The organism is Paraburkholderia sp. BR14320 (assembly GCF_040948665.1).
In the GTDB taxonomy this organism is placed as follows: Bacteria; Pseudomonadota; Gammaproteobacteria; order Burkholderiales; family Burkholderiaceae; genus Paraburkholderia; species Paraburkholderia youngii.
This window is the reverse complement of sequence record NZ_JBFPKG010000046.1, coordinates 1-56,463: the sequence shown is the minus strand read 5'-3', so window position 1 is coordinate 56,463 and position 56,463 is coordinate 1. Positions and strand designations below refer to the sequence as shown.

Annotated in this window: 54 protein-coding genes and 1 pseudogene (1 of these 55 only partly in view); 23 read left to right on the top strand and 32 right to left on the bottom strand. The window is 61.8% G+C overall.

What is annotated here, in order from left to right:
* On the top strand, positions 1-340 hold the 3' portion of the coding sequence (locus tag AB3X89_RS30735; RefSeq protein WP_368586637.1) for a hypothetical protein. 32 nt of this gene lie to the left of the window's left edge; 340 of the gene's 372 nt are visible here — the last part of the coding sequence; its start codon lies off the left edge, out of view; its stop codon occupies positions 338-340.
* Positions 341-656: 316 nt separating this feature from the next.
* Here AB3X89_RS30735 and AB3X89_RS30730 read toward each other — a convergent pair whose 3' ends face one another.
* A complete protein-coding gene (locus AB3X89_RS30730; RefSeq protein WP_184227208.1) occupies positions 657-998 on the bottom strand; it encodes a helix-turn-helix domain-containing protein in 342 nt (113 codons plus the stop codon).
* A 94-nt stretch (positions 999-1,092) separates the two neighbouring features.
* On the opposite strand from AB3X89_RS30730, the gene AB3X89_RS30725 reads away from it, so the two are divergent.
* The 4 genes from AB3X89_RS30725 to AB3X89_RS30710 all read left to right on the top strand — a co-directional run bounded on the left by AB3X89_RS30725 (position 1,093) and on the right by AB3X89_RS30710 (position 3,510).
* Positions 1,093-1,419, top strand: coding sequence for a nuclear transport factor 2 family protein (locus AB3X89_RS30725; RefSeq protein WP_368586636.1), 327 nt, complete (start codon positions 1,093-1,095; stop codon positions 1,417-1,419).
* The gene (locus AB3X89_RS30720) at positions 1,419-2,198 is read left to right on the top strand and encodes an SDR family oxidoreductase (protein ID WP_368586635.1); all 780 of its coding nucleotides are present in this window, start codon (positions 1,419-1,421) and stop codon (positions 2,196-2,198) included. Before AB3X89_RS30725 ends, AB3X89_RS30720 begins: the two co-directional genes overlap by 1 nt.
* Positions 2,199-2,877: 679 nt before the next feature.
* Complete coding sequence (locus AB3X89_RS30715) at positions 2,878-3,012, top strand: hypothetical protein (RefSeq protein ID WP_368586634.1); 135 nt, start codon at positions 2,878-2,880, stop codon at positions 3,010-3,012.
* Between the two features lie 165 nt (positions 3,013-3,177).
* Positions 3,178-3,510 (top strand): hypothetical protein, encoded by a 333-nt coding sequence (locus AB3X89_RS30710; RefSeq protein ID WP_176120664.1) that lies wholly within the window; start codon positions 3,178-3,180, stop codon positions 3,508-3,510.
* A 24-nt stretch (positions 3,511-3,534) separates the two neighbouring features.
* Here the strand turns inward: AB3X89_RS30710 and AB3X89_RS30705 are convergent, their stop codons facing one another.
* The 6 genes from AB3X89_RS30705 to AB3X89_RS30680 all read right to left on the bottom strand — a co-directional run bounded on the left by AB3X89_RS30705 (position 3,535) and on the right by AB3X89_RS30680 (position 11,283).
* A complete protein-coding gene (locus AB3X89_RS30705) occupies positions 3,535-4,740 on the bottom strand; it encodes an arabinogalactan endo-beta-1,4-galactanase (RefSeq protein ID WP_368586633.1) in 1,206 nt (401 codons plus the stop codon).
* Positions 4,741-4,900: 160 nt separating this feature from the next.
* Positions 4,901-6,865 (bottom strand): beta-galactosidase, encoded by a 1,965-nt coding sequence (locus tag AB3X89_RS30700; protein WP_368586632.1) that lies wholly within the window; start codon positions 6,863-6,865, stop codon positions 4,901-4,903.
* 60 nt (positions 6,866-6,925) lie between these two features.
* The gene (locus AB3X89_RS30695) at positions 6,926-7,777 is read right to left on the bottom strand and encodes a carbohydrate ABC transporter permease (RefSeq protein ID WP_368586631.1); all 852 of its coding nucleotides are present in this window, start codon (positions 7,775-7,777) and stop codon (positions 6,926-6,928) included.
* A 27-nt stretch (positions 7,778-7,804) separates the two neighbouring features.
* Positions 7,805-8,710 carry a carbohydrate ABC transporter permease gene (locus tag AB3X89_RS30690; RefSeq protein WP_368586630.1) on the bottom strand — a complete coding sequence of 302 codons (906 nt, stop codon included), beginning with the start codon at positions 8,708-8,710 and terminating at the stop codon, positions 7,805-7,807.
* 102 nt (positions 8,711-8,812) lie between these two features.
* Complete coding sequence (locus AB3X89_RS30685) at positions 8,813-10,066, bottom strand: ABC transporter substrate-binding protein (RefSeq protein ID WP_368586629.1); 1,254 nt, start codon at positions 10,064-10,066, stop codon at positions 8,813-8,815.
* A 77-nt stretch (positions 10,067-10,143) separates the two neighbouring features.
* A complete protein-coding gene (locus AB3X89_RS30680) occupies positions 10,144-11,283 on the bottom strand; it encodes an ABC transporter ATP-binding protein (RefSeq protein ID WP_368586628.1) in 1,140 nt (379 codons plus the stop codon).
* Positions 11,284-11,487: 204 nt separating this feature from the next.
* Here AB3X89_RS30680 and AB3X89_RS30675 point away from each other — a divergent pair, with 204 nt between their 5' ends.
* On the top strand, positions 11,488-12,504 hold the full coding sequence (locus tag AB3X89_RS30675) for a LacI family DNA-binding transcriptional regulator (RefSeq protein ID WP_368586627.1): 1,017 nt from the start codon (positions 11,488-11,490) through the stop codon (positions 12,502-12,504).
* Between the two features lie 63 nt (positions 12,505-12,567).
* Here the strand turns inward: AB3X89_RS30675 and AB3X89_RS30670 are convergent, their stop codons facing one another.
* A complete protein-coding gene (locus AB3X89_RS30670) occupies positions 12,568-13,743 on the bottom strand; it encodes an L-rhamnonate dehydratase (protein WP_368586626.1) in 1,176 nt (391 codons plus the stop codon).
* Positions 13,744-13,774: 31 nt separating this feature from the next.
* Positions 13,775-15,118 carry an MFS transporter gene (locus AB3X89_RS30665; protein ID WP_368586625.1) on the bottom strand — a complete coding sequence of 448 codons (1,344 nt, stop codon included), beginning with the start codon at positions 15,116-15,118 and terminating at the stop codon, positions 13,775-13,777.
* Positions 15,119-15,254: 136 nt separating this feature from the next.
* Here AB3X89_RS30665 and AB3X89_RS30660 point away from each other — a divergent pair, with 136 nt between their 5' ends.
* The 5 genes and pseudogenes from AB3X89_RS30660 (at position 15,255) to AB3X89_RS30640 (ending at position 17,995) form a co-directional block, all read left to right on the top strand.
* On the top strand, positions 15,255-16,190 hold the full coding sequence (locus AB3X89_RS30660; protein WP_368586624.1) for a LysR family transcriptional regulator: 936 nt from the start codon (positions 15,255-15,257) through the stop codon (positions 16,188-16,190).
* 174 nt (positions 16,191-16,364) lie between these two features.
* Positions 16,365-16,850 (top strand): glycoside hydrolase family 73 protein, encoded by a 486-nt coding sequence (locus AB3X89_RS30655; RefSeq protein ID WP_368586623.1) that lies wholly within the window; start codon positions 16,365-16,367, stop codon positions 16,848-16,850.
* 25 nt (positions 16,851-16,875) lie between these two features.
* Positions 16,876-17,205 (top strand): hypothetical protein, encoded by a 330-nt coding sequence (locus AB3X89_RS30650; protein WP_368586622.1) that lies wholly within the window; start codon positions 16,876-16,878, stop codon positions 17,203-17,205.
* A 133-nt stretch (positions 17,206-17,338) separates the two neighbouring features.
* Positions 17,339-17,532, top strand: a pseudogene (locus AB3X89_RS30645) (RraA family protein); the annotation flags it as partial.
* Between the two features lie 49 nt (positions 17,533-17,581).
* Complete coding sequence (locus AB3X89_RS30640; RefSeq protein WP_368586621.1) at positions 17,582-17,995, top strand: hypothetical protein; 414 nt, start codon at positions 17,582-17,584, stop codon at positions 17,993-17,995.
* Positions 17,996-18,017: 22 nt separating this feature from the next.
* On the opposite strand, the gene AB3X89_RS30635 is transcribed toward AB3X89_RS30640, so the two are convergent.
* The 4 genes from AB3X89_RS30635 to AB3X89_RS30620 are packed head-to-tail and all read right to left on the bottom strand — an operon-like array spanning position 18,018 to position 22,421.
* Positions 18,018-18,353, bottom strand: a complete 336-nt coding sequence (locus AB3X89_RS30635; RefSeq protein ID WP_368586620.1) for a hypothetical protein — start codon at positions 18,351-18,353, stop codon at positions 18,018-18,020.
* Between the two features lie 35 nt (positions 18,354-18,388).
* Entirely contained in the window at positions 18,389-19,474 is a 1,086-nt protein-coding gene (locus tag AB3X89_RS30630) for a sugar-transfer associated ATP-grasp domain-containing protein (protein WP_368586619.1), read from the bottom strand.
* Positions 19,475-19,476: 2 nt separating this feature from the next.
* Positions 19,477-20,859 carry an undecaprenyl-phosphate glucose phosphotransferase gene (locus AB3X89_RS30625; protein WP_368586618.1) on the bottom strand — a complete coding sequence of 461 codons (1,383 nt, stop codon included), beginning with the start codon at positions 20,857-20,859 and terminating at the stop codon, positions 19,477-19,479.
* A gap of 41 nt (positions 20,860-20,900) precedes the next feature.
* Entirely contained in the window at positions 20,901-22,421 is a 1,521-nt protein-coding gene (locus tag AB3X89_RS30620) for a mannose-1-phosphate guanylyltransferase/mannose-6-phosphate isomerase (RefSeq protein ID WP_368586617.1), read from the bottom strand.
* A gap of 633 nt (positions 22,422-23,054) precedes the next feature.
* On the opposite strand from AB3X89_RS30620, the gene AB3X89_RS30615 reads away from it, so the two are divergent.
* On the top strand, positions 23,055-24,362 hold the full coding sequence (locus AB3X89_RS30615) for an O-antigen ligase family protein (RefSeq protein WP_368586616.1): 1,308 nt from the start codon (positions 23,055-23,057) through the stop codon (positions 24,360-24,362).
* Here the strand turns inward: AB3X89_RS30615 and AB3X89_RS30610 are convergent.
* The 6 genes from AB3X89_RS30610 to AB3X89_RS30585 all read right to left on the bottom strand — a co-directional run bounded on the left by AB3X89_RS30610 (position 24,338) and on the right by AB3X89_RS30585 (position 32,964).
* Positions 24,338-25,528 carry a glycosyltransferase family 4 protein gene (locus AB3X89_RS30610; RefSeq protein WP_368586615.1) on the bottom strand — a complete coding sequence of 397 codons (1,191 nt, stop codon included), beginning with the start codon at positions 25,526-25,528 and terminating at the stop codon, positions 24,338-24,340. The two genes, AB3X89_RS30615 and AB3X89_RS30610, sit on opposite strands and share 25 nt — an antisense overlap.
* Positions 25,529-25,579: 51 nt before the next feature.
* Positions 25,580-26,896 carry a lipopolysaccharide biosynthesis protein gene (locus tag AB3X89_RS30605; protein ID WP_368586614.1) on the bottom strand — a complete coding sequence of 439 codons (1,317 nt, stop codon included), beginning with the start codon at positions 26,894-26,896 and terminating at the stop codon, positions 25,580-25,582.
* 15 nt (positions 26,897-26,911) lie between these two features.
* On the bottom strand, positions 26,912-27,922 hold the full coding sequence (locus tag AB3X89_RS30600; RefSeq protein WP_368586613.1) for a glycosyltransferase family 2 protein: 1,011 nt from the start codon (positions 27,920-27,922) through the stop codon (positions 26,912-26,914).
* A 69-nt stretch (positions 27,923-27,991) separates the two neighbouring features.
* On the bottom strand, positions 27,992-29,461 hold the full coding sequence (locus tag AB3X89_RS30595) for a hypothetical protein (RefSeq protein ID WP_368586612.1): 1,470 nt from the start codon (positions 29,459-29,461) through the stop codon (positions 27,992-27,994).
* A 6-nt stretch (positions 29,462-29,467) separates the two neighbouring features.
* Positions 29,468-30,583, bottom strand: a complete 1,116-nt coding sequence (locus tag AB3X89_RS30590; RefSeq protein ID WP_368586611.1) for a glycosyltransferase family 4 protein — start codon at positions 30,581-30,583, stop codon at positions 29,468-29,470.
* Positions 30,584-30,642: 59 nt separating this feature from the next.
* The gene (locus tag AB3X89_RS30585) at positions 30,643-32,964 is read right to left on the bottom strand and encodes a polysaccharide biosynthesis tyrosine autokinase (protein ID WP_368586610.1); all 2,322 of its coding nucleotides are present in this window, start codon (positions 32,962-32,964) and stop codon (positions 30,643-30,645) included.
* Between the two features lie 809 nt (positions 32,965-33,773).
* Here AB3X89_RS30585 and AB3X89_RS30580 point away from each other — a divergent pair.
* Together AB3X89_RS30580 and AB3X89_RS30575 are read left to right on the top strand one after the other, a co-directional pair.
* Entirely contained in the window at positions 33,774-34,706 is a 933-nt protein-coding gene (locus AB3X89_RS30580; RefSeq protein ID WP_176107584.1) for a helix-turn-helix domain-containing protein, read from the top strand.
* A 59-nt stretch (positions 34,707-34,765) separates the two neighbouring features.
* Entirely contained in the window at positions 34,766-35,782 is a 1,017-nt protein-coding gene (locus AB3X89_RS30575; protein ID WP_368586609.1) for an ATP-grasp fold amidoligase family protein, read from the top strand.
* Positions 35,783-35,846: 64 nt separating this feature from the next.
* Here the strand turns inward: AB3X89_RS30575 and AB3X89_RS30570 are convergent, their stop codons facing one another.
* The 3 genes from AB3X89_RS30570 to AB3X89_RS30560 are packed head-to-tail and all read right to left on the bottom strand — an operon-like array spanning position 35,847 to position 38,280.
* Positions 35,847-36,563: a substrate-binding domain-containing protein gene (locus tag AB3X89_RS30570; RefSeq protein WP_368586608.1), complete on the bottom strand. Its 717-nt coding sequence runs from the start codon at positions 36,561-36,563 to the stop codon at positions 35,847-35,849.
* Between the two features lie 5 nt (positions 36,564-36,568).
* Positions 36,569-37,252: a 4-carboxy-4-hydroxy-2-oxoadipate aldolase/oxaloacetate decarboxylase gene (gene ligK / locus AB3X89_RS30565; protein WP_368586607.1), complete on the bottom strand. Its 684-nt coding sequence runs from the start codon at positions 37,250-37,252 to the stop codon at positions 36,569-36,571.
* Positions 37,253-37,254: 2 nt separating this feature from the next.
* Positions 37,255-38,280, bottom strand: a complete 1,026-nt coding sequence (locus AB3X89_RS30560; protein ID WP_368586606.1) for an amidohydrolase family protein — start codon at positions 38,278-38,280, stop codon at positions 37,255-37,257.
* Positions 38,281-38,918: 638 nt separating this feature from the next.
* Between AB3X89_RS30560 and AB3X89_RS30555 the strand changes: the two genes are divergently transcribed.
* The 4 genes from AB3X89_RS30555 (at position 38,919) to AB3X89_RS30540 (ending at position 42,500) form a co-directional block, all read left to right on the top strand.
* Positions 38,919-39,593, top strand: coding sequence for a GntR family transcriptional regulator (locus AB3X89_RS30555; protein ID WP_368586605.1), 675 nt, complete (start codon positions 38,919-38,921; stop codon positions 39,591-39,593).
* A gap of 65 nt (positions 39,594-39,658) precedes the next feature.
* Positions 39,659-41,065: an MFS transporter gene (locus AB3X89_RS30550; RefSeq protein WP_368586604.1), complete on the top strand. Its 1,407-nt coding sequence runs from the start codon at positions 39,659-39,661 to the stop codon at positions 41,063-41,065.
* A 47-nt stretch (positions 41,066-41,112) separates the two neighbouring features.
* Positions 41,113-41,985, top strand: coding sequence for an oxaloacetate decarboxylase (locus AB3X89_RS30545; protein ID WP_368586603.1), 873 nt, complete (start codon positions 41,113-41,115; stop codon positions 41,983-41,985).
* 113 nt (positions 41,986-42,098) lie between these two features.
* Entirely contained in the window at positions 42,099-42,500 is a 402-nt protein-coding gene (locus AB3X89_RS30540) for a DUF3597 domain-containing protein (RefSeq protein WP_368586602.1), read from the top strand.
* Between the two features lie 254 nt (positions 42,501-42,754).
* Here the strand turns inward: AB3X89_RS30540 and AB3X89_RS30535 are convergent, their stop codons facing one another.
* Positions 42,755-43,027: a hypothetical protein gene (locus AB3X89_RS30535; RefSeq protein WP_013091148.1), complete on the bottom strand. Its 273-nt coding sequence runs from the start codon at positions 43,025-43,027 to the stop codon at positions 42,755-42,757.
* A 273-nt stretch (positions 43,028-43,300) separates the two neighbouring features.
* Entirely contained in the window at positions 43,301-44,992 is a 1,692-nt protein-coding gene (locus AB3X89_RS30530) for a Na/Pi cotransporter family protein (protein WP_368586601.1), read from the bottom strand.
* Between the two features lie 376 nt (positions 44,993-45,368).
* Here AB3X89_RS30530 and AB3X89_RS30525 point away from each other — a divergent pair, with 376 nt between their 5' ends.
* On the top strand, positions 45,369-46,109 hold the full coding sequence (locus AB3X89_RS30525; RefSeq protein ID WP_368586600.1) for a 3-ketoacyl-ACP reductase: 741 nt from the start codon (positions 45,369-45,371) through the stop codon (positions 46,107-46,109).
* A gap of 108 nt (positions 46,110-46,217) precedes the next feature.
* Positions 46,218-46,694 (top strand): Fis family transcriptional regulator, encoded by a 477-nt coding sequence (locus AB3X89_RS30520; RefSeq protein ID WP_368586599.1) that lies wholly within the window; start codon positions 46,218-46,220, stop codon positions 46,692-46,694.
* A 14-nt stretch (positions 46,695-46,708) separates the two neighbouring features.
* Here AB3X89_RS30520 and AB3X89_RS30515 read toward each other — a convergent pair whose 3' ends face one another.
* The 5 genes from AB3X89_RS30515 to coxB are packed head-to-tail and all read right to left on the bottom strand — an operon-like array spanning position 46,709 to position 52,138.
* The gene (locus AB3X89_RS30515) at positions 46,709-48,067 is read right to left on the bottom strand and encodes a c-type cytochrome (protein WP_368586598.1); all 1,359 of its coding nucleotides are present in this window, start codon (positions 48,065-48,067) and stop codon (positions 46,709-46,711) included.
* On the bottom strand, positions 48,067-48,483 hold the full coding sequence (locus tag AB3X89_RS30510; protein WP_368586597.1) for a hypothetical protein: 417 nt from the start codon (positions 48,481-48,483) through the stop codon (positions 48,067-48,069). The genes AB3X89_RS30515 and AB3X89_RS30510 overlap by 1 nt, the downstream gene beginning before the upstream one ends.
* Positions 48,480-49,121: a heme-copper oxidase subunit III gene (locus tag AB3X89_RS30505; RefSeq protein ID WP_368586596.1), complete on the bottom strand. Its 642-nt coding sequence runs from the start codon at positions 49,119-49,121 to the stop codon at positions 48,480-48,482. Before AB3X89_RS30505 ends, AB3X89_RS30510 begins: the two co-directional genes overlap by 4 nt.
* A gap of 1 nt (position 49,122) precedes the next feature.
* Entirely contained in the window at positions 49,123-51,120 is a 1,998-nt protein-coding gene (ctaD, locus tag AB3X89_RS30500; protein ID WP_368586595.1) for a cytochrome c oxidase subunit I, read from the bottom strand.
* A gap of 28 nt (positions 51,121-51,148) precedes the next feature.
* Complete coding sequence (gene coxB, locus AB3X89_RS30495) at positions 51,149-52,138, bottom strand: cytochrome c oxidase subunit II (protein ID WP_368586639.1); 990 nt, start codon at positions 52,136-52,138, stop codon at positions 51,149-51,151.
* 468 nt (positions 52,139-52,606) lie between these two features.
* Here coxB and AB3X89_RS30490 point away from each other — a divergent pair, with 468 nt between their 5' ends.
* Both AB3X89_RS30490 and AB3X89_RS30485 read left to right on the top strand, forming a co-directional pair.
* The gene (locus AB3X89_RS30490; RefSeq protein ID WP_368586594.1) at positions 52,607-52,966 is read left to right on the top strand and encodes a tlde1 domain-containing protein; all 360 of its coding nucleotides are present in this window, start codon (positions 52,607-52,609) and stop codon (positions 52,964-52,966) included.
* A complete protein-coding gene (locus tag AB3X89_RS30485) occupies positions 52,963-53,238 on the top strand; it encodes a hypothetical protein (RefSeq protein ID WP_368586593.1) in 276 nt (91 codons plus the stop codon). The genes AB3X89_RS30490 and AB3X89_RS30485 overlap by 4 nt, the downstream gene beginning before the upstream one ends.
* Before the next feature lie 200 nt (positions 53,239-53,438).
* On the opposite strand, the gene AB3X89_RS30480 is transcribed toward AB3X89_RS30485, so the two are convergent.
* Positions 53,439-54,404, bottom strand: coding sequence for a 2Fe-2S iron-sulfur cluster-binding protein (locus AB3X89_RS30480; RefSeq protein WP_368586592.1), 966 nt, complete (start codon positions 54,402-54,404; stop codon positions 53,439-53,441).
* Positions 54,401-55,501 (bottom strand): Rieske 2Fe-2S domain-containing protein, encoded by a 1,101-nt coding sequence (locus tag AB3X89_RS30475; RefSeq protein WP_368586591.1) that lies wholly within the window; start codon positions 55,499-55,501, stop codon positions 54,401-54,403. Before AB3X89_RS30475 ends, AB3X89_RS30480 begins: the two co-directional genes overlap by 4 nt.
* 181 nt (positions 55,502-55,682) lie before the next feature.
* Here AB3X89_RS30475 and AB3X89_RS30470 point away from each other — a divergent pair, with 181 nt between their 5' ends.
* Positions 55,683-56,183: a MarR family winged helix-turn-helix transcriptional regulator gene (locus AB3X89_RS30470; protein ID WP_368586590.1), complete on the top strand. Its 501-nt coding sequence runs from the start codon at positions 55,683-55,685 to the stop codon at positions 56,181-56,183.
* 28 nt (positions 56,184-56,211) lie between these two features.
* Here the strand turns inward: AB3X89_RS30470 and AB3X89_RS30465 are convergent.
* On the bottom strand, positions 56,212-56,463 hold a 252-nt coding region (locus AB3X89_RS30465; protein ID WP_368586589.1), incomplete at its 5' end, for a zinc-binding dehydrogenase.

Below are 56,463 nucleotides of genomic sequence, written 5' to 3'. Positions count from 1 at the left end.
CCACGAGCCTGAACCGCGACAGCTATTCGAGCGCGGACTGATCGAAGACTATGAATCGACAACTGGAGTCTTTATCTCAGCAGGGTCGGCCGACGAAGCTTTGACTTGGTGCGAGGCAATCGCGCAAGAGCTCCTTTGGCGCTGCAATGATGACAAGTCGGTGGATTGGAAGCGCTTGGGACATTCGTGCTGGATTGAGTCCAATCCCGAAAAATCGCCTTGGGGCCATTGCCTGAGCTTTTTCCAGCACGTCCATGTCGGTGAAATGCCGAACGTCGACGAAATGGGTACTGCAGCGTATGTCAACTGGCAGAAACACTATGACGGTGCGACTAGCTGAAGTGGAGCCCGGTCGTTCAGCGGCCAAGCGCAGTCCCAATGACCGGTTTCGAGAAATGCGAGGGGCCGCTCTGGGTCGCCTACTGCCCGACGCAGCCGATCTATGGCCGACCACGTCCGCCGGTCTACGTCGGACCGGGGTCGGCCAATTGCGGTCATTGATCGTGTCGTGTTCCAGGACTCTTTTGACTCCATCAACAGACGCTCAAAGCGGTCGAAGGGCCGTTGGCCCGCTGACGCCATTGTTGCGACCGCGGAGAGTCTGATCCGGCTTGGCTTGCTCGGCAAATCAACTTACCTAGGGCAACTACTCGGCATCAGACGGCTTTTAGCAACTCGTTGCGCTGCTCCGCCCATTTGAGAAGGGCGTCCAGAGCGGGACAGAGTGCTTGTCCCCAATCAGTCAACCGGTATTCCACCTTGGGCGGCACCTGGGCATAGAGCTTTCTTGCCACGATCCCGTCCGCCTCCAACTGGCGTAGCTGCTGCGCGAGCATCTTTTGCGAAATGCCAGGGACGAGTTTCTCCAGATCAGAGAAGCGCTGCACCTTGCCATCGAAAAGGTGGAACAGGATGACCAGCTTCCAGCGCCCTTCCAGCAATTTCAGCACTGCTTCGACACCGACTGCGGCCGTGTCGGGGGTGTATTCCTTTCCCATAGGTAGGTAACTTACTTTTCCGTGCGTTCTTGTTCAATAGTAAGTTTATAGCGAAAATTCCTGTATCGACACTTTGCCCTCAGAGGCGCCTGGCATGGACATTTCACTACCCGATGCGGTCTCCACTTTTTTTCAGGTGAGCAATGGTGCCGCGCCTTCATCGCTGCGACGTGCTTTTTCCGAAAAGGCCGTTGTCCACGATGAAGGCCAGACGTATCAGGGACACGAAGCAATCGAAACCTGGCTGGTGGAAGCGCAGCGCAAGTATGCCTATAGCGTAGAGCCGTTGACGTTCGTGCAAGACGACGCCGGCGTCACTGTCGTGGCTCAATATGCTGGCAACTTCCCCGGAGGTCTCGCCGACCTGAAACATGTATTCCGGCTCACGGACCACAAGATTGAATTTCTGGAGATCCACTGATGACCACGAACCGCGAACTAACGGGCAAGCGTGTGCTGGTCACGGCTGGCACGAAGGGCGTTGGCCGCGCCGTCGTCGAACTGCTCGGCGAACTCGGCGCGCGCATCCTGACGACGGCTCGTGCCAAGCCGGACTTCATTCCCGACGCCATGTTCGTCGAAGCCGACCTCACTACGCCGGAGGGTTGCGGCACCGTAGCACAGGCCGTCGAAAGCCGGCTGGGTGGCGTGGACGCCATCATCCATGTCCTGGGCGGATCGTCAGCCCCGGCAGGCGGTTTTGCCGCGCTGGATGAAACCGAATGGCAGAAAGAACTGAATCTCAATCTGTTTCCAGCCGTACGACTGGATCGGGCGTTGTTGCCGAAGATGATTGAGCAACGTGCAGGCGTCATCATCCACGTCACGTCCATCCAGAATCGTTTGCCCTTGCCGGAATCAACCACGGCTTATGCTGCCGCCAAGGCTGCACTGTCCACGTACAGCAAGAGTCTGTCGAAGGAAATCACGCCTAAGGGCGTGCGCGTCGTGCGCGTGTCGCCAGGATGGGTGGAAACCGAAGCGGCAGTTGCGCTGGCAGAACGGCTTGCCAGCCAGGCCGGTACGGATTACGAAGGCGGCAAGCAGATCATTATGGACGCGCTGGGTGGCATCCCGCTCGGACGGCCGTGTAAGCCGGCGGAAGTCGCGAACCTGATCGCGTTTTTGATCTCGCCGCGTGCGGCGGCGATCAGCGGGGCAGAGTACGTGATCGACGGCGGAACGATTCCCACCGCGTAAGACTGATCCATCGGGACACCGATACAATCCTGCGGTACTCATCGCCCGGGCACCCTGTGCGTCCTGGTGTACCGCTGCTGCGTTGGGGCGTGCGCCCCGCGCCGCGGAAGCCGCTGCCATCCGGTCTTGACCCCTGACGCCTTTGGCCCTCGCGGGCCTGCGCGCTCCGCTTGCCGATAGTGAAGCTGCGAGGGCGAGTCGTAAGGCTGTCGGTTCCCATCGCCGTTTTGAGGCGTCGAGCCCGTTGCAATATAAGAAGCGAATCCGATTGTTGCACGCGATCGCTGCTGGTTCGTAGTCACGACGGTGCGACGTCGATTGTCTTCAGCGCATAGATTACGCTCGCCTGTTCGGTCTGCCATCCTCAAGTGACCTTGCGAAGGCCATCCAAAAACTTCGGGGCGCATACTCACCGCACAAACCAATGCCGCGGGACGTTCTGTGCCATAGCATCGAGGGTTCACAACGCACTTTCGGGAGAAGGAAGGCTGTCGACAGGCGCCGAAAAATCTCCCTCACGTATCGCTTTCCGTTTTGTAGCCGATCCAGTTACAGAGTGTCGAGTCAACCGGGATGTTCCAGTGCCTGATATGTGGTCGTCAAAGGACACTGGCAAGCTGGGTGCAACAGGCTGTTTAGGGTCGTCCACGGTCGACCAGAAAAGGACGCACTCAGGCTGTTGGGTGTCACTCGCGATCTGAAGGCGTTCCAGGTGCTTTACGACCGCTATCTGTTGACGCTGCCCTGCGTGCTGCGGCTGTCGTCGACGCTGGTCATGAAGAGCATTTTCGAGGATCGGCCGCTGCCGCTGTAGCGCAGCGACGTCACGCCCGTTTGCGTGCGGCATTGTGATCCACCGCGGCAAAAAGCGCCCCGGCCCACTTCCCGATACACTACGCAACAATTTTTCCGCGCGCGACCCGGCGCGGCGACCACCGCCGCTTCCGCGCCGCCGCCGTCTCATCTCAGGATTCCGGTAATGAAACGCGTAGTCGTATCCGCGCTCGTCGCGCTGTGCGTCGCGCAGCCGGCCACTCAGGCCGTCGCGCAGACCGTCAGCAATCAATGTTTCGCGCTCGGCGATATCGCCGGCCAGGTCGCGTCGTGGCGCGCCCACAAGAAGACCAAAGCTCAGGCGCTCGACCAGGCCGCCCGCTACTACAAGGACCCATCCGACCGCGCGGCCGTCAATGCGATCATCGAAAAGATCTACCGCCCCGACGCGCCTCACATGACGCCCGATCAGGCGAGCATGGCGATCACGTCGGAGTGCGTGAACCAGCACAAGGGGCAGGCAGCGCCGGCACAGTAATGCCGGCGTGCCGCCCGCGACGCGTCAGCGCCGCCGGAATGCATCCAGCGACGACAACGCATTGCCGTGGAAATCGAACAGCGTGTTGTTGTCCCACTGATCGCCGGCGCCGACTTTCCAGCCGACGTTCGGCGTCGGAATCCACTCCGGCTCCCACCAGAACACGCCCTTGCCGTGGCCGTCGGGGATCGCCTTCACGATGTCGGTCACCGCGCCGAGGAACTGCGCCTGGCCGGCGGGCGTCTGCGGATACGGCGAGGTGCCGACGTTGGTCATCGAGTCCGGTTCCGAATCGCCGTCGCTGGTCGTCCACGGATACGCGGTCTCGACGACGATCACGTCCTTGTCGTAGCGCGTCGCGAGGTCGTTCACATTGCCCTGCAGGTCGCTGAATGAGCCCTGCCACTGCGGGTAGTACGACAGGCCGATCACGTCGAACGAGACGCCGCGCTGCGTCATGCTGTCGAACCACCAGCGGCTCGTCGCGTTGTTGCCGCCGCTGTCGATGTGCAGCATCACCTTGATGCGCCCGTCCACCGATTTGACCGCGTCGTGCCCGGCCTTCAGCAGCGCCGCGAGGTTATCGAGCTGATCGTACTTGCCGAGCGGCCACAGCATGCCGCCGGTGATCTCGTTGCCGATCTGCACCCACTCGGGATGCACGCCGTCGCGCTCGAGCATCCGCAATACGTTCGACGTATACGCGGACAGCAGCGCGCAGGTCTCGGTGATGTCCTTGCCGGCCCAATCGTGCGGTGGATACTGCTTGCCCGGATCGGCCCACCAGTCGCTGTAGTGGAAATCGATCAGAATGCGCAGGCCCAGCGCGGCGGCGCGACGCGCGAGGATGCGCACGTGCCCGGCATTATTCCAGCCGGCTGCAGGGCTCTGATTCGCCGGAAAGAAGTCGGGATTGCCAGGATCGTTCCACACCTTGATACGGATCGAATCGACGCCGTGACGCTTCAGAATCCGCAGGCAGTCGTGTGCCTCGCCATGCTCGTAGTACTTCGCGCCGTTAGCTTCGAGTTCGAGCAACGTCGACACGTCCGCGCCTAACGCGAAGCGGTTCGGAAGTGCGGCCGCGCCCGGCCAGGCCGCGCTCTGCTCTCCAGCCGGCCCTGTCTGCCGGCCGAGTTCGGCCGCCATAGCGGGCGCGCCGACACCGGCGCCGACACCCGCCGCCGCAGCGGCGCCCGCGAGCCATCCCAGCATCTCTCTTCGGTTCATCCGTCATCCTCCATCGATTAGTCGCGGCTCCTGGCGGGCCGCCCGGTCCTGGTTTGATGCGTCCGTATTGCAACCTTCGAGTGTTGAACTGCGAGTTTCAAACTGCTGTTACCGCTTCCTCCCCGGTTTAGTTCGTGACTACTGTGACAACCGCACCGCGTCACGCGTCTTTCCACACGCAAACGTCGCCGGTATTCAGGCGCGGCTCGCCGAGCACGAACGTCGCATGGCGCGGCGCCGGCGCCTGCACCGGTTGCGCGCCGAAATTGAATGCGAAGGTCAGGCCGCCCCGGCGGCGCAGCCGCAGTCCGTCGGCGAGCACCTGCGTATCGAGGCCGGCGTCGTGCGCCGCCTGCCGCAACACCGTGCGATGCAGTTCATGCGACAGCCAGCCGGCCACATAGCGCACGTTGCCGCGCGTCAGCAGCGCGGGCCACGCATCGTCGAAGCGCGCGGCAATGCGTGTCTCGCCATTGGCGCGCACATGCTCGCGCCAGTGCAGCGCGTGACCCGCGGTGCCGTCGAGCGACAGCGCGGGCGCGAGCGTCGAGCGCAGCGTTTCCACTTCGAGCACCTGGATCGGCAGCACGCGTTGCAACACGCCGGGCGGCAGATTATCCGGAATCGCGAACGCGTCGGTTTTCGAGCCGCTGCGCGGGCCGAACACCCATTGCGCGTTCGAACGCGTGATCTGCTCGACGAGCGCGGCGTCGATCACCGCGAGACTCGGCACCACGACTAGCTGATAGCCTGAAAGATCTGCCCGGCTCGACACGATATCGACATCGAGCCCGAGTTCGCGCAGCGACTCGTAATAGTCGAACGCGAGCGTCTGGTAGTCGAAGCCCTTGCCGTGACGCTGGATGTCGAACATCCACTGCGTCTCATAGTCGAATACCAGAGCGGTGGCCGCTTGCGCGGGCGCGGCGAGCGTCGACAGCGCCGTACTGCCCGCGATCTCACGCGCGGCCCGTTGCACTTCCAGACCCCCCGGCGACAGTTCGTTGTTCGGCAGATTGAGCCCGGAATGCATCTGCTCCTGCGCATACGGGCACTGGCGCCAACGGAAATACGACACCAGCTCCGCACCATGCGCGAACGCCTCGTACGCCCACAGCCGCACCATGCCCGACGCCGGCACCGGATTCCACGGCGCCCAGTTCACCGGACCAGCCTGCTGCTCCATCACCCAGAAGCGCCCGCCGCCAATGCCGCGGTAGCGGTCGTGATCGAACGCGGACACATCGGGATGCCCTGTGCGCGCGAAGCGCGCCTTCTGCTCCTCCGGCAAAGCGATCGATTCGGTGCGCGCGATCGGATAGCTGTCCCATGCGGCGATGTCGATCGCGTTATCGGCCGCGAAGCGATAGTGATCGAAGGTCGTAAAAAAGCCCATGAAGTTGTGCAGCAGATCCGCGTTCGGCGCATGCTCGCGCAACACGTCGATCTGCTCGCGATGGAAGCTCGCGACCTCGTCGGACATGAAGCGGCGGAAGTCGAGCAGATGGATCGGATTGGCGTCGGTAGGCGTCAGCGTCGGCAAGCCGATCGCGTCGAACGACGGGTACTCCATGCTCCAGAACACGTTGCCCCACGCGTCGTTCAACGCGCCGATCGTTGCATAGCGCCGCTGCAGCCAAGCGTGAAAGCGCTGCAAAGTCGCGGCCGAATAGCTCGGCACCGTATCGTGGCAGCCGAGTTCGTTATCGGTCTGCCACGCGACGATCGACGGATGCCGCCCGTAGCGCTGCGCCATCGCGGTGACGACGCGCACGCATTCGCGCCGGTACGTGTCGCTCGAAATATCGTAGTGACGCCGCGAGCCGAAATTCCAGCGCGTGCCGTCCGCGCGCACCGGCAGCACGTCCGGATGCGCGTCGACGAGCCACTTCGGCGGCGAAGCGGTCGGCGTGCCGAGCACGAGTTTCAGGCCCGCTTTGGCCAGCGTGTCGACGGCTTCGTCGAGCCATTGCCAATCGTATTCGCCGGCGCGCGGCTCCATCCGGCTCCACGCGAATTCGGCGATCCGCACATGCGTGATGCCGAGTTCGACCATACGTTGCGCGTCGTCGGCCCATATCGCGCGCGGCCATTGTTCCGGGTAGTAGCAGACACCAAGTTGCATGTGAAAGTCTCGTGGTGAGTTGACGTCGAGCCGTCGTTTCAATCGTGTTTCAAGCGCCCGTTAGCCCTTGCTCGCGCCGAACGTGAGTCCAGCGACGAAGTGCCTTTGCATTCCGAAGAACATCAGCACCGAAGGCAATGCGGCCAGCACCGAGCCAGCCGCGACCAGGTTCCACGCGGTCGTCCATTGCCCTTTCAGCGCGGCGACGCCCACCGTGATCGGCGCGGCGTCGTCGCCTTGCGTGAGACACAGCGCCCAGAAGTAGTCGTTCCATACGAACGTGAACACGAGGATCGCGAGCGCGGCGAGCGCGGGGCGGATCAATGGCAGCACGATGCGCAGATAGATCGTCCATTCGCTCGCCCCTTCGACGCGCGCTGCCTCGATCATCTCGAACGGCAGCTGCTTGATGAAGTTGCGCAGAAACAAGGTGCAAAAGCCGGTCTGGAACGACACATGAAAGATCACCAGCGCCCACACGGTGTTGAACAGGCCGAACTTCAGCGCCATGTCGCGCACTGGAATCATCAAAATCTGGATCGGCACGAAATTGCCGGCGACGAACGCTAACAGCACGGCCGTGTTGCCCGGAAAGCGATACGTCGCCAACGCGAAGCCCGCCATCGACGCGAGCACGATCGCGCCGATCACCGACGGCACCGTGATCAGCACGCTATTGGCGAAGTAATGCAGCATCGGCGTTTGCGTCAGCGCGGTGCCGTAGTTCTCCAGCAGCGCGAAATGTTTCGGCCACGTCCAGTAGTCGCCCTGCGACAACTCGTCCGTCGAGCGGATCGAGGTCAGCAGCACGGCGAGCATCGGCAGCAGCCAGATAAACAGCGCAAGCGGCAGCGAGGCCTTGTAAAGCCTGCGACTCAGCGGTTTCCAGCGTTCGACGGGAAGCGGATACATGAGCTGGTACTCCTGACGTTCACAGAATCAGCGTTCCTCGCGCAGCATGCGGCGCAGATGGAACACGATATAGACGAGCATGATTGCGAACAGCACGACCGCGATCGCGGCCGAATAGCCCTCGCGGTAGTACTTGATCGCCTGGTCGTACATGAAATAGGCGAGCACGGTGGAACTGTCGAATGGGCCGCCGCCGCTCATCACCGCGATCAGATCGAAGCTGCGCAGTGCGCCGATCACGGTCAGCACCACCGCCATGAAGGTGGCGGGCCGCAGTTGCGGCAGGATCACGTGCCACAGCAGTCGCAGCCCTTTCGCGCCTTCCATGCGCGCCGCCTCGACCACCTCGGGATTGATGCCGGTGAGTCCGGTCAGATACAGGATCATGCAGAACGGTGCCTGCGGCCACAGCGCGGCGAAGATGATGCCGAACGTGACCGCGTGCGGATCGCCGAGCACCGGAATGCCGCGACCGACGATCAACCGCAGCAGCCCGAACGTCGGATCGTAGAACCAGCTGAACACAAGGCCAACTACGACGCCCGACAGCACGAACGGCGCGAAAAACAGCGACTTCACGACCCGCATCCCGCGCACGTGCTGGTTCAGATACAGCGCGAACAGCAGACCGAGAGGCGGCGCGAGCAGAAACAGCGCAAGCCAGATCAGGTTGTTCTTCAGCGCCGTGTAGAACGTATCGGACTGGAACAGCTCGACGTAGTTCGCAAGACCCGCGAAGGTCTTCGGTGTCATGCCATCCCAGTTGTAGAAGCTCAGCGAAATGCTGCTGATGATCGGATAGATCACGCACAGCGTGAACAACGCACAGCCGGGCAGCAGAAAGAAAAACGCGGCGCGATGCTGATGACGACGCGTCGTCGAGACGCGACGGTGCCGCGCCGCGGGCAGGCGGCGCGCTGCGGTATGAGACATGGAACGGCCTCGTCGGAAATCGAAGGCGGAATTGACCCGGAAGTGGGACCCAGAAGCGGGACTCGCAATCCGGCCGCGCTCACGCGGCCGGCGCCGTGGGACTTACTTCTGGTAGATGCGCTTGCGGGTCGCTTCGAGATGAGCGAGCACGCTGTCGAGTTGCGACGGATCGCTGTAGAACTGCTGCATGGCCTTCATGCCTTCGTCGGCCATTTCCTTCTGCATGTCGCGATCGTAGAACTGCGCGATGCCGCCCTTCGTGTTCGCGAGCGTCTGGAAGCCGACCTTCGAGATCGCATCTTCAGGCGGAGCGGCCTGGCTGTTCGACGGCAACTGTCCCCAGCCCTTCGCGAGTTCCGCGTTGATCTTCGGCGTCTCCATGAACGCGAGCAGCTTGCGCGCGTCGGCCTTGTTCTTCGCTTTCGCCGGAATCAGCAGCACGTTGACGGGACCGTCCTCGGCCATCGGCACGTTGGCGTCGATCACCGGGAAGCGGAAGAAGCCGATCTGATCCTTGATCGACGGCGGGAAGCTCGCCGAGAAGAACGTGCCCATCAGCATCATCGCGGCCTTGCCGTTGTTCAGGATCGGGCCGATCGAATCGACGTCGTACGACAGCGCGTTGTCGATGAAGTCTTTATTGTCGAGCAGCGTCTTCCACGTCGTGTAGACCTTCTTCACGCGCGGATCGGTGTACGGGATTTCGCCGGCCATCAACTGCTGATGAAACTCGTTGCCGTTGATGCGCAGATCCAGATAGTCGAACCACGCGGCCAGCGTCCAGCTATCGCGCGCGGCCACCGCGATCGGCGCGACGCCGATCGCCTTCAGCTTCCTGTTGGCTTCGAGCAGTTCGTCCCACGTTTTCGGCTCGCTCCTGATGCCGGCCTTCTCGAACAGATCCTTGCGATAGAAGAAGCCGTACGCGTCATAGCCGAGCGGTGCCGCATACTGCTTGCCCTTGTACGTCGATGCGTCCTTGACCGACGCATACTGCTGCGACCAGCCGTTCTTCGCCCAGTCCGAGCTCAGATCTTCGAGCAGACCGCGTTGCGCGTAGTAGGCCATCCGCTCGCCGTCGTGCCACGACACGACATCGGGCGGATCGGTGGCGAGCCAGCCGCCCATCTGCACCTTGTACGCTTCCTCGGTCACGTAGGTGATTTTCAGGTCGATGTCGGGATTGGCTTTCTTGAACTGATCGAATGCGTCCTGCCAGGTCGAGCGCTGATTACCGCGCGCCGATACGTTGACGTTCAGCGTGGCCGCGTCGACCACGGCACTGCCGAGCGCGCCGGCTACCACGGCGGCGGCGATCGACACCTGTGCAAGACGGCGAAGGCGAAGAGCGATCATCTGTGTCTCCTTGTCTACCTTGTTGACCGGCTACGCAGCGTGGCCGGCGATGTAACCCGCTCTATGGCGGAATTCGATCAGGCGGCCGCGCGTTCCGGTTCGAACGTGCTACGCCGCAACGCGAGTCCCTGTTCGTCGAACAGATGGCAAGCAGCGGGCGGCACGTGAACCCGGATGCGTTCGCCCGCGCCGAGCGGCGTATCGCCGGGCGCCTTCGCGATCAGCGTGCCGCCCGCATGGTCCGCGTGGATATAGCTGTGCTCGCCGAGCCGTTCCGACAACACGGTCGCGCAGTGAATGAACTGTTCGTCGCCGTCGAGCCGCAGATGCTCCGGGCGCACGCCGAGCGTGACGCGCTGGCCGCGTTGCAGCCGTTCTCCATCGACGTCCGCGACGAGCCTTTGCGCGCCCGCCGCCAGCGCCACTGTCACGCGGCCCGGCTCGATCAATTCGACGATCGCATCGATGAAGTTCATGCGCGGCGAGCCGATGAAGCCCGCGACGAAGCGCGACTTCGGATGGTGATACAGCTCTAGCGGCGCACCGCTCTGCGCGATGCTGCCGAAGCGCTCGGCGTCCGCGCCCGCATGCAGCAGCACGATGCGATCGGCGAGCGTCATCGCTTCGACCTGATCGTGCGTGACGTACACGACGCTCGCGTTCGCGAACCTCTGATGCAGACGCGCGATCTCGACGCGCGTCTGACCGCGCAGCGCGGCATCGAGATTCGACAGCGGCTCGTCGAACAGAAACACGCCCGGCTCGCGCACGATCGCGCGGCCAATCGCGACGCGCTGCCGCTGACCGCCCGACAACGCTTTAGGATGCCGGTCGAGCAGGCTTTCAAGTTGCAGAATCCGCGCGGCTTCGCGCACCTTGTGCTCGATCACGTCCTTCGGCTGCTTCGCGAGCTTCAATCCGAACGCCATGTTGTCGAACACGGTCATGTGCGGAAACAGCGCGTAGCTTTGGAACACCATCGCGACGCCGCGCTCGGCGGCCGGCACGTCGTTGACGAGTCGTCCGCCGATATGCAGCTCGCCTTCGCTGAGGTCTTCGAGCCCGGCGATCATCCGTAGCAAGGTCGACTTGCCACAGCCAGACGGACCCAGGAACACGCAGAACTCATGCTGCGCGATCTCCAGATTCACGCGCCGGACCACCGGCGGATGGTCGCCGTAGGCCTTTTGCACATCGCTCAAAAGAATCGTCGCCATGCTGTCTCCGCCTCGATTTAACCGCTTAAATTTTTGCCGAAATAAAACGCCCGGACCTTGTGCGGGCGGCATTTAATCGCTTAAATTCGAGTTCGACGGAAAAAGTCATCGCAGGTGTCTCCGTTACGTTTTTGAGGAAGTTAGCAATGTCGCCGGTCGTTTGCAACATTTGAATTGACCTCCCTACATCTGGGATAACCCAACATGGTCACGTTGTCCGAAGTCGCGAAACGCGCGCAGGTTACCGCAGCCACCGTCTCGAACGTGCTGCGCAATCGCGAGAAAGTCCGACCTGAAACGGCTGAGCGCGTGCTGCAGGCGATAGCCGAGCTCGGCTATCGGCCGAACCTTAATGCGCGCGCGCTCGCCGAAGGCCGCTCGTCGACGCTCGCGCTGATGTTGTCGAACATTTCGAACCCGTTCTATCCGGAGTTCGTGCTCGCCGCCGAGCGCGCGGCGCGCAAGACCGGCCATTTCCTGATGGTTTGCAATACCGACGACGACGCCGAAATCGGCCGCGCGTATCTGAACCAGATCGCCGGCACGCTCGCCGACGGCGTGCTCGTGATGAACACCGACATCACGATCAACGACCTGTGCGCATCGGCGACGCATAGCGCGCCGATTCTGCTCGCGATGTGGGAGCACCCGGAGTCGCCGCCCGCGTTACCGTGCATCGCGGTCGACTTCGCGCGCGCGGGCGAATTGGCCGCGCGGCATCTGCTCGGACTCGGCCATCGCGAGATCGGCTTGCTGATCGGCGACGGTTGCGGCGGTTTGCAGGACGCGCGCTCGAACGGTTTTCGGGCGGCGATGCGCGCGGCCGGCATCGAAGCCGACGCCGCCGCGGTGCTGCAGATCCGCGACTCGATCGACTCCGGCTTCGCCGCCTGCATGGAGCTGATGGCGAACCGCCCACAACTGAGCGCGATCTTCGCGACCAACGACCTGCTCGCGATCGGCGCGATCCAGGCGTTGATCACGCTCGGCCGCTCGGTGCCCGACGACGTGTCGGTGATCGGCATCACCGACATTCAACTCGCGCATCAGGTGCATCCCGCGCTGACCACGGTCGCGATTCAAACCGCGGCAGTCGCGGAGTTGTCGATCCAGAGTCTGATCCGTCTGATCCAGACGCCGGAGCGGCAGCCGTCGATGGTGCTCGGGCCGCCGCCCGAGCTGGTGGTGCGCGCTTCGACCGGGCCGCGCAGGAAACGCTGACGCGCGTTAGCTAACTTGCTCCATCGCCATCAGCGTGACGATACTTTCCTCGCGTCTGTCCATTCATTCGACGATGTTGAAATCGGCAACATACTTGTCGCTCAACTCGATGCCAAGGCCCGGCACGTCGTCCGACAGTTGCAGATAGCCATTTTCCGGTTGCGGCTCGCCTTCGAAGATGTAGTAGAACAATTCGTTGCCCACTTCGACGTCGAAAACAGGGAAGAACTCGGACATTGGACTCGCGGTGCTCGACATCGTCAGGTGATAGTTGTGCATCTGCCCCGCGTGAGGGATAACCGGCACCGACCACGCTTCGGCCATCGCATTGATCTTGCGCGCCGCCGTGATGCCGCCCACGCGATTCGTGTCGTACTGGATCACGTCGATCGCGCGGCGTTCGAGCAGATCCTTGAAGCCGTAGCTCGTGAACTCGTGCTCGCCGCCCGACACCGGCATCAGGTTCATCTTCTTCAACTCCTGATAGCCTTCCACATCGTCGCCGATCACCGGCTCCTCGATCCAGCGCGGATTGAATTCGGCGAGGCGCGGCAGCATTCTGCGCGCGTATTCGAGCGTCCAGCCCATATAGCATTCGAGCATGATGTCGACTTCGTCGCCGACCAGTTCGCGCAGCAGACGCATCTGTTCGATGTTTTTCGCCATGCCTTTCGGGCCGTCTTTCGGGCCGTAGCCGAAGCGCATCTTCATCGCGGTGAAGCCGCTGTCCAGGTAGCCTTGTGCTTCGCCGAGGAACGCATCGCGGTCGTCGTTGTTATAGAGCTTCGACGCGTAACACCAGATCTTTTCTTTCGTGCGGCCGCCGAGCAGCTTGAACACCGGCTTGTTCACGGCCTTGCCCATGATGTCCCACAGCGCGATATCGATCGCCGAGATCGCCGCCATGCCGATGCCTTTGCGGCCCCAGGCAAGCGTGCGGCGATACATCTTCTGCCAGATGTACTCGTTGTCGAACGGATCTTCGCCGATCGCGATCGGCGCAAGGTATTCGTCGACGATCTGCTTCGCGATGCGCGGCGCGAGCGCGCAATTGCCGATGCCCACCGTGCCGTCGTCGCATTCGACTTCGACGACGAGCCAGCCGTGAAAGCGGAATGAACCCATCGCGTCGCCGCGCTCGTACAGAATATCGACCGCGTTCGTGCAGAAATGCGCTTGCGGCGGGACGACTTTGCCCTTCCACTCGAAAACACGTGTACGGATATGCGTGATCTTCATGTTCGACGATTTCCTTCTGAGAGTCGGTGAGTCAGTGGCCCGTGCGTTCGCCGAGCGGGCCATTGCGATGAGAGATGGAACTGGAGGTGGAAGCGGACGTGAAGCGGAACGTCAGCAACAGCAATGCGCCAATCAGGCCGACCACCGCGAGCGAGAACATCCCCGCCTGCGACGAGCCGATCGCGCGCTCGGCCAGCCCCTTCAGGTTCGGTGCGACGAAGCCGCCGAGATTGCCGATCGAATTGATCAACGCGATGCCGCCCGCGGCCGCGGCGCCGCCCAGATAACCGGTGGGTAGCGTCCAGAACAGCGGTTGCACGCAGACGAAACCGATCGCGGCGAAACAGAACGCGGCAATCGCCAGCGTCACCGAAGACGTCATCGCCGAAGCGGCAATGCCGAACGCCGCGAGCGCGAGCATCGCCGCGGCCCAGATACGGTGATGCCCGTGACGGTCGGCGTAGCGCGTCACACAGAACGTGCCGATGATCGCGGCGATCCACGGAATCGCGGTCAGCAGACCGACCTCGACGCCGACGTGGCCACCGCTCGCGAGCCCGGCGATGCGCGTCGGCAGATAGAACACGACACCGTACACGCTCATCTGCACCGCGAAGTAGATCAGGCCGCAGAACAGCACGCGCGAATCGCGCAGCGCCGCCAGCACCGAAGCCGGACCATGCGCGAGCTTCTGGCGGTCCTCCTGGCGCAATGCGTGATCGAGCGCATCACGCTCATCGGCATCGAGCCAGCGCGCCTCGACGGGCAGGTCGGTCAGATAGAAGTAAGCGACGACACCCACCACCGACGCCGCCAGCCCTTCGACGACGAAGAGCCACTGCCACGGATGCATGCCAAACGGATTGCCCGCATCGAGCAGCAGACCCGATATCGGGCTGCCGAGCAACAGCGCGAGCGGGAAGCCGAAATAGAACATCCCCATCGTCTGCGAGCGCGTTTTCGCGGGAAACCAGTTCGACAGGAACAGGATGATGCCGGGGAAGAAACCGGCTTCGGCGATGCCGAGCAGCGTGCGCAGCACATAGAAGCTCGTGGCGCTGTCGACGAAGGCGGTGCACGCGGACACGATGCCCCACGTGACCATGATGCGGCTCATCCAGACGCGCGCGCCGAAGCGGTACATCAGCAGATTGCTCGGCACTTCGAACACCGCATAGCCGACGAAGAAAATGCCGGCGCCGAAGGCGAACGCCGCGTCGCTCAAGCCGGTGTCGGCCTGTAGCACGTTCTTTGCGAAGCCGACGTTCGCGCGGTCGATAAACGCCAGTACGTACATCAGGATCAGAAAAGGCAGCAGCCTCGTGCGCGCTTTGGCAATCGCGCTGTCGAGCGCGGGGCTCGCGGTCATCGTCATGCGTCGTCTCCAGTTTGGTCTTGTTAGCGCGAACGGCGTCGCGATTGCCGTTCTGCGATAACCGCTAGTGTGCGAAACTATCCGATAACTGACCACTGAATAAATCGAATCGGCCGATTCCTTAAAGTTATCGCTCATGATCCCGCCCGCCTCCACCATTCGCAAGCGTCTGCGCCTACGGCATCTGCAACTGATGGTCGCGCTGTCGGAAACCGGATCGCTGCGGCGCGCCGCGGACGATCTCGCGATGACCCAGCCCGCGGCGACCAAGGCCTTGCAGGAACTCGAAGACACGCTCGGCGTATCGCTGTTCGTGCGACATGCGCGCGGCATGGAGCCGACGATCTTCGGCGAGGCCGTGATGCGCTATGCGCGTGTCGTGTTCGAGGATCTCGACGAGTTGCGCGAGGAGTTGGCCGGCATTGAGGCCGGCGACATCGGCAAGGTCCGCATCGGCGCGGTGATGGCGCCGTCGCCCGAACTGCTGACGCACACGATCGTCAAGCTGAAGGAGGCGCATCCGCGCCTGCAGATGGCGGTCACGATCGACACCAGCGACGTGCTCGTGCAGTCGCTGCAACAGGATCAGCTCGACATCGTGATCGGTCGGATTCCCGATGGTTTTCCGGCACTCGATCTGAGCTTCGAGACGTTGGCGGAAGAGGCGCTGTCGATCGTCGTGCGGCCCGATCATCCAGCCGTCAAAACAGGCAAACAAACGGGCACGCGGCCCAAGCTGGCGGAGCTTGCACGCTATCCGTGGATCATCCAGCCGCATCCGAGCCCGATGCGCCAGGTGATCGATCAAACGTTTCGCGAGTCGCGGGTCGCGCCGCCGGTCAGCACGGTCGAGACGTCGTCGATCCTGACCACGCTGTCGTTGCTGCGCGATTCGGACATGCTCGCCGTGCTGCCGAGTTCGGTCGCGCAGTACTACGTCGCACTCGATGCGATCGCCGCGATCGCGACGCCGTTGCGCGGCCGGCTCGCACCATATGGGCTGATTCTGCGCAGAAACCGGCGCGTCACGCCGGCGATGCAACTGGTCATCGATTCGATTCGTGCGGGGTGAGGGGTTCTGTGAGGCGCAATTCGCCGCTCGTATTCAGGCTCGCAAGATTCGGGGGAGGGAGCCGGCTTTGATACAGCGAACACTGCGGTTTTCAATTTCATCCTTCGCCCATAGCCAACAGTCAACTGTCACGTTAGCTTCGGGGTTCCCGTTGTGGGGATTCAGGAGCCATATATGCCCAAACACCGTCGGAACAACGCGAACGTAGGCGATGCCTATGTTTCCAACTTCATTCGTGACCACCTTTGCACCGCGCAGAATATACAGCGCAAATACGGAATACCAGCAGGTGTGGTCCTTGCACAATCCGCGCTGGAAAGTAACTGGGGGAGGACCGTCAGGGGCAATGCATACTTCGGTATCAAAGGCCGCGCACCAAATGGACAAAGTACAACGTTCGGTACCCATGAAACCGTAAACGGCGTATCCGTCGCAACCACGGGCACCTTCAGGGCCTATAGCAGTTATGACGAGGCCGCGGAGGATTACGCCGCCATGCTCGAACACAACGCCCGCTTCCGCTCCGCTTTCCTCCATGTTGACAGCATTGGATTCGCTACTGAAATAGCCCGCAACCACTACGCGACCGACCCTCAGTACGGCGCTAAATTGATCAGTATCATTCAATCACGCAAACTTGACCAATATGACGTTCGGTGAACCAGCCAAAACCATGCGGGCAAGAATGGTGACCTTCGCCCTGCTGCTCGCCGGCGCGCATGCAGCGGCATCGGCGCAGGCGATCTCCACCGCGGATCAGGCTGCGGAGCGAGCAGCGAAAGTCACCCAAACGCATCACCTCTCCTCCAACCGAACCCAATGCCTGCTATTCGACGTCTCGGATGAGAAGAACTATTTCATCGTCGGGGTTCACGAGAACCATACGCTCGAATGCGGTGGCGATCCGAATACGGCGCCAGTGCTCTTCTTTCTGAAGATACGCAAGCGAGATGGCTATGTCGTCACCAACCGACGTGACGGCGAACATTTCGTACCGCTTCCGCGCAAACCGTAACACCGCTCCCGCCACCACTGCGTTGGCGGGAGCGCACGGTGTCTCCCCTCCCGTGCACAGGTTATGCTCGCCCCTTCCTGATCGCAGCAGTTAGCTGACGAGCATCGAGACCCTGAGAGCGAGCAGGATCAATACCGCATTGACGATCCATACACGCGCCGGCGACAATCTCGCGATTCCTCGCGCGTTCGAATCTTCCGCCCCGGCGTCGTGCTCGTGATCGATGGCACTCGCGACCTCACGCAGCCACTGATGGACGAGATCATGGCGACATACGCGGAAAGCCTCGGCGTACGCGGTCTCGTGACCGACGGTGCGATTCGCGACACAGCGCGACCGGACGATCAACGGCACATGAACCCTTGCTACTGGCCACATGGCGCACCACCTGAACACTGCAACCCTTCTCGACCTCGCGCGCGCAGCGCAGCGGCGCCTGGAACAACAACGCGCCGCCGGGCCTTGCGAATGCACGCGCACTGCCCTCGACGGCTGGCAATCGCAACCGCTTTCACTCGACGAGAGCTTGTTGGAGGAGATCGGCACGCTGATGCCGGAAGACGATCCCGAGCCGACCTTCAGCGAACATCTGCCCGATAAAACGAGCTACTGGTCGGCCGATGCGCCGATCGCGCCGCGCTATTTCCCGTACAACCGCTGCGGCGTATGGCAATGCTCGACCTGCGGGCGACTGTATTTGCGCTACGTCGAAGGCGGCGGTTACTTTGTCGATCGCAGGATTCGCGCGGTGAACGCGGATCTGATCGAGGACGTGCCGCTGCCCGCATAACGCGGTTTGTCATCGCCACGGTTCATGCATCGTCCCTGTCCGCGCGCGCGACGCCCAACAGTTCCTTGACGCGCCGCGCGAGATTCGACAGCACGCTGTCGGCGCGCGCCGCAGCCTGCTGTCTATGCGGCATACGCTGCAGATCGTGCCAGTCGGTATCGAGCGCTCTGGCGTGGCCGTCGGCGCTGAACGGCCATTCGACCACCACCGCGCGCAAACGCGCGGCACGCGAGCTTCTGTCGGCGCGATCGATATACGCATTGATCGCCGACGCCTCGTGCCGCGCCGATTCCTCCGAATCGACGGCAATGAAGTCGTTCAGCCCTTCGATGTGGACGCACCATAACTGTTCGCTCACGTCGCGTCTCCCGCTGCGTTTATTACCCTGCCCGATCAGACCGGTGGCATCCGTCCAACGTCAGGTTCGGCCCTGAGCCGTTCCCAGTTCAGATCCGCGAAGCACGGGCCTTGCGTCGCCTCGCTGAATTTGACGTCGTTGTGCTTGCCGTTCCATTCCATCAACTTGACCTTGTCGTTCGAGTCGACCGTGAGATCCCAACCGATGCAGCGCGCAAACGGAATCTTCCTGTGCAGGCGCAGCACGGTCGCCATGCATTTGTCGAAACACGGAATCTTCACGCCCGCAAAGTGCACGCCCGAGTCCGGATGCGACTCTACCGCGCCCCAGTCGCTCATATACCCCTGGTCGCACAGTTCGCCCGTCTCGAGGTTGACCGATACGCATATTTCGCGATCCGCCAGCACATGCGTATCTTCGGCTCGGCCGAGCCGCAAGTAGCAGGCTCGAACAGAAATGTGGCCGGCGTCGTCCACCACGGTCGTGAAGCGCAACGTCGCCACCGGTTTCGAAGCAAACGCGGCGAACAGACTGTGCTGGTCGATGAAGGTCTGAATCACGCCATTGCCGAGCGACCTGATGACCGTTGGGTCGAAGCTGGCACGGTCGAAGAAGTAGACACCATTGCCCTGTCCGGAACCGTCGAGCTTGAATGCGACGCGCTCGGTATGCTCGAACACGACGTCCTTCAGGTCGCGCTCGGGTACCACGACGCTTTTGTCCGTAAAGAACAGCCCGTTGGCAAAGTACGCCAGGTCCGGCAATTCGTCGCCGTCGAAGATCAGCCGTGAAATCGGCTTGAGGCTCGAAATCTTGCCGTACCAGCCTTTCAGATGCGGCACGACGACGATGCCGTAGTAGTTGTCCGGAATCCAGCCTTCCTTGAATGTGCCGCAAAACGCGGTATAAACGCGCAGCCAGGGCGCGTAGACCGAGTCGCCGAACACGTCTCGCGCATAGGCGTCCGCGAGCCGCAGGTTGTTCGGGTCGGCCTTGCCATATCTGCTTTCAAGTCGCTCCAATATTCTTCTCGCCTGCAAGCCGTGATCGTGGTGAAAGCGGTAAAGCGAGACCCGCTTTGCTGATCGTCTCACTACGTTTTCAACTCCGGATAGCATCATGCTTAGTACGCGTTTGGATGATGAAGCCCCTTGAAAATCGTGGCCAGAATGATCTTCATGTCGAGCCAGAATGACCAGTTGCGCAGGTAGTACAGATCGTGCGCGACACGGCCTTCCATCTTTTCGAGGCGATCGGTCTCGCCGCGATAACCGTTGATCTGCGCCCAGCCGGTAATGCCGGGTTTGATCCGATAACGATGGATATAGCCCGACACGATGTTCTGATAGAGATCATCGTGTTCGAGCGCATGCGGACGCGGCCCCACCACCGACATATCGCCGCGCAGCACGTTGAAGAACTGCGGCAGTTCGTCGAGACTCGTGCGGCGCAAGAACGCGCCGACGCTGGTGATGCGTGGATCGCCGCGTGTCGCCTGTTCGAGAACGCCCGGCTTCTGCTCGTGCAAGCGCATCGTGCGGAACTTGTAGATCGTGAATACGCGGCCGTCGGCGCCTTTGCGGCGCTGCCTGAAGAACACCGGGCCGCGCGAACTCAGTTTGACGGCTATCGCGCAACCGAGCAGGATCGGCGAGATCGCGATCAATGCGACGAGCGCGAACAGACGGTCGAACAGGTCTTTCTGCACCAACGCCTGCGGCGGCAGCGGCGACGCGGCGAGATTGATCGTCGGCAAGCCGAGCAACTCGGTCATGCTGCCTTCGAATAGCGCCAGCGAGCGCACGTCGGGCATGAAGCGCACATTGATCAGGTCGTTGCGAAACTCCGCCACCAGCTTGAGTATTGCGCGCTCCTCGGTGAGCGGCAGCGCCAGCCACACTTCGCCGATCTGTTGCTCGCGCACGTAGCGAGCGAACGCGGCCTGTTCTTCGAACACCTGCACCGACGGGTGCGGCAGCACGCAACAGTCGGGGTGCAGGTTATACAACGCGTTCGCGCGAAAGCCGGCAGCGGGCGAGGTTTCGATTTTGCGGATGATCTCGTCGCAATGATCGCCGCACGCCGCCACCGCGACCTGCTGCAAGTTCATCCCCGCATGGCGCATGCGGCCGAGCAGCGCATGCGTGACCAGTCGGCCGGACATCATCGCGGCACCCGAAATGCCGGTCCAGTACACGAACCAGAGCCGCGACACGAAGTCGATCCGGTGCAGCGAGAACATCAGCGCCATCGCGCAAGCCTGCACGACGAGCCAGCCGAGCGCCACCTGGCTCGCCAGCACTCTTTTCGAGCGGCCGCGCCAGGACTGGTACACGCCGAGCGCCGGAAAGACCGCGAGAGCAAACGCCGCGGCAAAAGCGACGAACGCGAAATAGAGGCTGCGTTGCGAGCCGCCGTCGAAGCGTACCTGGGAGGCCGCGAAGGCCCCAGCCACGATCATCGCGACGTCGAACGCTCTCGCCAGCAGACCAGTCAGCAATCGCATCACAGCCCCCTCATAGGACGTATCAGGTCGACTTCGTCGCATCAGCCACAACGTCCGTACTTGTCGTCGAAACGCACGATGTCGTCTTCGCCGAGATAAGTGCCGGACTGTACTTCGATGATCTGCAGCGGTACGCGGCCCGGATTTTCGAGCCGATGGCGAACACCGAGCGGGATATACGTCGATTCGTTTTCGCCGAGAAGAAACTGCTCTTCTCCACGCGTGACGAGCGCGGTGCCGCACACCACCACCCAATGCTCGGCGCGATGATGATGCATCTGCAACGACAGACGGCCGCCCGGCATCACGACGATGCGCTTCACCTGAAAGCGCTCGCCATGATCGATCGAGTCATAGAAGCCCCAGGGGCGGCGGACTTTTCTGTGCGCATCCGCTTCCGGCGACTTCTCGGCCCTGATCCGTGACACGAGTCCCTTGATGTCCTGCACATGCGAGCGATCCGCGACGAGCACCGCGTCGTCGGTTTCGATCACGATCATGTTGTCGGTGCCGACGCAGGCGAGAAGCCTGCCTCCTTGCGAGCGTGCATAGGTCGCGGTGGCCCCTTCGAACAGCACGCGCCCGCTGGCCGCGTTACCGCACTCGTCCTTCTCCATCGCTTGCCACACGGCATCCCACGAGCCGAGATCGGACCACCCCGCTTCGAGTGGCACCACCACGCCGGAAAACGCCGACTCAGGTTTGCCTAGCTGTTCCATCACCGCATAGTCGATCGAGTCGGACGGCGAACCGAGAAACCCGTCGGCGTCCGGCATGATGCATTCTTCAGTCTTCTTCGCGTCGCGATACGCCTGAACGCAGGCACTATGCATGTCCGGTTGAAACTGCTGGATGACCGAGAGCCACACCGACGCCCGCACGACGAAGATGCCGCTATTCCACCAGTAATTGCCCGACGCGACGTACTGGGCCGCGAGTTCCGCCGCGGGCTTCTCGACGAAGCGCTCGATCCGACGCGCGCCGTCGGGCAATGCATCTCCGAGCCGGATATAACCGAAGCCCGTATCGGGCCGCTCGGGCGGCACGCCTAGCGTGACGATCGCGCCGTCGCGCGCATGCGTCGCGGCGACGTCGAGCGAGTGATGCAGCGCTTCCAGATTCGCGATCGCATGGTCGGCTGGCATCGCGACGAGGATCGCGTCTTCGTCTTCCGTGCATGCCGTGAGCGCGGCAAGCGTCAGTGCCGGCGCCGTATCGCGACGCGCGGGCTCGACCACGATTCGCGCGTTCACGCCGATCTCGCGCGCCTGTTCGTAAGTGGCGAAATAATGCTCGGTGCCGCAGACGATCACCGGATCGGCCGCGACGTTCCATGCGGCATCGAAGCCCGCCATGCGCCCCATGGTCGCTTGCAGCAAAGTCTGCTTACCGATCACGTCGATCAGCTGCTTTGGAAACTGTTCGCGCGACACCGGCCACAACCGGGTGCCGGAACCACCGGCGAGAATCACCTGTACGAGCGTCGGAAACTCCGACCCGGCGGCATCCTGTCGTATCGTCTCGACATCCGCTGCGGCGGCTGCCGCGGTAACCTTACCCATCGCAAACTCCTTCGCATTGAAACCGGCTCGGGAACGCGTCTTCCGGGACGACACCGCCCAACGCGGTGTGCCGCGATCCACGCAAATACCGTCTGATGTGATTTATCGACAGGGCGTCCGCGTCAAACGGACCAGACCAGTAATTCAGTTCGCAGTGATAGACGCATGCGCCGACGTTGCATCCGGCGCGAGCTGGAAGTACGGAAACTGACTGGTCGAATCGCAGTGGTCTGCTCGACAACGACGACCGGAAAACGATTTGAAAACGAAAGAACGAATGTGGCAACGACGTACATCGGATCTGGTCGACGTCCTGCCCCGATGAATTCATCATAGTGAGAGCGCCTTGCGACACATGGCATCTGGCGCGAAGCGCGGAAGTTTTGGCGGCGCTCGCGGACAGGATTTCGCAAGCTTGCGAACGAGCTTGCACTTCTATTGCAGTGCGCACGATGGAAATAAGCAGCGACACGTGCTACCGTTTAATGAACGTCCCGTGGCATTCCTGTCAAAGATAAACAGCGGTGCGATCCCGCACGGCCACTGTGAGTCTTTCGCTGTTCCCAATCTCGCCATCATCCAGCGCATGGGCACAACCCCAACCGGCGCGCCATCCGTTTTTCTGGAGCTGCAATGGCCTATATTTCGCTATTCGCACTTTTCATGACGGTCACGAACTTCGTGCCCATCAGTGCGATCGGCTTCGTCCCGCTGCTATTGCTGGCATGGCGCTTTTACGGCCGCACTTATCCCGCGTTCATCACGCCGCTTACCGCTTTCACGGTGCTCGCGTTCATTTCGACGCTGCTCTACGATCCGCACTCGTTCCTCGAATTCGACTTCTATCGGCGCGACGGCAATTTCTTCATCTCTTATCTGCCCATTTTTGCCGGTTGCGTGTATGCGCACCGCTGGGATCTGAACAAGGTACTGCGTGCGCTGTTCATCTTCGCAGTCGTCGTCAATCTGCCGATGTACGCGTACTACATCGCCCAGAACGGGCTGTTCAGCATCTTCGTTCACCCAAACGACACCTTTGGCAGCTACTTCATTGCCCGTAACGCAGCCGGCGGCTTTCTGGCGATGCTGTTCTGTCTCGGCGTAGCGTGCTACCTGCAAAAACGCAGCAAGCTGGTGATCGCGCTGCTCGTCTGCACCGCGCTAATGCTCTTTTCGACCTATAGCCGTGGCTCGCTGCTCGGCGCGGCGGCCGTTCTGCCCTATCTGTACTTTGGCCGCAAGCGCTGGATTCTCGGTACGCTGATCGCGGTGCTGCTGATCGCCTCGGCCGTCATCGCGATCTACCATACGCAGCCGAACGTCGACTACATGGGCTATACGTTCGCGATTCACGCCAACGACGCCAAGGTCAACAACCTCAACATCCGCTACGAGTGGCTATGGCCACGAGCGCTCGCGTATTTCGTGCAAAGCCCGCTCGTCGGTCTCGGCTTCGGTTCCTTCGACGACCATATCGGCAGCCTTACTTCGTATTTCCATCTGTTCGCGGTACCGTCCGACATCGTGATCGAGCACAGCGACTCGCACGCTCACAACTCGTACCTGAATATCCTCGCCGAGCTCGGCATCGTGGGCTTGACGCTAATCCTCGCGTTCTTCTGGAAGCTGGTTGAATGGAGCAAGCAGGGGGCGGCGTATGCCGCGTTGGTCGAGGGGGGTCGCCACTTCGCGGCGTTCCGCTTCGTCGAGATTTCGTCGGTGTGCCTGCTGGTGATGTCGGCAACCGAGCATCGGCTGGTCACGCCGTCGAATGTGTTGATTCTTTCTCTGGTGATCTCGCTGCTGTTGGCCGCGCGTCCGCTGGCGGCCACTGCATTCAGGCCCGGCCCGCGCGGTGCGCGCAAGGCGGGCGTCGTGGGTGCGCGCGCTCCACAGCCCGTGCCCCGGCGCCCGGCTCAGGGCGCAACGTCGGCAAGATGACGTTCTTCGGCCGGCAGCGACTGACTCGGCGCATACGGAAGAAACTGTTCGACGCACGCATACGGGAGCCGCGCGTCGACGAAGCCCATCAACGCCTTCTTGAAGTTCTCAGACGAAAAACGCTCGGCATTCTTGCGGCACACACGTGGATCGAATAAGGCGGCGTTGCTCTCGAAACGGGTAACGGCTTCGAGCAAGGATGCGGTACTCTGCTCGCCGAAGAAGACCCCGGTCGGCCGATCGAGAGGAAGTCCCACCACCGATTCGAGCGCGCCGCCGCGGCCGAAGGCAATCACTGGCGTGCCGCATGCCTGCGCTTCGACCACGGAAATGCCGAAATCCTCTTCCGCCGCGAACACGAAGGCACGCGCGCGCCGCAAATGATCGACCAGCACGTCGGACGGCTGATGCCCGAGGATCTTGACGTTCTCGCCGGCCACCGCTTTGATCTTCTTCATATCGGGACCGTCGCCGATCACGACAAGCTTGCGCTCAGGCGTTTGCGAAAAAGCCTGAACGATCAGATCAATACGCTTATAAGGCACCATCCGCGACGCCGTCACGTAGAAATCCTCTTTCTCCGTACCAATGGACATATTCGCCAGATCGACAGGCGGATAGATCACGGTCGCTTCGCGCTGATAGGCCTTTCTGATTCGCCGCGCAATGAACTGGGAATTGGCGACCAGATGATCGACGCCGTTCGCAGAGCGCGAATCCCAGCCGCGAATGTAATGAAGCAGCACCCGCGCCAACGCGGAGCGCAGTCCCCTGTCGAGATGGGATTCGCGCAGGTACTGATGTTGCAGATCCCACGCATAGCGGATCGGCGAATGTATGTAGCTGATATGCACCTGGTTCGGTCCCGTCAACACGCCTTTGGCAACCGCGTGCGAGCTCGAAATGACGAGATCGTAGCCGGACAGATCCACCTGCTCGATAGCAATCGGCATCAACGGCAGATAGGCGCGGTATCGTCTTCGCGCAAATGGCATCTTCTGGATGAAGGACGTGTTGACGGACTTCCCCTTCACGCAATCGCGGTCTTCGAGAAAATCGACAATCGAAAAGACGTCCGCATCCGGGAAGCACTCGATGATGTTCTTCAATACTTTCTCGGCGCCGCCGGACACTACCAGCCAATCGTGAACAATAGCGACTTTCACTTCGACCTCCTGTGACAATCCACCCAAACTCCCGCACACCCACGCGCTACTTCAATCGTCCTTCGCGCCGCCCGCCTGCGTACGAAGCCCACACATCACCCGCACTCGCGCGAGGGCCCGCTCGGCGCCAGGTAATAGCCCGACCAGTTCGAGACGAATCAGCACGCTGAGCAGCGTCACCGACTCCGCCGCTTCGGCGATCACCCGAGCAGAGGCCATGCCAATCGCGCCGAAACGCGGCGCGAGAACGAGCGCCGACGCGAGATTGACCAGCGCCGAGGCGACGCCGGCAATTGCGAGTACCCGGTCTTTCCTGCGCGGTACGAATACATAGAACGCGACGAACTCATTGAATGCCGCGAACGGGAACATCCATGCGAATACCTGCAATACGTGCACACTCGGCTCGAACGCTGCGCCGAGAATCAGCGGCAACACGAAAGGCGAAAGCGTCAACGCGCCGCACAGCACCAGCACGCCATAGCCGAGCAGCAACAGGGCGCCGCGCCGTGTCGTTACATGCGCGCCCGCCTTGTCGCCCTGCGCGAGTTGCCGGGTTATCGTCGGAATAAAGACCTGCGCCGCGGGGGCCATCAGGCTCAGACCGATCGTCGCGAAACGCTCGGCCGCGCCGAAATAGCCGACCTCAGCGGGGGTGGAGAACAAGGTCAACAAATACGTCGACGACGCCGTCAGCACGACGGAGCCAGACGAATAGCAAAACAGCATCGTCGACCTGCGTATGAGCGGCAGGACGCCGGAAAACGCCAGACGCGGCCAACCGAGCTGCCACGTCGTCAAACCGTAGGCAATGGCCAAGGACACGGCGCCCGCAATCAGCAGGCTCGCCACCACCCATACGGCGTCGTTCGGTCCTCTGACGAGCGCCAGCACCAGCACGAGACTCAGCGCAAAGCCGAACACTTCGATCATGATCGGCGTGCGAATCTGCTGCCGTCCCTGAAATAGCCAGCCGAGATTGCACGCCGACACAATGCCTAGCACGGTTGCGAGCATGCCGATCAGAGGCTGCTCCGCCAATAACGGTGAGCAGAACGTCGCAACGATGCCGATGCCCGCGCCAATCACGGCGAGTGCCAGCCGCGCGCTGACATGCAGCGAATAGATCGCATTGCATTCCTGGGTCGACTGCGCTTTCGCCACCTCGCGCATGCCGACGAAGGTGAAGCCGAAGCCGACGAACATCCATATCACGTTCATCAGCGACATCGACGCGAGTACCCGGCCGTATTCGGCCACGCCAAGCACCCTGCCATAGAACGGCACCACGATCATGAGGTACACGTACCTCATGAAATAGCCGGCGTACACAAATACGATTAAGTTGGTGCTCGTTCGTCTATCCATGCCGTCCTCCTTCGCCTAGCGTCCTGCGACGCGACGGCGCGCAAGCGGGTTCGCGATATAACGCACCGCGAAATCCGACAGCGGCGAATAGGGGACGAGACACAGACTCGACAGTACGAGCGTGCCGAGCTTCTTCTTCAGGCTCCAGAACGGATTTGCAATGATCGTGTGCAGATAGCTGCGCGAATCGCGGAGCATCCATTGCCAACGCCGGAAAAACGTCGCGCGATAAACGGAAGAGCAGAATGTCGCTTTCTCGTGCGAGAAGTCGAGAAATGTGGCCGGTAATTCTATGTCGAGCCGGTCTTTTGCAATATTGCGCAGAATGGCCCAACGCATGTTGAATGCGCGCGGCGCTTTCGTCAGTTGTTCCGAGTTTGCGAACGACACCGTTTCACTGCCCGCGTTATGCACCCGGTAGCCGCCTAGCGACTTCGACACGGTCGCGATCGGTCCAGCCAGCGCGACGCCATAGATCGCGTAAAAGTCCGCGCCATAGCGATTCACGCCCTCTTCGGGGACCGGGAAGATCTGCTTGAGCGCACTCACCCGGTAAGCGTTGCCAGACGCGGGCGGCGACGGATAGAGCCAACCGCCGCGCAGCAGACTGCCGCAGTCGGGGGGCGGCTCGCTATTCGGCACGTAGGCACCCGTCAATTTTCCATCGCTGTCCATCACGTCGAGGCGGAATTGCACCTTGACCCACTCGCCGTCCTCGAAAAAGCGCATGACCTCGCTGACTGCCGAGGGGTACAGCACGTCATCCGAATCGAGAAAGATCACGAACTCGGTGGTGAGCGACGCGATTGCATGGTTATAGGCGGACACCTGTCCGCCATTTTTCTTCCACACCGACACGACGCGATCGCCATAGCTTTCGATGATCGCGCGTGACCCGTCGGTCGATCCATCGTCGACGATCATGACCGTGGTCGCCGGATAGTCCTGCGCGAGCGCCGAGTCGATCGCCGCCGCCAGATAGTGCTCGTAGTTGTAATTGCAAATCGCAATGGTGACCTGTTTCATGATGTGTCAACGCTATCCATCAGGTTCGGTTCGCCGGCTCCCGGCGGCCGTCGAGCTCGCGAAATCTCGCTATGCCACTGGCTGCGCCGCACTACGTACCACGAGATAAGCCAGATGTTTGGGCGGATTATTGCCAGCACCATTCACCTTATCGGGTACCTTGAATCGCACGTTCATCAGATCGTTGTCCCAACTCAATGCAACATTGCCCGGTGCGCTCGCCTCGCCACTCACCGCGTCGATGAAATCGGCCTTTACCGCACGCGAGCGCAGCGCCTGCAGCCCGCCGATCGAAATGTTCTGCCAGCCCGCGCTGCTGCTCACTTGCATCACGAGGTCGTTGCCGGAAAGCAAAGCATTTGCAGCAACACCGGGACCGCATTGCAGCGGCTTCGAAAAACTCGCCAGATGCCCACCCACTGTTTGTCGCAACACGACCAAGCTTCGACCGGAAACGTTGTAGGTTCGTTCAGGCGGACCGGGGTGCGTGAGACGATAGGGTTCATAGCCCTCCCAGTGATAGATCATCGAGACGTACTTGTTCGGATCGTCCCAATTCCTGCCGAGCGCCCACACCGCGAAGTCGAAAAAATAGCGCGGCAAATAGTGCGGGTCTTTCATGTACTCGTTGCCGATTTCCGTTTGCCAGATGCCGCGCGCCGGACCGTTCTTCACGTACCTCTGGTACAGCGGTTCCATGTCGGCGACCGGCAAATAGTGCGTGTCGATGTAGTCGACCCAATCGAGCATGCGCTCTTTCAATGTCGGACTGCGATATTCGAGCCAGCGGTAGAAGTTGTCGAGCCCGCCCTGGTCGGGCCAGCCGCCATACACCACGTACGCGTGATGACTGCGAATGATGCGGGCCGCCGGAATATGAACCCGCTCGACGTAATCCTGCATCGCGCGCTCATACGGTTTCGAGCGTTTTTCGTCCTTGCTGAACCCCGGGCCGCGCCAGAACACCGACTGCTGCAAGCCGCCGGACAATTTTCCAGCCGCCTCGTTCCAGATCTGGAAATAGCGCAAGTTAAAAGGCGGCGCGGAATACTTGCGGACCACCGCGTCGACGTACTGCTTCCATGCATCCACGTCGACGGGTGCCGAATTGTTTTCGCCCGGCACGCTCGCATTCCATCTCGGCGTAAAGCCGAGCATCAGCAGCGAACCGATTCCATTGCGTTCATTTCGCAAGAGTCTGGACGGCAGGTCGACATCGTACGCCGAGCTGGTTTTGTCGATGCGCATCGGCTCGCCCCGCCGATCAGGTTGGCCCGGGCCGACCGTGTCGCGCCCCCAGCTAATGCCCATCGCTCGCCACACTTCGATGTCGGCAGCCGATCCGGCCCAGCCGTTCACGCCGATCAGATCGCTCATCATGCGGCCGCGCGCGCGCGCGGGCGCAGGGTCCTGTACCAAGGCGAGAGCGGGGCTGATATCCGATAACGGCGCTGCCGCGCCCGCCGCCAACGCGGCGAGTGTGCGCAATGCACGTCTTCTGCCAGCACGGGTCTTCATGCGATCCATGTTCGTGGCCATCCATCGCTAGCTCGCTGACGCGCGCGGTGCCAGTTCAGGCAGCCGCTCGCCCGTCTTTACATCGAGGATTTCGAGCACCCGTTGCGCCGCGCGCTCCCAGCGAAACTCGCGTGCATGCAGCAGCCCCGCGCTGCGGTATCGCTGGCGAAGTTCGGCGTCGCTCATCATCTGCGCGATCTTTGCGGCGATGTCGTCCGCGCAAGCCGCGTCGCAGTACATCGCCGCATCCCCGCACGCTTCCGGTATCGACGTACGCGTCGACGCGATCACCGGACAGCCGCAATACATCGCTTCCAGAGGCGGCAGGCCGAAGCCTTCGTACAACGACGGAAACACGAGGCATCCAGCGTTCTCGTAGAGCCCCTTCAGCTCCTCGTCGGACACGAATCCGGCCCACACCACTTGTCTGGAATGCAGCGGATTCTCGACGCCCGCACTGCTGAAGATGCGGGGATACTGTTTTCCCACGATGACGAATTTCACGTCGCGCAGATGCCCGAGCCGCGCGACTGCATCGAGCACGCCGCGCAGATTCTTGCGCGGGTCGAGACTGCCGACGATTACGCAATAAGCGTCCTTGTTCAATTCGAGCCGTTGCAGCACCGACGTGTCGGCTACGATCCGGTCGAGATGATCCGCGCCGGGCGCCACCACTTTGACACGCGATTCGTCGATCTTCAGGTGATGGCAGATCCGCGTTTTCGAATACGTCGACACCGTCAGAACGATCGGATGCGTGCGCGGCAATAGCGTGAAAACGATTCGATACCAGAGCCGGAATTTCCGCGAAAAGCCTTGTGGCACGTCGAAAACGGCCATGTCGTGAACCATCACGACCTGACTGTGCTTGAACAGCGGATTCGTATTGCACAGACTCAGCAGCGTGATGCCGCGTGCCGCGATCGGCAGCGAGATCTGCTCCCACAACGTGCCGCGCAGCCACGGGATGCGCCGCTGCGGTTTGAGCAGGGCCCCGGGCTCCCGTGCATTTTTTGGCACGAATAATTCCGGCGCGTCACCGGGCGCGGCGCGCATCTGCATGGCCCTCGTCAGCTCGTACGCCACGCGTTGAACCCCCGTGATGGATTGCGAAGTAAACTTTCCGTTGATTGCAAAGGCCATCTGGTTCTCCGTTGTACGCCATCGCGAACGCGCTTTACCGCGTTGAGGTCTTCACACGCTCAGGCGCCTCGCGGCGCTTGCTGCCCGGCGTCGTTCTCGCCGAAATCGCTGGCATAGTTCGTTTCGTAGCCGTAATTCTTCGTGCTCCGACGCAGCGGTATGCCGTTGAACACCGCGCCCGCGATGCGCCCTTCCGCGCGCTCCACCTTTCTGATCGTGTCGGCGATCTCCTCCTCGCTCTGCATACCAGAGCGCAGCACGAGCAGCGAAGCGCCCGCCTCGTTCGCGATGATCGACGCGTCGGTGACCGCGAGGAAAGGCGGCGTATCGATGATCACCAGGTCGAACTGGCTCGACAGCCGTTCGAGCACATCCTTCAGGCGCGGCTTCATCAGCAGCGCGGCGGGATTCTCCGGGCGCACGCCGCACGACAGGAACGTCAATCCGTCGATGCGGGTCGAGCGCAACGCATTGCGCAGCGGCAAGCGTTCGGACAGCACTTCGGATAGGCCTCCACGATTGCTCTCGTTGAATAGCGAGGCGAGGTGGCCGCGCCGCATATCAGCATCGATCAGCACCACGCGCTGGCCGACCTCCGCGTGCAGGATCGCCAGATTCGCGGCGACGAAGCTCTTGCCAGCGGACGGCGTGGGGCCGATGACCATGACGATGTTGTTGCGTGCATGCGCGAGATCCCGCGTGACGGCGGTCCGTACGCTGCGCAGCGCTTCGACCGATGTGTCGTGCGGAAAGCGCGCGGCGAGAATCCTGTTAGGAATGCCCGTATCGAGCTGAATCTCGTGCAGACTCTTCTGCAGCGGCGGATGGGCACGCCCGGTCGCTGGCGGCAGAGACTTGCGGCCCGCGGTCGCATCGCGATCGAGCAGCAGTTGCTGATGGCTGAACAGAATCTCGCCAAACACCGGCACGCTCATCTGGCGCTCGACGTAGCGCGGGTCGGTCACGCCGACCATCACGTGGCGGCGCATGAAGACCAACACGACGCCAGACACCATACCGAGCACCAATCCGCCGCCGAGCACGAGAATCGGCTGCGGCATGACCGGCATATGCGGTCTCATCGCAGGATCGAGAATGTGCGCGCCGCCCGTCGTGCTGGCGCGGCGCACCTGCAATTGCTCAGCCTTTTGGACCATGCCGAGATACACCGTCTCGGCGACCTTCTGCGCGCGGATCAGATCGACGCTCTCGCGCTCCGACGCCGGCATGCCGTTGAAATGGTCGGAGAATTTCGCTTTCGCTTCTTTCAATTGCGCCAGTTGCTCGTCGATGTTCTGCACCCAGCGGCTCTGCGGCGTATACCGCTCGAGCATTTGCGTGCGCTGCAATTGCAACGTCGCGATCTGCTTGTCGAGATCGAGGCCGCCCTGCAAATAGGCTTGCGCCTCGTTGGTCGGCTGCATCGATTGCGAGTTCGAGCGGAAGTTCTTCAGCGCTTCCTCGGCTTTTCGCAGATCGCCGAGTAGACGCGGGAGTTCGCCGTTAATGAACGCGAGCGTCTGCGTGTCGTTCGACTGCCGGCTCGCCACCGCGGATGCGAGGTATTGCTGTCCCAATGCATTGGCGACGGCAGCGGCTTTGTCCGGACTCTTGTCGCGGTACTGGATTTGCAGCAGCCCCGAGTCTTTCACCTTGTCGCCGATCTTGATCAGGCTCTCGAAGTGCTTGATCGCATCGAGCTCATTCCAGCGGATCACTTCGAATTTCGTGCCGGGCCGCGCAGCGAGCTCCTTCACGAGCATCGACACGCCGTTCTGCTTGACCGGCATGCCGACCGTGCCACTCGCCAGCAATTCGCCGGACGGGCCGTGCAATTCGAAGCCGCCATTGTCCAGTGCGGTCAAGGTCAGCTTCTCTTCCTCGAGTTCGCGCGGCACGTCGAGCGCGGCGATCTGCACGCGCTCACCGCCCCATGCATACGATTTCAGGCCGAGCCACGGCGCCGCAGGCTGTCCCGGTGTAGCGAATTTTTCGGCGATGTCGCCGAGCACCGGAAGCTTGCGCGGCTTTACCGAAATGTCGAAACGGAACTGATCGATCACCGGCTGCAAAACCGATCGGCTTTCCATCACCGCCATTTCCGTTACCGACGACGGCGTCGGCGGCGGCAACAGGTCCTGGTTCTGCAACGCAAGTCCAAGCGCATTTGGCTCGGGCGGGTCCACACGAACGATTACGTCGGCGGAATAGATAGGGGTGGCAATCAGAAGATACGCGACCGCGAGCGTGAGGACGACGACCGTCGTCACCACGATCTCCCAGATGTGGTCACGCATTAGCGTGAGCATCCCGCTGGCACTGAGTTGTCTGCGCTCGGTATCAACAGCGGGATAGAGCGAGTTTTGCGGATAGTAATCCACCGGTCTGATCCTTGCAGGTTGATGAAACAAAACGATCGACGATCGCTTTGCGTCGCCACGTCGCTTTTTATGCCGCCGGCCGGATAGACCCTGGATTGGCTGGCAGCACGGCGAAGCGACGTGCTGTGTCGGGTTAGGTCGGGGAGCCGTGTTCGGGACCTCTCGAACCACGGAAGGCTACACACCTGTTGCTTATCCACCGCGGCATTGCCGATTGTTCTTCTCACGAATCAGCGAATGCGGTGCCCGCCATTCACGTAATCCGCGATTGACAATTTCTCTCTCGATGTTGCGGTGAAGCATAGTCCGCAAAGGATCGAGGCACTCGCCGGCGGCCCAAAGTAGGGTGCTATTGGCCGATAATGCGGAGCCTTTTACAAATGAAACAGAAGCTGGAAAGGCTTGTTGCGATCTGCAATTGCTGTAACAGAGTTATACGATAGGCGCCGTACATCGCGACAGAACGCCAAATCCGCAACGGGAGTGCAAAGAATGCCGTTGATATCCCGCAAATCGTGCCGATTCCAAGCCACTCGGCGCATTCCGCCGATGCCCTGGCTTCTCGCCTGCAAAAATCGCGCTAATTGATCTGGAAAAAAATTCCGTGCAACGTTAATTAGTAGCACGCAATTCGTCGAATGGCGAGGTAAGAATTTCTCGAATCTTGACGATTACGCCAAAACACCCACGCATGCCGGCCAAGCTCGTCTGACTGAAATCGATGCGCTAATCTCAATGCGTAGATTTTCCTGTCTGGAGAAGCTCGCGTGATGAAGCACATTGGTCTATTCGTCTTTCAGGATTGTTCGATGGCAAGTACCGGCGCGATTGGCGACGCGTTTCGGCTTGCCAATGAGTTCAAGAGAACGGCTGGCGAAGAGGCGCCATACCGGTTTACCGTGGTATCCGACGGCGGTGGTCTGGTGACCAGTTCGTCCGGCATATCGATCTGGACGCAAGGCCTCGAACGCTATTGCCTCGCGGATTTCCACGCGTTCTTCGTGGCCTGTCGCGACGTCACAGAAGTGGCCGAATCCAATGACCGGTTTCTGTCGTGGATCTCGCTGCAAGGATCGATCGCATCTTTCGGCATGCAACAGGGTGCGAATCTCGCGGTCGTCTGCAACGATCCGCTGCAATCGATCGTGCCGATTTTTCTGTTCGACGACAGCGGTGACGCCGCGCGCACGCAAAGCAATGTGACGCCGACCGATCTCGCGCTCGCGCAGATCGAACGCGACATCAACACCGACACGGCCCGCAAAATCGGCCGCATCCTGCAAACCGGCTATGCCGAGAAGAGCCGTTCGGAGCTCGACGACGTCAATATCACGACGACGACCGAGAAGATTCGCGAATCGGCGCGCTGGATCAAGGAAAACTACAGCAAGGCTATTTCTGTTGCTCAGGCGGCCGAGTCGGTGGCGATGAGCAAGCGCAATTTTCAGCGCCGTTTCAAATGCGAGTTCGGCATGACGCCACTCGAATATCTGCTGCGCACCCGCTTCGAGATCGTTCGCTCGATGCTGAAGAACACCGATTTGCCGGTCGATAAGATCGCGCGTCGCTGCGGAATGGGCGACGGTAATCGGCTCGGGCGGCTATTCAAGGAGCGCTATGGCATGTCGCCGACGCAATTCCGCGCGCAACAACATGTGGATGCGGAAGAACGCTGGCTGACACCGGAGGAAAGCTGGAGTGCCGCGACCGAGATGTTGCGGCAAGCGCCGCTGACGCTTTGATTTCAATTCCCTGTTACTCCGAGCACGAATAGTCGGCTCGACCGCAAAGGGATAAGAACATGACGATCATCAAAACCGCCGAACTGGCCGCGGAGGACGCGGCCGTCGCGCCGGAAAACATGGCCTCCCTACAATCCGTTGACAGTGCCGTGGCTGCGACCTGCGAGCGGCCGGGCCTGCACGCAGGCGCGCATTTCGCGCAGCAGCAAGCGCCATCTACCGTGAGAAAGATCAAGGAAGCGGCGAAGACCTTATTGCCGGATGCCCTTTTCCTAAGCCTGTTACATCACAAATGCACTGGCCGTTATCCGAATCTGATTCGTCCGGTGACGTTCAATGAGAAGATCCTGCAGCGCAATCTTCACCCGGATCCGCGTTATATCGACCTGACCGACAAGCTGCTGGTGCGGGACTATATTGCGCGGAAAATCGGTGACAAGCATTTGATACCGCTGATCGCAGCGCCCGATGTATTCACACCCGAAGTGTTCGACGCGCTGCCCAATTCTTTCGTGATGAAAGCCAATCACGGCAGCAGTTTCGTGGAAGTGGTGAGAAATAAATCGGAGACCTCGTTCGACAAGCTGAAGGCACTCGCCGATCAGTGGCTGCGCACCGAATTCTATTACGTTGGGCGCGAACGGCACTATCGGTCGATCGAGCCGCGCGTGTTCTTCGAGAAGCTGCTGCTCGATCAGCGCGGTCAGATTCCGGCCGATCTCAAGATGCACTGCTTCGGCGGCCGGCCTGGGGGGCCGATCATCTATATCCTCGTGATCTCCGACCGCTTCGGTACCGCAACGCACGGCGACGTGTACGACGTCGACTGGAATCACCTCGATATCGCCATCGGCGACTACAAGCGCAGCGCGGCGCCTGGTCCGCGCCCGCCGAATCTGGACGCTGTGCTCGATATCGCGGTCCGTCTGTGCGAAGACTTCGACTATGTGCGAGTGGACCTGTACGCGCCGGACGACCGCGTTTACTTCGGCGAACTGACATTTACGCCCGGCGCGGGCGTGCTGCCTTTCACGCCGGACAGTATCGATTACGAGTGGGGCAAGCTGATGGCTTGAATCCGCTTTCTTTCGCGGCGTTTGGATTCCGCCATCGAGCCTGGGCGGCGAACGTCGCCCGCCATCAAGCCGGAAACATTCCGTTTTGCAGCTTTGCTCCGTCGGCCTCGCGCGAGGCCAGAAACGCCAGCAACGCTTGCGCCGCTTCACGGTGGCGCGCCGCCGTGCAGATCGCGGCGGTGAAAGTCGTGGTGGACTGGATGGCGGCAGGAAGCTCGCCGAGCACGTCGATACCCGGCACATGAATCAATTCACTCATCTGCTGAAAGCCGAGTGCGGCTTCTCCGCGCGCGACGAGCGTGCCGACCGGCACACCCGGCGGCGCCTTCACGATCCGCGAAGCGATCTGCCCGGCAATGCCCCAGCGTTCGAACAGCTTCAGCAGATGCGTGCCGCTCGGCCCCGTCGAGTAACCGATGCTGCGCGCACTGAGAATCGCGTCGCGCAGCGCCGCTTCGGTCGCGATGTCCGGGTGCGTTGCTCCGGCCGCGACCGCGACCGCGATGCCCGAGCGTGCAAGCCCGACGCGGCTCGCCGCCTCGACGCAACCCATCACGACGAGCCGCTCGATCGCGTCGGCCGCGAGCACGACGATATCGAAGACTTCGTCAGCCTCGACCCGGCGCGCCGCATCGACGCCACCAACCGATTCGATCGTGACGCCCTGCCCCGTACGCCGATCGTACGATGCGGCGAGTTCGGCGAGCACCTGGCGTGTCGCCATCGACGAAATGCCGGTGATCGGCGCACGCACGGCGTGACCGTTGATCTCCGCGACCACGCCTGTCAGTCCTTGTAACGCAGTCCGGCCTGCTCGAGCGGCCCGCGCATGTTGTACATGTCGAGACCGAGCACACCGGAGGCGAGTTTCGCGCGCTTCTCGACTTCGTTCGCCTCGCGTGCCGCGGCCTTATCGAGCACCGCTTGCGCGGCGGCCGCCGGCACCACGACCACGCCGTCGTCATCGGCAACGACGACGTCGCCCGGCGTGACCAGTGCGCCCGCGCACACGACCGGTATGTTCACCGAGCCTAGCGTCGCCTTGACCGTGCCCTTCGCGGAAATCGCCTTGCTCCAGACCGGGAAGTTCATTTCGGTCAGCACGCTGACGTCGCGCACACCGGCGTCGATGATCAGCGCATGCGCGCCGCGCGCCTGGAAGCTGGTCGCGAGCAGATCGCCGAAGTAGCCGTCGGTGCTCTCAGCGGTGACAGCCGCGACGACGACGTCGCCCGGGCGGATCTGTTCGGCCGCGACGTGCAGCATCCAGTTGTCGCCCGGTTGCAGCAGCACCGTGACGGCCGTGCCGCTCGTGCGCGCGCCGGTATAGATCGGGCGCATATATGGCTGGAGCAGGCCCGTGCGGCCCATGGCTTCATGCACGGTGGCCGAACCGAGCGCGCCGAGTTGGGCGGCCACGTCCGCATCCGCGCGCTGGATGTTGCGATAGACGACTCCGATTTCATACATGATTACAGCCCCTTCGTTTTCAGCAAGGCATCGAGACGCGGATAGACGCGCCGCGCGTTGCCCTCGTAGATCTTGTAGCGCTGCTGCGGGTTCATATCCGCCGCTTCAACGTAACGCTTCGTGTCATCGAAATAGTGACCGGTTTCCGGATCGATGCCGCGCACCGCGCCGATCATCTCGCTCGCGAACAGGATGTTGTCGACGGGAATCACGTGCGTGAGCAGATCGATACCCGGCTGATGGTAGACACAGGTGTCGAAAAACACGTTGTTCAGCAGATGGTCCTTCAGCAACGGCTTCTTCATTTCCTGCGCGAGGCCGCGGAAACGACCCCAGTGATACGGCACCGCGCCGCCGCCGTGCGGAATCACGAAACGCAGTGTCGGGAAATCGCGGAACAGGTCCGAGGTCAGGCATTGCATGAACGCGGTGGTATCCGCGTTCAGGTAGTGAGAACCGGTGGTGTGGAAGCACGCGTTGCAGCTGGTGCTCACGTGGATCATCGCGGGAATGTCGTACTCGACCATCTTCTCGTAGATCGGGTACCACGAGCGGTCCGACAGCGGCAGGCTGGTCCAGTGGCCGCCGGACGGATCGGGATTCAGATTGATCGCGACATTGCCGTACTGCTCGACGCATTTGACGAGTTCGGGAATACAGGTGGCCGGATCGACACCCGGACTTTGCGGCAGCATCGCGGCCGGCACGAAGTTCTCCGGAAACAGCTGGCTCACGCGATAGCACAGTTCATTGCAGATCGCGGCCCACGTGCTGGAGATTTCGAAGTCACCGATGTGATGCGCCATGAAGCTCGCACGCGGACTGAAGACCGTCAGATCGAGGCCGCGCTCGCGCATCAGTTTCAACTGGTTGTTTTCGATCGACTCGCGCAGCTCCTCGTCGCTGATCTGCAATTCGGACACCGCCGGCATCTCGGACGGACTCTTGATGCCTGCGATCTGGCGGTTACGCCACGTCTCCAGCGCTTTGGGCGCGGTGGTGTAGTGGCCGTGAATGTCGATGATCACCGTGATTCCTCAGTAGATGAATTTGACCAGCGGGCGCGCGCGGACTGCACGCGCGCCACGTTCCTGCGTGCGTCAGTGCGCGTGACGATGGGACCCCTACACGCCCTTCTCAATCAATTGGCGTGACGGTACGTTTCGTCCTTCGCGGGCCAAAGCGCGGGTTAACCATATGGTCGAAGCGAGTATCCGCATTTTCAGCGTTCCGCATAGCGTCGCCGAAGTCCGTCCGACTCGCGCCACGCCGCGCCGGACAGGCGTTCAACCTAGTCCCACCGCCCTTCGAAGCGGCCCTGCCGAAAGCCAGTTGGGACACCAGCTGATAAACAAAACAGATGACGCGGGAACGAACTCGCATAGAACGACAGCGAGACGCCCCGCTTTTGCGATCGACGTGAATGCGCCGCGCTTGCAGCGGATTTGCGCCACGAAAAAAGGGCTCACAAGAGAAAAAGCGGATGACCGGTTCCCCTTCAGATACGTCGGTTAGAAGCTGGCGTCCGGGTAGCCGAAGCCGTCGCGTCACGCTGCATCTGCCAGGGAAAGCACCGAGCCTCAGCTTCACCACTTTGCATACAATGTATCCGTCAATCGGCTGAGTTACCCGCCATCTCGCCGTTAAAGAGAGCAATTTGCATACAATGCAGACCCCGCCGACGCGATCGCCGGACGACGTCTATCTGGCGATCAAGCAGTCGCTTGCTGAGCACCGCTTTGGCGCGGGCCAGTATCTGCGCGAAGAACAGCTCGCCAAAAGCCTCGGTGTGAGCCGCACACCGGTGCGTGAAGCGCTGCGCCGTCTCGGCGCCGAGGGCTGGGTCGAGATCCGCCCGAACTATGGCGTGCGGGTCAAGGCATGGTCGCTGCAGGACGCGCGTGAAATCTTCGAAGCGCGGCTTCTGATCGAACCATTTCTCGCCGGGCGCGCCGCATTGAACATCGGCGCCGCCGAAATCGAACGGCTCCGCACACTCGCGGAACAGATGTCGGCCATCACGCGGCAAGCATCCACGCCTGAAACGACCGAAGCATGGTTCGCCGCCAATGGCGAGTTCCATTCGATCATCACGGCCGCGGCGGGCAATGCGCGTCTCGACCGTTCGTTGACGTCGATGAAGGAAACCCCGCTGATCAAGTGGACCTTCGACTCCTACAACGACGAACACCGCGCCAGCAGCGCACGCCAGCACTTCGAAATCGTGCAGGCGCTCGAGAATCGCAATGCCGCCTGGGCCGAGGCGATCACCCGTTGTCATATCCTCGCCGCCGAGAAAGCGGTGCTCGACCGCTATCAAAGGGAGCACCCTTCGTCGTAGCCGCCGTAGCCCACGCATCGAAGCACCCACGAATACCCGTCCCATAACGACGCAGGAGACGTGAAATGCCGAGCACCGTGAACGCTGGTCCAAGACTGGACAGACTGCCCCTCTCCGGTTTTCACCGGCGCATCCTCTGGCTGATCGGCGGAGGCATGTTTCTCGATTCGTTCGATATCTACCTTGCCGGCGGCGTGCTCGGCGCGCTCGCGAAGAGCGGCTGGTCGACGATGCAATTGAATGCGGCGTTTCTATCGTCGACCTTCGTCGGCATGTTATTGGGCGCATTCACGGCCGGTTTGCTGGGCGATGCAAAAGGCCGCAAGTTCACCTATCAATTCAATCTCGCGATCTTCGGTCTCGCGTCGTTCGCCGGCGCGCTCGCGCCGAACATGACGTGGCTGATCGTCTGCCGTTTCTTCATGGGCCTCGGGCTTGGCGCGGAAATCGTCGTCGGTTATGGATCGGTCGGCGAGTTCATTCCGCCGGCCGTGCGCGGCAAGTGGTCCGCGTACCTGTCGCTGATCACCAACTCCGCGCTGTTCTTCTCGACGTTCATCGGCTATCTGATCATTCCGTCGATCGGCTGGCGCGCGATGTTTGCAATCGTCGGCGTCGGCGCGTTGATCGTCTGGGTGATTCGCAAGAAGATGCCGGAGTCGCCGCGCTGGCTCGAATCGAAGGGCCGCTATGCCGAAGCCGATGCGATTCTTCGCGCGGCGGAAGCCGAATCGGCAAAGGGTGAGCCGCTGCCACCCTTCACGCCTTCGTTCGACTTGGCCGCTGCCGCACCGCGCTCCGCCACGCTCTTCGAATTGTTCAAAGGGCCGCAGATTCGCCGCACGCTGCTGGCGATCTGCGTGCAGATCGCCGTCAACGTCGTGATCTACGGCTTCATTGTCTGGGTGCCGACCTTCCTGATCAAGCAAGGTCTCGGCATGGCGTCGTCGCTCGGTTATACGACGTTGATGTCGCTCGGCGGTCCCGCCGGCGCCTTCCTCGGCGTGCTGATCGCGGACCGGATAGGCCGTAAAAATGGGCTCATTGCGGTCGCGGTGATCGCCGCCGTGGTCGGCTGGCTGTACGGACACTCGACGAACGTCGCGACCGCCACAGTACTCGGCTTCCTGCTATTCACGCTCACCTATCTGATGGTCGCGCTCGGCATCGCCACTTACATCCCCGAGCTGTTCGCCACGGAAAACCGCATGCGCGCGAACGGCATTGCCGGTTGCGCGGGCCGCATCGCCGGGATTCTTGCACCGCAGCTGGTGGTCGTTCTGTATGCGACGGGCGGTGTGCGCGACGTGCTGTCGGTGATCGTCGGCGTGCTCGTCGCGATGGCCGCGATTCTCGCGGTGTTCGGCATCGAAACGAATCAGCGCTCGCTCGAAGACATCGCGCCGCCGCCCACAGTCGATGTGGACACCGCGCTCGCCGGCGCATCGGTCGCGCGTGAACCGCGTCAATGATCGGCCCTCGAATTGGCGCACATTCATCGTCATCAAACGGAAATAGCATGAACGCACTGCATAAACGTCAGCAATTGAAGGCACGTCTCGCCCAGCCGGAAATCGTCACCGCCCCCGGCATCTTCGATCTGATCTCCGCGAAGATGGCCGACTCGATGCAATTCGATTGCCTGTACATGACGGGCTTCGGCACGGTCGCGTCCTACCTTGGCCTGCCCGATGCAGGCCTCGCCACTTATACCGACATGGTCGATCGCGTCACCGCGTTTTGTGGCGCCACCAACACGCCCTTGATCTGCGACGGCGACACCGGCTACGGCGGTCTCCTGAACGTCGCGCACACGGTACGCGGCTACGAGCGCGCCGGTGCCGCGGGCATCCAGCTCGAAGACCAGGAGTTTCCGAAGAAATGCGGCCACACGCCAGGCCGCAAAGTGATTGCGCTCGACGATATGGTGAAGAAGATCAAGGTCGCGGTCGAGACGCGTGACGACGCAAACTTCCAGATCGTCGCGCGCACCGATGCTCGCACATCGCTCGGACTCGACGAAGCATTGCGGCGGGGCGAAGCGTTCGCCAAGGCGGGCGCCGATGTATTGTTCATCGAATCGCCGGAAACCGTCGAAGAGCTGGAGATGATCGCACGCACGTTCGATACGCCGCTGCTCGTGAACATCGTCGAAGGCGGGCGCACGCCGCAACTGACCCCGGCTGAATTGCAGAAGCTCGGTTTTTCGATTGCGATTTATCCGGCATCGGGCTTTCTCGCGGTCGCGAAAGCACTGCACGATATCTACGGCCAGATCAAGGCGCAGCGCGGCACAACGCACATGGAAAACACCATGTATCCGTTCTCCGAAATGTGCAATCTGATGGGCTTCCCAGCGGTATGGCAATTCGACCGTGAGCACGCCGAATGACGACGGGCTGACAAAATATTACGTTTTTCAGCGTGCCAGACGCGTAGCATATCGGGGCATGTCCCGCGAGCGCCCCCACTCGCATTCGTCATTCAACCGCGGAGATTTCGGAAATGAGTATTTTTGGTGACATCGTGCACAAGCTGTTCGGCAAAGCGAAGCCGGACCAACCTCCCCCCGCGACGGAACCCACCCCCGACCCGGCCGCCGCGCAAGCCGCGACGCCCAACGCGCCCGCCGCACCCGCACCGCTGTCCGACGTCGACGTGGCCGCGGTGATGGATCAACTCGTCAGCGAAAGCGGACAGACGTTGAACTGGCGTACGTCGATTGTCGACACGATGAAGGCGCTCGGTGTCGACAGCAGTCTCGAACACCGCAAGCAGCTTGCGCAGGAATTGAAGTACAGCGGGGATATGAACGACTCAGCGAGCATGAACATCTGGCTGCATAAGCAGGTCATGCAGGCACTCGCGGCAAACGGCGGCAAGCTGCCACCCGATCTGGCAAGCTAGGCACGACAAACCAGACGTTTCGCAGAAAGCGAAACTCAGTGCAGTGAACGTCCCGCAGTAAAAATCAATCGCTCAGACGAAGTTGCCCGGTCGATTCACTGACCGGGCAACTCGAACCTTCTCGGCGCGGCAATCAATGCTCGCGCAATCGGATGGCAAAAACGCGCACTGCACGCGCCCCGGACAGCACGATTGCCGTCAGCCCACGTATCGAAACGCGGGTGACCGAACACATTGCGATGGAATACACGCGGCTATTGCGCCGCGGTGAGCTTGAGTCCCGGCCGCAGTGGCTGGGGAGGCTCCAGAGGAGCCTTGCGTTCGTCCGATACCTGTTCGATTCCCTTTCTCGTGACTTCTTCGAGGAAGGTCAGGCGAGCCCGATAGTAATCGGCACGCAGCTGTGCGTCGAGCACCAGCTGTTCGGCCTGAAACAGTTCCATGCGCAAGTTGTTCAGCGCGCGTTCGGCCTGTTTCTCGGGAGTAGGAGCATGTTGTGAAGCCCAGTTAGCAAGCCACCTTATCATGGTGAATCCCTCCTTGAGTTCAATGCTCTGCTGCGACAAAGGCTATCAAATAATGGACGCGGCGTGTGTTAATTCGTTACAGGTGTTGCAAGCTTCACCACTGATACCACAACCCGCGCGACAAGAAAAAAGCCCGCACAGCAAAGGCGGGCAATCCCACTCTCTTTGAAAGCGTGTCACGAGGATGACACGCCACAAGTTTAACCGTCGTGCAACCCGCACCTACGTGTGCTGGCGATCAGTTCCGCGCGAATATATCGATCGCCCTTGAATCTATTGAAGCGCCGCCACGTTTTTCGCAATGGCCCGCGCAAACTGCGCGATCTGCCGGCCCTGCTCGATCAGATCCATCGCGAGCCGGAACGTGACGACGTCCGTCTTGTCGGCCAGCTGAAGCTTCGCGAGCACGACCTGACGCGCGGTCGCGGCGAGTTTCTCGATGCCGGCTTTCGCGTCGATGACTTTCGCCACTTCGTCCGGATCGGGCGCCTCGATCGTGCGAATCGCCTGCTCGAGATTGCGGATCACCGCCTCGGAAAACTGCGTGGTCGCCGCATCGCGCAGGCGCAACAGGTCGATCTGCTGCGTCATTCGCTGCTGCGCGACGCTCAGCAGCGTCGTGCCGACAATGCCGCTGATGCTCTCGAGGTGACTCGTGACCTGCGTATAGCCGACCATCTGCTGACCTTCCTCCTCCGAGTGTTCCCCCTTCGACAGGCGGCCGATATATTGAAGAATCTCGAAGGAAAGCCGGTCGCTTTCCTTGTCCTTATCGAGCATCTGATTGATCTCTTCCATCGTGCCCGTCGACACCATCTGGGAGCCGCGTTGCACGACTTCGAGCACCTGCATGCCGAGCCGGGTCAGCTCGATACGCACGCGCTGCAATCCAAGCGCCGGCACCGTCAACACCGACTCGTCGAGATACTGCGGATCGCCCGCCGGTTTGGCGGGCTTCGCGCGCTGCGGCACGACAAGTTGCGCGAACCGCGCGATCGGACCGGTAAACCAGATCAGCAGCAGCGTGTTCGCTACGCTGAACAGCGTATGCACATTGGCTACCTGGCGCGGCGCCTCGGCCGCGAGGCGCTCGAGGCCCTGCAGGTCCGGATGCGACGGCGATATCCAGCGCACGAATTCCGCCATCTGAGGAATCAGGAAGAGCGCGATCACGACGCCGAGCACATTGAACACCAGATGCACGACGCCCACCTGCACCGCCTCCGGCGGCTTGCCGATCGAGGCGAGCAAGGCCGTGCCGCAGGTGCCGACATTCGCGCCCAGAATCAGCGTAATAGCGGCTTCGAGCGGCATCAGGCCCTGCCCGCTCAGCGCAATGACGACCGCGAGCGTCGCCGCCGAGCTTTGCACGATCGCGGTAAAGACCGCCCCCACGATGACGCCGACGAGCGGATTGCGCATGTCCTGCATCGCGTCGATGAACGGCTGGTACGTGCGCAACGGATGCGTGGACTCGCCCATCAGCTGGATGCCCATGAACAGCAGCCCTAGCCCCAGCACGACGCGGCCGATCTGCCGCAACACCTCGCGCGGGGCAAACGCGTGCAGCACGAAGCCGATCGAGAGCATGTAGGGCGTCAGACGCGAAACGTCGAAGGCGATGATCTGCGCGGTGATGGTCGAGCCGATGTTCGCGCCCATGATCATCGGCACCGACTGGGCAAGTGTCATCAGGCCGGCGGACACGAAGCCGACCATCAGCACCGTCGTGATGGTCGACGAGTTCAGCAGCGCGGTCACGATGGCACCCGCCAACACGCCACGAAACCGGTTCGCGGTCAGCACGCCGATCAACGACTGCAGTTTCGATCCCGCGATCGCCTTGAGCCCGCCGGTCAAGAACTCCAGCCCCAGAAGAAACAGTGCGAGGCCGCCGATCAACAGCCCGAAGATCCCAAGGATGTTCAACTTGTCGGGATCGATGTCAGCAAGATAATCAGTCATCCGATGTGCCTCTGATGATCACACGAATAGATGTGAGAGCAAGGGACGGCTTCGCACCCCGGACCGACGACCGTGGCGGCGGTCTGCCGCACTGTGTCCGGGGCAGCTACTTAAGGCTAACGCTAAGGGTATGAGGAAGACGGCGCGCAGGCAAGGACGGGAAAGCGGCCGGCGGCAACGAGACACCGGAGTTCGCAAAGCATTCGACCAGTAGTCAACGCGATTCATTGCCTCGTCAAACAACGATTCCTGCATCCGAATTGACAGTTAACCCGTAGGTGAAAATGCCCATCGTCCGGGCCGATTGCCGCTGCCAATAATAGGTCCATCCTCCAATCAAACTTGCTCAACTCACCCTAAACAAGAAGGAGGACTTATGGCAAATCGTGTTGCATACGTAACCGGCGGCATGGGTGGTATCGGAACCGCCATCTGCCAGCGCTTGCACAAAGAGAACTACACCGTCATTGCGGGCTGCGGACCGAACTCGACCCGCAAAGCCCGATGGCTGGAAGATCAGAAAGCGCTCGGCTTTAACTTCATCGCATCGGAAGGCAACGTCGCAGATTGGGAGTCCACCGCGAAAGCGTTCGAGAAGGTCAGGAAGGAAGTCGGTGAAGTCGACGTGCTCGTCAACAACGCGGGCATTACGCGCGACGGCATGTTCCGCAAGATGACGTACGAAGACTGGCAAGCGGTGATCGACACCAATCTCACGAGCCTGTTCAACGTGACCAAACAGGTCATCGAGAGCATGGTCGACCGGGGCTTTGGGCGCATCATCAACATCTCGTCGGTCAACGGCCAGAAAGGCCAGTTCGGGCAGACCAACTACTCCACGGCCAAGGCCGGCATTCACGGCTTCACGATGGCGCTCGCGCAGGAAGTGGCGACCAAGAACGTGACGGTCAACACCGTGTCGCCGGGCTATATCGGCACCGACATGGTCAAGGCCATCCGTCCGGAGGTGCTGGAGAAAATCGTCGCGACGATTCCGGTACGGCGTCTCGGCACGCCGGAAGAGATTGCGTCGATCGTCGCGTGGATCGCGTCGGATCAGGCGGGCTTTGCGACCGGAGCGGATTTTTCGCTGAACGGCGGTCTGCATATGGGCTAACGGGAACGGCGCCGCGTGGGATGCGGCGCAGCCGTCTTCCGTTATCGACGTTGTCAGGTTCCGTGATGGTTTAGCGGCCCGGCGCAAGCCGGCCGCCTCAGTGAGCATATGACCAGAAAAGCGAGCCGTACTCGCGCCGCACCCGCGAAGTCGCCGCGCACCCGCCCGAAGGCGATGCTGCGCCCGATCGTGCCTGCCAAAGCGGGCGAAATCTCGCTCGACTATCACATGACGCTCGAAGCATTACGCAGCGGCGTCGCCAATCAATATCACGTCGGCAGCATGGCGCAGGCCATTTACATGGCGATGCTGCTGAATCAGCGCGGCTATGGTTCGGCCGTACCCGAGTTGTTTCGCGACGCGGAGGGCGTGATTCTGCGCTGCCGCCAGGCGGGACTCGAAACCGGCATCTGCGTGGTCGATCACGACGCTTTCGCGCTGCTCGGCCAGGTCCTCACGCTCTTCGATGAGCAACTCGCGGTGGCGCCAGTGGGAGAGTTGATCGCGGTCAACGCGAAGCTGAAGACCCTGTTCAGCGCCGCCAATGGCCACCGTGACGTCGACGGCGACGAGAACACCGCATAACGACGTGTTGGCACTTACTTGTGCAATGCGCCGCGCACATTCGACACATCGTTTCGCGTGACCGGTCCGGCCGCGTTTCCCCATGTGGTCCGCACGAACGTGAGCACACGGGCCATTTCGGTGTCCGTCAGCTTGCCGGCGAAAGACGGCATCTTGTGCGGCTCCGGTCCCGACTCGGTGTGCGGACTGCCGCCGCCCTCGACCAGCAACCGCACCAGTGACGCGCTCGATGCCGACAGCACCGCGGGGTTGCCCGCGAGGCGCGGATACTTGTGCGGCACCCCTGCCCCGTCCATCTGATGACAGCGCGCGCAATACGACGCATAGATGCCCGCGCCGGGTCTCTCGACGTCGCCGGTTTTCAGCGCCTGCACGGTTTGCTGGGCAGCGTTGGAGCCTGCGTTGAAATTGCCGCTCGGCGCGCGCGGCGGCAGGCTCTTCAGATACGCGGCGATCGCCGCGAGATCGTCGTCGTTCAGGTATTGCGTGCTGTCTTCGACGACCTGCACCATGCTGCCGAACGTGATGAGTCCGCCGCCGTGGCCGTGTCGAAGGAAGTCGACGATGTCGGCCGCGGAACTGCGGCCGAGCCCCGAGCCCGGGTCGGCGCTCAGGTTCGGCGCGAACCAGTGGTCGTTGGTACCTCCCGTCAGATAGGCCGATGCCGACTCGTCATAGCCGCGCTCTTCGTAGGCGGGTCCGCGCGGCGTGTGGCAAGCGCCGCAATGGCCAAGCGATTGCACCAGATACGCTCCACGATTCCACTGCGCGTCATGTTTCGCATCGGCCTTGAACTGGCCTTTCGGTGCGAACGCCCAGTCCCAGAACATCAACGCCCAGCGCTGATTGAATGGAAACGGCAAGCGCGTTTGCGGGGCGGGCACCGCGACCGGTTGCACGCCGTGCATGAAGTAGGCGTAGAGCGCGTGCATGTCGTCATCGGTGATCTTCGCGAACGACGGGTACGGCATCGCCGGATAAAGCCGCTTGCCCCCGGGCGCGATGCCCTCGCGCAACGCGCGGGCGAAGTCGTCATAGCTATAACGGCCGATGCCGTATTGCGGGTCCGGCGTGATGTTCGACGTATAGATCGTGCCGAACGGCGATCCCATGCCGAGCCCGCCGGCAAACGGCGGCGTAGCTTCAGGCTCCGCGCCCGGATGCGGGACGCGCGGCGCGGCGGTGTGGCAACCGGCGCAATCGGCGGCTTTGGCGAGATATGCGCCGCGTGCGATCTGCGCGGCGTCGGTGGATGCGCCCGGTGGGTTCGCTGCGGCGTCGGCCGCGCCGGCCGCGTTTGCCGCCGCTGCTATCGTCAGCGCGCATGCGGCCACGATGCCGTATCCAACCGTGTCGAGAACGCCGCGCTTCATCACCACCACCTGCACGGCGACACGATCGCGACCGCGACATCCGTAGCGATCAATGCGAACAGAAATAGCATGCTGGTCATCACCGCGACGTGCGTCAGAAACCAGTCGAGTTCGGCGCGCGTGCGGCGCTCGCCGTTCAGCGCGCCGAGTTTCAGCGGCGCGACGCGGCGCAGATTGCGCCATGCGACCCAGGCGCCGAACGCGCCCGCGACCAGGCACACCGTGCCGAGCGCGACGATCGCCGGACGCATCCACGACACGAGCGGCGCGCCGAGCGGATGGTTGTGCGGATAGCAGGCCTGCGCGGCGAGCGTCTCCGCGAGCATCATCTGCAACAGCCACGCGAACGGCGCCGCGAGCAGACCGATCAGCACATAGCGCATCGAGATGTGCGAGTCTCGGGGCACCGTCGTCATGACCACTCCTGGAACAGATACGGCGTCAGATACAGTGTGCTGAAAATGAACAGCCACACGACATCGACGAAGTGCCAATACAGCCCGCCGATCGACAGCGCCGCGCAGCGCTTGTCGTCGAAATAGCCGAGCGCGGTCCAGATCGCGAGCAAGGTCAGCACGACGATTCCGACCAGCACGTGCGCCATGTGAAAGCCGGTAATCGTGAAGTACAGCGAGCCATACTGATGCGAGGTCAGGCCATAAGGGTGGTTGTGCCACTCGCGCAACTGAATGCCCATGAAGATGCAGCCCAGCACGATGCCCGCCGCCATCGACGCGACACCGAGTCGCAGCCGCCGCCGGCGCACACAGCGCTCGCAGAACCAGACGAACACGCTGCTCGACAGCAGAATGACCGTATTCGCGCTGCCGAGCCCGAGCTTCGGCAATCCCTCGGGGGGCCAATGCTGCTGGCTTTGCGAGGCCAGATACAGATACGAGAAGATCAGATAGCCGAACAGCGCGCCTTCGGTCGCGATCAACGTGAAGCAGCCCCACCAGCCGCTCGATCGCTCGCCCGCGCTGCCAACCGGCAATGCTCGCGCGGTCTGGTCCGGTTCGCTCGATGCGCGATTGAAGTTGAGTGCATCGCTCACGTCAGCCTCCCGCATCTTCGACCGCGACCGGCTCGCGCTGGATCAGCGCGCGCTCGGGCCACAGCCACGTGATGATCGACACCGCGCAACCGGCCAGCATCGCGCCCACGAAAACCCAGGCGGTCAACGCGAGCCCCGTGAACAGCAGCGCGGCAAAGACCGCGAGCCAGAACGGCGCGTATGAGTCTTCGGGCATCTTCAGAATCACGTCGGGACTCGCTTCCAGTGCGGTCGTGCCCAACGCTTCACGACCTTGCGCGAGCAGATAGCCTTCGTCGAGTTGCGAGCGCGCTTGATCCGCCTCGCCCGGCTCTTCGACGCGCCCTTCCCACAATGGATGCCGGCTCGCGAGCGTCGGCACCACCGCGAAGTTGTACGGCGGCGGCGGCGAGCTGACCGACCATTCGAGCGTCGGCGCATCCCACGGATTGTTGCCGGCGGGCTTGCCGCGCTTCAGGCTCACCGCGATATCGATCAGAAACAGCAGCACGCCGGCCGCAAACAGGAACGAACCGAGCGACGTGACGAGGTTCACGGTGTTCCAGCCCATGTCGGCGGGATACGTGTACATGCGACGCGGCATGCCGAGCAGTCCCGCGATATGCATCGGAAAGAACGCGACGTTGAAGCCGATGAACAGCACCCAGAACGCGAGCTTGCCGAGACGCTCGTTCGTCATCCTGCCGGTGAACTTCGGAAACCAGAAGTAGATGCCGCCAATCACTGGAAACACATTGATGCCGAGCAGCACGTAGTGCAGATGCGCGACGACGAAGTAGGTGTCGGTGAGTTGCCAGTCGAACGGCACCGCCGCGGTCATCACACCGGAGACACCGCCGATCACGAACAGCAGCACGAAGCCCGCGAAAAACAGGAACGGCACGCGATACACGGGGCGGCCGGTCCAGATCGTCGCGACCCACGCGAACGTCGCGACCGCGCTCGGCACCGCGATCACCATGCTGGCCGAGCCGAAGAACGACAGCGCGAGCGCGGGGATGCCGGTCGCGAACATATGGTGAATCCACACGGCAAAGCCGAGCACCATCGTTGCGACCGTCGCCAACGCGACCGGCCCATAGCCGACCAGCGGCCGGCGGCAAAAGACCGGCAGCGCATCCGACACGATGCCCATCGCCGGCAGCACGACCACATAGACCCATGGGTGCGCGAAAATCCAGAACAGGTGCTGCCATAACAACGGACGCCCGCCATTGAGCACGTCGAAGAAATGCGTGCCGATGCGGCGGTCCATCCACAGCATCAGAAATGCGAGGCTCACCGAAGGCACCGCCAACAGATTGCCGCCCGACGCGGTCAGCGTGCCCCACACGAGCACCGGCACGCGATCGAGCGACATGCCCGGCGCGCGCATCCTCAGCAGCGTGACGACGAAGTTCATCGAGCCGACCGTCGTCGAAATCCCGAGCAGCACCATGCCGAGCGCATACACGTCGATGTTCGGGCCGTTGCTGTATTCCAGCCCGGACAGCGGCACGTAGTTGAACCAGCCTGCGTCGGGGGCCTGACCGGTCGGAAAACTCGCATACAGGAAGATGCCGGCGAACAGGAACACCCAGTACGACAGCGCGTTCAAGCGCGGAAAGGCCATGTCGCGCGCGCCGAGCACGAGCGGCCAGAGGTAGTTCGAGAAGCCGGACAGGACGGGCAGCGCGTACAGAAAGATCATCGTCAGTCCGTGCATCGTGAACAGCTGGTTGTACTGTTCGGGCGTGAGCACCGTTGCGTTGGGGCGCGCCAGTTGAACGCGCATGATCAGCGCTTCGACGCCGCCCATCAGCAGGAAGACGAATGCGGTCACCAGGTAGCGCAGACCGATGGTCTTGTGATCGACCGTCGAGAACCAGCCGCGCCAGCCGGGCCGCGACTCCCAGATTTCGCGCAGCCGCTTTTCCTGCTCGCTGCCGGGCTCGACGCGGCCGCGCCGCGGCGTGCGTGTCAGTGCGGGCACTGAAGCGGAAGCGGGATGTTCGGACATTGAGCGGGCTCCTCGAGTGCGATGCGCTTCAATGCAGCGTCGCCAGATACGCCGACAACGCGGCGGCCTCGCTGGTGGTCAGCGCGATACTGGGCATCAATCCATCGGGTTTGATCCTCTGCGCGTGCTCGATCCAGTCGAGCAGATGGTCGGGCGTGTTGCTAAGCGCGCCTGCCGCGATCATCCGGCGCGAACCGAGATGAGTCAGATCGGGCGCCTGCACGCCGTTGGCCTTGGTGCCGCGAATCGTGTGGCAGCCGGCGCAGCGCTCTTCGAATAGATGCCGGCCGGCCGCGACCGCTGCGTCGCCGGTGGGCACGCTGGCCGCGCGTCCCTGCGCGTCGCGCCACGCGTTGAAGGCGGCGGTGTCCTGCGCGATCACTTCGAACGCCATATGCGCGTGCTGCGCGCCGCAGAACTGCGAGCACTGCCCTCGATAAATGCCGGGACGGTCCGCCTGAATCCACTGCTCGTTGGTTTGCCCCGGAATCGTCTGCGTCTTGCCCGCGAGTTGCGGTACCCAGAACGCGTGCACGACGTCCGCGCTTTTGAGCTGGATCTTCACGGGGCCACCGACCGGGATGTGAATCTCATTCGCGGTACTGAAGTTGCGGGCCGGGTTCGGATCGTCGCTGTAATCGGCTTTCCACCACCAGTCGTAAGCGGTCACGGTGATCGTCAATTGCGGATACGACGCGGGCGACGCCACCGACTCGAGCGTGACCAGTGCATAGGCCAGCATCCCCAACAGCACGACCGACGACACCGCGGTACCGATGAACACCCAGCGGATGCCGCCGGGCTCGGCGCTCAGCGCATCCTCTTGCGTCGCGGGACGCTTGCGGACCATCGCGCCGATCAGCAGACCGGCGACGATCAGCGTGACCAGCGTCACGATCGCGGTGAAAACCCAGCCGAGGTAAAGCGTCGGACGGGCCGCCGGGCCCGCCGCGTGCAGGAAGTAGTTCAGCGGTGCCACCGGGTTTGCGTGCGCGGAGCTTGCGGACGCGATATCCAGCGCCGCTAACGACGTGACGCTGCCGCGCCTGATGCGCCGTCCTGGCGTTCCGGATGCTTGCGCTGCTGCCACTGGGGACCCCGCTGGTGATTAGCTTTCAACACGCGTCGTCCCCCTGCGAACGAGACGACGCTTAAGCAGGCCAGCAAAAATCAGGCCGCGTGTGCGGCTGACGGGAGCGGGTCAGTAGAAGGGTGGATTCGCTCGGTCAGGCGAGCTGTCGTGTAAGCGGGAGTTGCTGCCGTGAAGAATTTGTTTTAATAGTTGCCTTCTCAAAAAAAATCGCCTCTAGAATGCCGCTCTGCATAACTTAGTTATTTATGAGTTCACTGTTATCGGACAATCTGGAGGACAGGCGTTTCAATGCACGTTCGAATTGAATGGTAAGCCAATGAGCGAATTAGGATTGGCGCTCTATCGTTTCCTGCATACTCCGGGCAGGGGAGTTATATCAACAAAGCGGCTGGAATGTGCACGCCGAAGATCGGCGCCATTCCGGTCGGCCGATATTTTATTTTTAACCGAAGATCCGGCGGCATTCTTGGGCCATGGAAAGATCGGCTTAATCTGAATGGCAATAACAAGAGCGAATGGTTCGCGCTCCACGCGATCGACGCTAATATTGACGACGATAAAGTCTTATGCGACGGCATTATTCGTGGCCAGTTCCGATTGCATCCGAAGGGTCGATTGGGGAGGAGCGAGGGCTGCATAACTATCGACCGACTTGCAGACTGCCATCATATCCGTTCGATATTTACCAACACGCCGAAAGTATCAGTTCCTGGATCGGAACTTAAAGCGTACGGTGAAGTGACGGTGAAATGAAAAAACTTTTAATCTGCCTCGCAGTCGGTTTCGGCTTACTGCTCGCAATCTTTGCCAATGCGCTGTGGTGGATGATGAATCCAGAAGCGCCCCTGAACTTTTCGAATCCGATATGGAAATTGGCGGTTCGTATGTACGGGGTCAAGACGGCATACCAAGAATCCGACCTGGCGTTTCTCATGTCGTCGGCCGGAATCGTGCTAGGTTTTGCCGCAGCAATTCTGCTTGTCTGGCGAAGCAAGAAACGTGGTCAGCGAAAGCTTGACGACTAGCCATCTTACGGTGGAAATAATCGCTGCCTCCGCATCAAAAATTGCGTCCTAAGCCCGCCGACCAGCGGGCTTTGTCGTTCTCCGAAAAAGCGATTGCACACCACCCGGCGTTGAGTGTGCGCACGGTTAGTTCGTCGGACTCCGAGGGGAAAGGGCAATAAGCGGTATGACGGGCGACCCGCCCCGTCGTCCGCAAAAGATCACAGGTCGAGCACCAGCAGCGGCGATTTCGCGCGCGAGCAGCACGGCAGGAACTGATCGTTCGCCGCGCGTTCCTCGTCGGTCAGATAGGAATCCTGGTGATCCGGCTCGCCAGACAGCACTCGCGTCAAACAGGTACCGCACACCCCCATCTCGCACGACGTGATCACTTCGACGCCATGCGCGGCCAGCGCCTGCACGACCGTGCATTCGGGCGGGACGTCGATCGTCGCGCCGCTGCTCGCGATGCGCACCTGGAAGCTGCCGCCCGTCGCCGGCTGATTCGCGGCCGCGCCGAAAAACTCGTAGTGCAGCCTGTTTTCCGGCCAGCCCTTGGCACGCGCGGTCTCGAGCACGAAATCCATGAAGCCGCGCGGGCCGCAGACATACAGATGCGTGCCGGGCGGCGCATCGCTTAGCGTCTGCTCGATATCGAACGTCGAGCCGCCCGGATGATCATCGTGATGAAGCTGGACTGACTTCGCGAAGCCAGCTTGTGCAAGACGCTCGACGAACGCCGTGCGTTCCTTCGAGCGCGTGCAATAGTGCATGTCGAACGAAGCGCCCGTGGCGGCGAGCCGCTCGGCCATGCAAAGAATCGGCGTGACACCGATGCCGCCCGCGAGCAGCAGATGATGTGCCGCATCGTCAGCGAGCGCGAAATGATTGCGCGGCGCGCTGATCTGCAGGCTATCGCCTTCGCGAAGCAAATCGTGCACCGCTTTCGATCCGCCGCGTCCCGCTTCGTCGCGCAGCACCGCGATCAGATAGCGATGCGTTTCGCGCGGATCGTTGCACAACGAGTACTGACGCACGAGCCCGTTGGGCAAATGCACGTCGACGTGCGAGCCGGCGTCGAAAGCGGGCAACGCCTGACCGTTTTCGCTCGCGAGTTCAAAGCTCGCGATACCGGGCGCTTCGTCGCGCCGGCGCACGACCACCACATTCAGCACGGGATGATTCATGTCGCCGTCCGCACCGGAATCACGCGCGTCACTTCGGCCCGGGGCGCGCCAGCCTGCGGCGCGCCCGTCTCCGCGCGCTCCTGCGCGACGAGCCGATCGATCACGCGACGCGACATCACACCGCCCGCATCGATATTGAGTTTCAGCAGATTGCGCTCGGGCCAGCGCAGCAGGTTCTGCTGCTGACGTTCGAGCATCTCCAGATCTTCACTGAAGATCTTGCCCTGTCCTTCGCGGATGCTTGCGGTCAGCGCGGCATCGTCGGGACGGAAATTGCGCGCCATACCCCAGAAATACCAGATCGATGTTTCGGTTTCCGGCGTGATGAAATCCACCACGATCGACGACGCCTTCTTGTCGGCCGGCGCGTGGTAGCCGCCATGTCCGGCATGCGCGACGCCCACCTCGATCAGCACGTGACTCGGCGGCGTGAAGTGGCAGATCTGCCAACGGTCGACGGGCACGTCGTCGGCGAGACCGTTGCCGCGCAACGCCATCTTCCAGAACGGCGGCGCGGCGACGTTTTCCATGAAACGGCTCGTGCGCACGGTATCGCCTTCGGCCACCGTCTTCGGCGCGGCTTCGTCGATTTCCTTTTGCCCGATGCTGTTCGCGTGCACATAGGTCTCGTGCGTCAAATCCATCAGGTTGTCGATCATCAGCCGGTAATCGCAGCGGATGTGGTAGAGCCCACCGCCATACGCCCATTCGGAACTCTCGGCCCATTCCAGATGATGCAGCTTGGCGGCATCGGCCTGCGCCGCATCGCCGGGCCACACCCAGACGAAGCCGTAGCGCTCGATCACCGGATAGCTGCGAATCGATGGAAAGCCATTGACGCGTTGGCCCGGCATGCCGGTCGCCTTGCCCTGACAGCCCATTTCGAGGCCGTGATAGCCACACACGAGCGTGCCGTCGCGCACGAAACCGAGCGACAGCGGCGCGCCGCGATGCGGACAGAAGTCTTCGAGCGCCACCACGGCGCCTTCCGCGTTGCGATAGAAAACCATCGGCTCGCCGCAGATCGGCCGGCCGAGCGGCTTATCCGCGACTTCATCGGGCATGCATGCGACGTACCACGCGTTCTTGGGAAACATGTCAGTGTCACTCCTTGTTGTTAGTTCGCGCACTTCATTCAGTTCACTCATTGAGATTCAGTGTACTCAATGAGCCTTTAATGATTAAATGAAGGTTTTCCCCTAGACCAACTTTCAATCAGGTAACACGAAGACCAGTTTGCCATTCGCTCCGGAAAGGCACGAGGCCTTCAGAACTAATATGGTCACTTCAACCGATACCAGCACTTCCGCGATCAGCATCGATCTGTACGACCAGCCCGGCCATCTGATCCGGCGCGCGCATCAGATTTCCGTGTCCATGTTTCATGATCTGATCGGGCGCGAGGTGACGCCCGTGCAGTATGCGGTGCTCAGAATGCTGCAGGAATTGCCCGGACTCGATCAGGTCACGCTTGCGCAGCGGGTCGGTCTCGACACGTCGACCACCGCAGACATCGCGGTGCGGCTCGAAGCGAAAGGCTGGATCGTGCGCGAAGTGCTGCCGCGCCGCCAGCGTCGTCTGTTGCTGACGCCGGCCGGAGAGCAGTTGCTCGATGAATTGATCCCCGGCGTCAACGCGCTCAATCACGGCCTGCTCGACGGCATGGGCGACGAGGATGCGCGAGAGCTATTGAGGCTATTGAGAAAGTTCGTGCATCTGAACAACGATCAGAGCCGGGCGCCGCTGCGCAGTGCGAGCGACGACGCGACGCCGAACTAGCCCCCTGGCATCCTCCGCGCTCTCAGTGCTACGGCGCGACCTCCACCACGATCTTGCCGCGCACGTGGCCTTTCGCGAGCCGTTCGAGCGCGTTGGCCGTGGCATCGAACGAAAACCGTTCGGCGACCACGACACGCACGCTGCCGTTATTGATCAACGAGGCGATCTCGGTCAATTGCCGCCCATCGGGCCGCGCGGTATAACGCGCGGCCCGCGCGCCATGGCTCGACGCCTCGGTCTGCGACGGCTCGTTGAGCGTCGAGATCAGCGCGCCGCCGGT

What these genes read in the sequence shown, in the direction of transcription:
- AB3X89_RS30535 (WP_013091148.1), bottom strand. Translation starts at nt 43,027, where the DNA reads ATGATAAGGTGGCTTGCTAACTGGGCTTCACAACATGCTCCTACTCCC.
- AB3X89_RS30725 (WP_368586636.1), top strand. Translation starts at nt 1,093, where the DNA reads ATGGACATTTCACTACCCGATGCGGTCTCCACTTTTTTTCAGGTGAGC.
- AB3X89_RS30475 (WP_368586591.1), bottom strand. Translation starts at nt 55,501, where the DNA reads ATGTTTCCCAAGAACGCGTGGTACGTCGCATGCATGCCCGATGAAGTC.
- AB3X89_RS30480 (WP_368586592.1), bottom strand. Translation starts at nt 54,404, where the DNA reads ATGAATCATCCCGTGCTGAATGTGGTGGTCGTGCGCCGGCGCGACGAA.
- AB3X89_RS30655 (WP_368586623.1), top strand. Translation starts at nt 16,365, where the DNA reads ATGCCCAAACACCGTCGGAACAACGCGAACGTAGGCGATGCCTATGTT.
- AB3X89_RS30605 (WP_368586614.1), bottom strand. Translation starts at nt 26,896, where the DNA reads ATGGATAGACGAACGAGCACCAACTTAATCGTATTTGTGTACGCCGGC.
- AB3X89_RS30485 (WP_368586593.1), top strand. Translation starts at nt 52,963, where the DNA reads ATGAAAAAACTTTTAATCTGCCTCGCAGTCGGTTTCGGCTTACTGCTC.
- AB3X89_RS30665 (WP_368586625.1), bottom strand. Translation starts at nt 15,118, where the DNA reads ATGACGATGACCGCGAGCCCCGCGCTCGACAGCGCGATTGCCAAAGCG.
- AB3X89_RS30660 (WP_368586624.1), top strand. Translation starts at nt 15,255, where the DNA reads ATGATCCCGCCCGCCTCCACCATTCGCAAGCGTCTGCGCCTACGGCAT.
- AB3X89_RS30630 (WP_368586619.1), bottom strand. Translation starts at nt 19,474, where the DNA reads ATGATGCTATCCGGAGTTGAAAACGTAGTGAGACGATCAGCAAAGCGG.
- AB3X89_RS30680 (WP_368586628.1), bottom strand. Translation starts at nt 11,283, where the DNA reads ATGGCGACGATTCTTTTGAGCGATGTGCAAAAGGCCTACGGCGACCAT.
- AB3X89_RS30640 (WP_368586621.1), top strand. Translation starts at nt 17,582, where the DNA reads ATGGCGCACCACCTGAACACTGCAACCCTTCTCGACCTCGCGCGCGCA.
- AB3X89_RS30515 (WP_368586598.1), bottom strand. Translation starts at nt 48,067, where the DNA reads ATGAAGCGCGGCGTTCTCGACACGGTTGGATACGGCATCGTGGCCGCA.
- AB3X89_RS30620 (WP_368586617.1), bottom strand. Translation starts at nt 22,421, where the DNA reads ATGGGTAAGGTTACCGCGGCAGCCGCCGCAGCGGATGTCGAGACGATA.
- AB3X89_RS30525 (WP_368586600.1), top strand. Translation starts at nt 45,369, where the DNA reads ATGGCAAATCGTGTTGCATACGTAACCGGCGGCATGGGTGGTATCGGA.
- AB3X89_RS30675 (WP_368586627.1), top strand. Translation starts at nt 11,488, where the DNA reads ATGGTCACGTTGTCCGAAGTCGCGAAACGCGCGCAGGTTACCGCAGCC.
- AB3X89_RS30695 (WP_368586631.1), bottom strand. Translation starts at nt 7,777, where the DNA reads ATGTATCCGCTTCCCGTCGAACGCTGGAAACCGCTGAGTCGCAGGCTT.
- AB3X89_RS30590 (WP_368586611.1), bottom strand. Translation starts at nt 30,583, where the DNA reads ATGGCCTTTGCAATCAACGGAAAGTTTACTTCGCAATCCATCACGGGG.
- AB3X89_RS30710 (WP_176120664.1), top strand. Translation starts at nt 3,178, where the DNA reads ATGAAACGCGTAGTCGTATCCGCGCTCGTCGCGCTGTGCGTCGCGCAG.
- AB3X89_RS30615 (WP_368586616.1), top strand. Translation starts at nt 23,055, where the DNA reads ATGGCCTATATTTCGCTATTCGCACTTTTCATGACGGTCACGAACTTC.
- AB3X89_RS30540 (WP_368586602.1), top strand. Translation starts at nt 42,099, where the DNA reads ATGAGTATTTTTGGTGACATCGTGCACAAGCTGTTCGGCAAAGCGAAG.
- AB3X89_RS30700 (WP_368586632.1), bottom strand. Translation starts at nt 6,865, where the DNA reads ATGCAACTTGGTGTCTGCTACTACCCGGAACAATGGCCGCGCGCGATA.
- AB3X89_RS30650 (WP_368586622.1), top strand. Translation starts at nt 16,876, where the DNA reads ATGGTGACCTTCGCCCTGCTGCTCGCCGGCGCGCATGCAGCGGCATCG.
- AB3X89_RS30550 (WP_368586604.1), top strand. Translation starts at nt 39,659, where the DNA reads ATGCCGAGCACCGTGAACGCTGGTCCAAGACTGGACAGACTGCCCCTC.
- AB3X89_RS30580 (WP_176107584.1), top strand. Translation starts at nt 33,774, where the DNA reads ATGGCAAGTACCGGCGCGATTGGCGACGCGTTTCGGCTTGCCAATGAG.
- AB3X89_RS30600 (WP_368586613.1), bottom strand. Translation starts at nt 27,922, where the DNA reads ATGAAACAGGTCACCATTGCGATTTGCAATTACAACTACGAGCACTAT.
- AB3X89_RS30685 (WP_368586629.1), bottom strand. Translation starts at nt 10,066, where the DNA reads ATGATCGCTCTTCGCCTTCGCCGTCTTGCACAGGTGTCGATCGCCGCC.
- AB3X89_RS30545 (WP_368586603.1), top strand. Translation starts at nt 41,113, where the DNA reads ATGAACGCACTGCATAAACGTCAGCAATTGAAGGCACGTCTCGCCCAG.
- AB3X89_RS30555 (WP_368586605.1), top strand. Translation starts at nt 38,919, where the DNA reads ATGCAGACCCCGCCGACGCGATCGCCGGACGACGTCTATCTGGCGATC.
- AB3X89_RS30530 (WP_368586601.1), bottom strand. Translation starts at nt 44,992, where the DNA reads ATGACTGATTATCTTGCTGACATCGATCCCGACAAGTTGAACATCCTT.
- AB3X89_RS30730 (WP_184227208.1), bottom strand. Translation starts at nt 998, where the DNA reads ATGGGAAAGGAATACACCCCCGACACGGCCGCAGTCGGTGTCGAAGCA.
- AB3X89_RS30720 (WP_368586635.1), top strand. Translation starts at nt 1,419, where the DNA reads ATGACCACGAACCGCGAACTAACGGGCAAGCGTGTGCTGGTCACGGCT.
- AB3X89_RS30690 (WP_368586630.1), bottom strand. Translation starts at nt 8,710, where the DNA reads ATGTCTCATACCGCAGCGCGCCGCCTGCCCGCGGCGCGGCACCGTCGC.
- AB3X89_RS30575 (WP_368586609.1), top strand. Translation starts at nt 34,766, where the DNA reads ATGACGATCATCAAAACCGCCGAACTGGCCGCGGAGGACGCGGCCGTC.
- AB3X89_RS30670 (WP_368586626.1), bottom strand. Translation starts at nt 13,743, where the DNA reads ATGAAGATCACGCATATCCGTACACGTGTTTTCGAGTGGAAGGGCAAA.
- AB3X89_RS30705 (WP_368586633.1), bottom strand. Translation starts at nt 4,740, where the DNA reads ATGAACCGAAGAGAGATGCTGGGATGGCTCGCGGGCGCCGCTGCGGCG.
- AB3X89_RS30510 (WP_368586597.1), bottom strand. Translation starts at nt 48,483, where the DNA reads ATGACGACGGTGCCCCGAGACTCGCACATCTCGATGCGCTATGTGCTG.
- AB3X89_RS30520 (WP_368586599.1), top strand. Translation starts at nt 46,218, where the DNA reads ATGACCAGAAAAGCGAGCCGTACTCGCGCCGCACCCGCGAAGTCGCCG.
- ctaD (WP_368586595.1), bottom strand. Translation starts at nt 51,120, where the DNA reads ATGTCCGAACATCCCGCTTCCGCTTCAGTGCCCGCACTGACACGCACG.
- AB3X89_RS30595 (WP_368586612.1), bottom strand. Translation starts at nt 29,461, where the DNA reads ATGGCCACGAACATGGATCGCATGAAGACCCGTGCTGGCAGAAGACGT.
- AB3X89_RS30490 (WP_368586594.1), top strand. Translation starts at nt 52,607, where the DNA reads ATGTGCACGCCGAAGATCGGCGCCATTCCGGTCGGCCGATATTTTATT.
- AB3X89_RS30470 (WP_368586590.1), top strand. Translation starts at nt 55,683, where the DNA reads ATGGTCACTTCAACCGATACCAGCACTTCCGCGATCAGCATCGATCTG.
- AB3X89_RS30625 (WP_368586618.1), bottom strand. Translation starts at nt 20,859, where the DNA reads ATGCGATTGCTGACTGGTCTGCTGGCGAGAGCGTTCGACGTCGCGATG.
- ligK (WP_368586607.1), bottom strand. Translation starts at nt 37,252, where the DNA reads ATGTATGAAATCGGAGTCGTCTATCGCAACATCCAGCGCGCGGATGCG.